The sequence below is a fragment of the Parafrankia sp. EUN1f genome, assembly GCF_000177675.1.
Lineage (GTDB): Bacteria > Actinomycetota > Actinomycetes > Frankiales > Frankiaceae > Parafrankia.
Genome location: NZ_ADGX01000042.1, coordinates 1 through 57,671 on the forward strand (window position 1 = coordinate 1; position 57,671 = coordinate 57,671).

Here is a 57,671-nt window from a genome sequence, read left to right on the forward strand (position 1 = left end):
GGAACCGCGGGACCCTGGGACGGTAGGTGTCGTGGGGCTGCCGTGGTGTTTGCTGCCGGGACCGTCACGCGCCCGTCGGCTGCGGGTGGTGTTACGTCAGGCCTGTTGGAACGTACCCTCGGTGACACTCGTTCGGAATCGTTGGGCGCCGCCGAGATCGGTGACGGTGTGTGAGGAAGGACCTGGCATTGGCACGTCGCTCGGCACGAGCGTCGGGAGGCATCTCCGTCGGCGCCCGGCTCGGAGCACTTGGTGCTCTGCTCGCCATCCTCTTCGGCCTCATGGCTGTCACCGGCACCTGGACGCCCAAGCTCGGCCTTGACCTCCAGGGCGGGACGAGTGTCATCCTCACGCCACGGTCGGTGACCGGTGGCTCGATCGACGACTCGGCGCTGAACAAGGCCGTCGACGTCATCCGCAGCCGGGTCGACGGCCTCGGTGTCGCCGAGGCGGAGGTGCGCCGCACCGGCGGCACCATCGAGATCTCGGTGCCCGGCCGCGGCCGCAACGACGTCGTGGCGCTGGTGGGCCAGACGGCCGAACTGCGGTTCCGTGAGGTTGCCGGGTCGGCTGCCGCGCAGTCCACGGCTACGCCGACCCCGTCGGCGACCGGCAGCCCGTCCGCGACGACGGCGCCGTCCGCCACCCCGTCCACGGGAGCGGCCGCGAACCCGACCCCAGCGGCGGCTCCGGCCACCGGCTCGCCGGCGCCGGCCGCGACGAGCGCGCCGGCCACCCAGAAGCCGGCGGCGCTGGGTCTCCCCGGAGCTGACAGCGGGTCCGGCCTCACGCTCCAGCCGGCGGCGTACATCGCGCCGGCGGGTGCGGGCGGGGCACGCATCCAGCTCGCGGCGGCCACCAACGCGACCAGCCTGGCGGCGAGCACGCTCGCGGCCGCGACGACGAGCTCACCTGCCGCTGCGGCCTCACCGGCGGCCTCCGCCGCGACGGGCCAGCCGAGCGCTGCCGCCACGACGCCCGCGGCACCCGCCGCGTCCGCGTCGCCGTCCGCCGACCAGGCCGCGAGCGGCACCAGCGCGGACGCGACGACACCGCCTGCCGATGTCCAGGAGAAGTTCGCCAACCTGACCTGCACGGCCAGCGGGGTCCGCGGCTCCGCGGTGAGCCTGGACCGCCCCGAGGACTGGACCGCCGCCTGCGACCGGGACGGCACGACCAAGTACCTGCTCAAGCCCGCGGCCCTGGTCGGGACGGACGTGAAGTCGGCCTCGGCCGGCCTGCTCAGCGGTGGCGGCACGACGAGCGTGACCACCGGCCAGTGGGTCGTCAACGTCGACTTCACCGGCAACGGCCAGAAGAAGTTCACCGCACTCACGGAGAAGACGGTCGGCAGCCAGGTCGCGATCGTGCTCGACGGTGTCGTCCAGTCCGCGCCGCAGACCAACGAGCGCATCTCGGGCTCGGCGCAGATCTCGGGGGACTTCTCCCAGTCCGAGGCGCAGGACCTCGCCGACGTCCTGCGGTTCGGCGCGCTGCCGCTGGCCTTCGAGCGTTCGCAGGCAGAGTCGGTGTCCCCGACGCTCGGGCGTGAGTCGCTGCACGGCGGCCTGCTGGCCGGCGCCATCGGTCTCGGTCTCGTGGTGATCTACTCGTTCCTGTACTACCGTGCGCTCGGCGTCGTCGTGATCACCTCGCTCGCGGTGAGCGCCGCGCTGAACTACGCCGCGGTCACGCTGCTCGGGGATGCGATCGGCTTCACCCTGACGCTGGCCGGTATCGCCGGTCTCATCGTCTCGATCGGTGTGACAGCCGACTCGTTCGTCGTCTACTTCGAACGGATCAAGGACGAGGTCCGTGCCGGCCGGAGCGTGCGGACGTCCGTCGACCGCGCCTGGCCGGCGGCCCGGCGGACCATGCTCTCCGCCGACACGGTTTCCTTCCTCGCCGCGGCGGTGCTGTACATCCTGTCGGTCGGGTCCGTGCGTGGATTCGCGTTCACCCTCGGCCTGTCGACCCTGGTCGACGTGCTGATCATGTTCATCTTCACCCGTCCGCTTGTCACGGCGCTGGTCCGCCGGCCCCTGTTCAGCACCAGCCGGTACTCCGGGCTGACGGTGCGTTCGGTGGGCGGCGCGTCGCAGCCGCGGTCTCCGCGGCTGTCCAAGCGCACCCCAGGGCCGGGCCGTCCGGCCGCCGCCGGCGCGGGTGCCGGTGACGACGTGGACCCCGGCTCCCTGGACGGGGACGGCGACCAGGCGGATGACGGCGGGTCAGGCCCGCCGAACCAGGCTCCCCGGCTCACGAAGTCGGGGCCGGCGCGGCAGGGAACGGGCCGGCGCACTGCCGGGCAGAGGCGGGAGCACTGACATGTCGATGCTGGGGCGTCTCTACCGCAGCGAGTTCCACGTCGACTTCGTCGGCCGCCGGCGGGTCTGGTATGTCGTGTCCGGAGTGCTGCTCACGATCTGTGTGCTGAGCATGATTGTCCGCGGGTTCACGCTGGGTATCGAGTTCAAGGGCGGGGCCGTCTTCCAGTTCCCGGCGAACGGCGGCACCGTCGAGCAGGTCAAGGATGTCCTCAGCGACAGCGGGGTCGACGCCTCCGACAGCGTCGTCCAGCAGCTCGAGACGTCCAAGCAGTTCCGGGTCCAGACACCCACGCTGTCCGACGAGGAGACCGCGCGGGTGGAGGACGCCCTCGCGAAGCGTTTCAACGTCGCGAACCCGGACGAGAACATCGCGGTCTCGACCGTCGGGTCATCCTGGGGATCCACCATCACGAACAAGGCGATCAAGGGTCTGATCGTCTTTCTCATACTGGTGATGATCTATCTGTCGGTGCGGTTCGAGTGGAAGATGGCCGTGGCCGCGATGGCGGCACTCGTCCACGACCTCGTCGTCACCATGGGTATCTACTCCCTGGTCGGCTTCGAGGTCACCCCGTCCACGATCATTGCTGTGCTGACCATTCTCGGTTTCTCGCTGTATGACACGGTCGTGGTCTTCGACCGGGTACGGGAGAACACCGCCGGAATGGCGACGTCGTCGCGGCGGACCTACGCGGAGGCGACCAACGACGCGCTCAACGAGACGCTGGTCCGGTCGCTCAACACATCACTGATCGCGCTCATCCCGGTGGCGTCGCTGCTGTTCGTCGGCGCCGGGCTGCTGGGTGCCGGCACGCTGAAGGACCTCGCGCTCGCCCAGTTCGTCGGTATCGCCTCCGGCACCTACTCCTCGCTGTTCTTCGCGACCCCGCTGCTCGTCGACCTCAAGCGCAACGAGTCGGATGTGCGCGCGCTGGACGCGCGGGTGGGGCGGGCCCGGGCGAGCCGGGCCAAGGCGGCCCGCGCCGCCGAGACCGGGCAGACCAGCCGGTCGGTGCGGTCCCGTCAGGGTGCGGACCCGGCCGGCCTGGACGCCGACGTGGACGAGCCGGACGTGCGCGAGCCCGGCGACGCCGTGGGTGTTGCCAGTGGGATGCGCACCGCCTCGGCGGCAGCCGCGGCTGGACATGTCGGTGTTCCGTCCGCGCAACGGCGTGGCCCGCGGTCGAAGCCGACCCAGCCCCGGCGCTCCGGTGGTAAGAAGCGTTCGCGCTAGGGGGACGCGGGTCCGCCGCGCGTAAGGCAGGGCGAGGCCGGTGCGGAGCCGGGCGAACTGTGCGAAGTATCATGAACTAGATGTAAGGCATGTAAGACGCGAAACGGAATGAAACCGGCACGGCATCGGCGTGGACACGGTCGCCCGATCGGGCGACGACGAAATTCTGAAGCGGAGAGGTCACCACGATGACGAGCGTCGAAAGCGGGCCGGCTCTGGGCGCGGCAGCGGAGGTGCTCGCCGCCCACGTCCGCGATGTCCAGGATTTCCCCAAGCCTGGAGTCGTCTTCAAGGACATCACCCCGCTGCTGTCCACCCCGGCGGCGTTCGGGGTGGTCATCGGTGCCCTGGCGGATCTCGCGCGAGACCTGTCGGTCACCACGATCGCGGGGATCGAGGCGCGCGGATTCCTGCTGGCGGCACCTGTCGCCGACCGGATCGGCGCGGGCCTCGTGCCGGTGCGCAAGGCGGGCAAGCTGCCGGGGGCGACCCGCCGCGAGACCTACGACCTGGAATACGGCACCGCCACCCTGGAGATCCACCAGGACGCGGTGGCCGCGGGGGAGCGGGTCCTGCTCGTCGATGACGTGCTCGCCACCGGTGGAACCGCCGCCGCCGCGCACAACCTGCTGCGTGGATGCGGCGCGGATGTGGTCGGTCTCGCGGTCCTGATGGAGCTGAGTTTCCTGGCCGGGCGCGACCGGACGGGTGCGCTGCCGGTCACCTCGATCATGACTCTCTGATCGGCTGAGCCGGTCCGGCGTCACCACGTTCCGCTGGGTGGCAGGTGTTCGAGGGGTGTGGCGCGCCACGGCCACCTGCGTGTGGCCGCCGCGGGGTCTGCCCGGGGTTGCGGAAGGCCGCGCGGACCAGCAGCGTTAACCTCGATGTCAGGAGCCTTTCGCACATCCGTGCCATGGCCGAAGCGCAACGCAGGAGCGGCCCGTGCCCGAGGCGCCGCCGGTGACCACCGGAGCTGTGCCCGCGGCCGCGTCATCCGTCGGGGAGACGCGGCCGTTGTCGGCTGCCCTGAGCGCGGAGGGGTCCGTCGCACACGGCGAGGCCGGCCACGGTGAGGTGACTCAGGCCGCGGCCGGCGGGTCCCAGGCCGTGCCCGCGCCGCCCGCGGTGTCGATGGTGTCCGCGACGGCGGGCGGTGAGGACGACGCGGAAAGCGGGTCCCCGGTGGTGCCACGGCTGGGCCACGAGTCCCCACCACTGCCCCGTCGGGTGCGGGGGCGCTTCTCGCGCCTCGGTACTCATCGGGCCACGCCGCCGTCGTCGTTGGACCCGGTGCTGCGCGGGCTCGTCGCGAACCATCCGCGGGCTGACATCGCGCCGGTTCAGCACGCCTTCGAGGTGGCCGACGCGGCGCACGCCGGCCAGGTCCGCTTCTCCGGGCACCCGTACATCACCCATCCGATCGCGGTCGCGAGCATCCTTGCCGACCTCGGGATGGACATCCCGACCCTCTGCGCCGCGCTGCTGCACGACACCCTGGAGGAGACGGACCTCCCGCCCGAGACGATCGAGGCCGAGTTCGGCCCGCAGGTGCTGCAGATCGTCGACGCGGTCAGCAAGCTCAACCGGGTCAAGGTCGGCGAGGCGGCGCAGACCGAGACCATCCGTCGCATGGTGGTCGCGATGGCCCGCGACCCGCGTGCGCTGGTGGTGAAGCTCGCGGACCGGCTGCACAACATGCGGACGCTGCGCTTCCTGCCCGAGCACAAGCAGGAGCGCAAGGCCCGCGAAACCCTGGAGATCTACGCGCCACTGGCCCACCGCCTCGGGATGAACTCCCTCAAGTGGGAGCTGGAGGACCTGGCGTTCGCCGCGCTGTACCCGAAGCGTTACGACGAGATCGTCCGGCTCGTCGCGGATCGCGCGCCCAGCCGGGACGTCTACCTCACGGAGACGTCCACGCAGGTCCAGGCGCAGCTCGCCGAGGCGCGGATCAAGGCCGTGGTGACCGGCCGGCCCAAGCACTACTACTCGATCTACCAGAAGATGGTCGTGCGCGGCCGGTCGTTCGAGGACATCTACGACCTGGTGGGCATCCGGGTCCTGGTCGACTCGGTCCGGGACTGCTATGCCGCGCTGGGCACGGTCCACGCGAACTGGAAGCCCATTCCGGGCCGGTTCAAGGACTACATCGCGATGCCCAAGTACAACATGTACCAGTCGTTGCACACGACGGTCATCGGGCCCGAGGGCAAGCCGGTCGAACTGCAGATTCGCACCCATTCCATGCATAACCGGGCCGAATACGGCATTGCGGCGCACTGGAAGTACAAGGAGGACGGCACCGGCTCGCGCTCCGGCGGCTCCGGCTCCGGCGGCTCCGGCCGGCGCGGGGGAGCCAAGGCCGCCGGGGGCGCCGGCGGGACCGATCCGAACCTGCACAACTGGCTGCGCCAGATCCTGGACTGGCAGCGTGAGACCGCGGATCCGGGGGAGTTCCTCGACAGCCTGCGCTTCGACGCCGCCGCCGACGAGGTCTTCGTCTTCACGCCGAAGAGCGACGTCATCCCGTTGCCGCTCGGTTCGACGCCGATCGACTTCGCCTACGCGGTGCACACCGACATCGGCAACCAGTGCGTAGGCGCCCGGGTCAACGGCCGGCTGGCCGCCCTGGACACCGAGCTGGAGAACGGCGACGTGGTGGAGGTCTTCACCTCCCGCGCACATTCCGCCGGGCCCAGCGAGGACTGGCTGATGTTCGTGCGCTCCACCCGGGCCCGGACGAAGATCCGCCAGTGGCACGCGCGGGAGCGCCGCGAGGACGCGATCGTCGCCGGCCGGGACGCGATCGGCCGGGCGATGCGCCGCCATGGCCTGCCGCTGGCCCGGCTGATGGCCGGCGACGCGCTGCTGACGCTGGCGAAGGACATGCGTTACGCCGACGTCGCGGCTCTGTATGCGGCGGTCGGCGAGAACAACGTCAGCGCGCAGGCGGTGGTGAACCGGCTGCTGCAGAGCCTGGGCGGCCCGGAGAGCGCCGAGGAGGACGCGGCCGAGACCGAGCTGCCGATCCGGGCGCTGCGCCGTTCCGGCGGCGATCCGGGTGTGATCGTCACAGGTGCGGCGGACGTCTGGGTGAAGCTCGCGCGGTGCTGCACCCCGATGCCCGGCGACGAGATCGCCGGCTTCGTGACCCGGGGCAAGGGCGTCTCGGTGCACCGCACCGACTGCGTGAACCTCGTCAGCCTGCGCGGCGGCCCGCACGACCGGACCGTCGCGGTGGAGTGGGCGCCGTCATCCGGCTCGGTGTTCCTGGTGGTGATCCAGGTCGAGGCCCTCGACCGGACCAGGCTGCTGTCGGATGTGACCCGGGTGTTGTCCGATCACCACGTCAACATCCTCTCCGCGTCGGTCACCACGACCCGGGAGCAGGTGGCGGTCAGCCGTTTCACCTTCGAAATGGGTGACGCCAAGCATCTCGGCCACATTCTCGACGCCGTCAGATCCACCGACGGCGTGTACGACTGTTTCCGGGTCACCTCGGACGTACAGAGCTGACTGCGAGCGCGAGGGGGCACGCCGTGAATGCTGAGGCCGCGGGAGCGGGTCTGCCGGCGGGCGGCTTCTCGCCCGCGCTGTCCCGAGCGGACGGCGACGACGGTGACTCGCGGACAGTCATCGCGGCCCGCCAGGCCAGCCTCCGGCTGGCGCACCTGGCCCGCCGGATGGCCGCGCCGCGAACCCCGCAGGTGCCCCCCGAACTGCGTGATCTCGTCGAGGCACACCGGGACTTCCACCCGAAGGCCGACATCGCCGCGGTGATCCGCGCCTACTCGGTGGCGGAGCGCCTGCACGCCGGCCAGACCAGGCGTAGCGGCGACCCGTACATCAGCCATCCGCTCGCGGTCGCGGAGGTCCTCGCCGAGCTGGGCGTCGACACCACGACCATCATCGCGGCACTGCTGCACGACACCGTCGAGGACACCGGCTACTCGCTCACCGCCGTCACCGCGGAGTTCAGCGGTGAGGTCGCCAACCTGGTCGACGGCGTGACCAAGCTGGACAAGATGCGTTTCGGGGAGGCCGCGGAGGCGGAGACCCTGCGCAAGCTGATCGTCGCGCTCGCCCGCGACTACCGGGTCCTCGTCATCAAGATCGCCGACCGGCTGCACAACATGCGCACGCTGGGGTTCATGTCGCCGGCCAAGCAGCAGAAGATCTCGCGGGTCACGCTGGAGGTCCTGGCGCCGCTGGCGCACCGCCTCGGAGTGAGCGTGATCAAACGCGAGCTGGAGGACCGCGCGTTCGCCGTTCTCAACCCCGAGGAGCACCGCCGGATCTCCGGCCTGGTGGACGACTTCACCGCCGCGGAGCGGGCCAGCGGCACGGTCTCCGGGTTGGTGGACCAGCTACGGACGGCACTCGCCGAGGCCAGGGTCGACGGGGCGGTCTCTGTCCGGATCAGCCACATCTTCTCGATCTTCAAGCGGGCACAGGAGCGTGGCCGCCCGCCGCGGGACTACACGGACATCGTCCGCGTACTCGTCCTCGTGGACGACATCACGGACTGCTATGCCGCGCTCGGTGTCATCCACGGTGTGTGGCGCCCGGTGCCGGGGCGGCTGCGCGACTTCGTCGCGACCCCCAAGTTCAACATGTACCAGAGCCTGCACACGTCCGTGACGGACGACTCCGGGCGCACCGTCGACATCCAGATCCGCACCCCGTCCATGCATCGGCTGGCCGAGACCGGCATCGTGGCGAAGCCGGTCGGGCCGGGCGCCGACGGCGCCCGCCTCGAAGGCCTGTCCTGGCTGCACAGCCTGCTGGACTGGCAGGTCGACACGGTCGACCCGGGGGAGTTCCTGGAATCGCTGTCCTCGGACCTGAACTCCGACGAGGTGCTGACCTTCACCCCGAAGGGCAAGATGATCGCGCTGCCCGCGCGCTCCTCACCGGTCGACGTGGCCTACGCGGTGCACACCGATGTGGGGCACCGCGCCATCGGTGCCCGGGTGAACGGCCGGCTGGTCCCGCTGCACACCCGGCTGCGCAACGGCGACGTCGTCGAGATCCTCACCTCGAACCTGCCGGGAGCGGGGCCGAGCGAGGACTGGCTTGACTTCGTGCGGACATCCCGGGCCCGGGTCCGGATCCGCAAGCGCCTGGCCCGGCAGCGCCGGGACGTCCACGGTCGGTCACCACACGGCATCGCGAGCGGCCTGACCTGGCCGCTCGGGCACTCGGGCGACCCAGCCCGGCGTGATGGCGAGACCCGGCCGGCGGTTGGGCCGTGGATCAGGCCGGACGTCGGAGCGCCGGGCGTCGGAGCGCCGGGCGGGACCGGGAGGATCACACCCGGGCCGGTCGAGCGGCCTGGCCAGGCCGCCGTGACCACCCACGGTGCCGGGAGTCCGGCCGACGCGACCCCGGACGCCCAGCCCGTGGACGTCGGCGTACCGCAGACCGCACCGGCGGCGGCGCAGGCCGCGCTGACAGGGCAGGCTGTCCCGACGGCGGCAGTCGCCCTCGGCGGCACCACCGTGCCGACCGCTCCTTCCGAGCCCACCGCTCCTGCCGCGGCCTCGCATGGCGGGGCCTCGCGTGGCGCCCGGCGGGTGCGGCGTTCCGTGCCGGGAAAGCAGGGCGAGCGATCGGGCGACGCCGGTGGTCTCGCGGGCCGCGAAACCGCCGGGGAGGTCGCGGCACGGGGCGCCGCCCGCCGTGGAACGCAGAACTGGGCGGGCTTCGCCGAGATCGAGGGCACGGATGTGCCAGTGCGTCTCGCGCGATGTTGTCTTCCGCTCCCCGGAGACAAGGTCGTCGGTTTCACGACGCACAGCAGTGCTGTCTCGCTGCATCGTCGGGAATGCGCGAACGTCGCCTCCTCGGCGTCATCACGCGAGCAGGTGACCGTGGCGGGATGGGCCGCTGCGGAGAGTCAGACCTTCCCCACCGAAATCGCGGTTGAGGCCTTCGATCGTTACGGCCTGCTGGCAGATATAACCGAAGTTCTCTCCGACACCTCCGCGTCGGTGCGTGCGGCGTCGACCTCGACTTCGGAGGACCGGGTGGCGCACGCCCGCTTCACGATTGAGGTCACCGGCCCCGAACAGCTCGATCGGGTGCTGGCGGCGGTACGCAGCGTTGGCGGTGTCTACGACTGTTACCGGGCCTGCCAGACGATCGTGTGACGACGGGGGCGGGACCCGGGAGACTTATGCGCTCCGTGTCGCTATGGTCCCGGAAGTCGCTTTTCAACATTCCCCGGGCCCGATCGGGCCGTGTACCGAAAGAATCACCCGTGGTCATCGGTGAAAAAACGCCGGCGCCGACGGCGGTCCGATGTAGAGTATCTCGCATCGCCATCGGTTATGGGTGGGAGTACGCGTGGGATTCCTTCAGGTCATCACGAGCATCGACTCACCAGACGCAGCGGACCGTATCGGCAGGGCGCTCGTCGAGCGGCGCCTTGTTGCCTGTTTCCAGGTGGTCGGGCCGATTCGGAGCACTTACCGGTGGAACGGCGAGATCGAGCAGTCGGAGGAATGGCTCTGCCTCGCCAAAACAACGAGTGAACGGCTGGCCGACCTGATCGCGGAGATCACCGCCGCGCACCCATACGAGACGCCCGAGATCATTGCGACCCCTATCGTGTCGGGTCACACGGACTATCTCGACTGGATCACGGCGGAGACCGCCCCGTCGATCCGGAGCTGACGCTCCGGCCTTACACGAGCGCGCGAAGCTGCTCGTCGAGATCCCGGACGGCCTGGGTGTTCTGCCAGGGCCGCAGATGCTCCCGGACCCGCCGGATCCTGGTGAGCCCCAGTGAGAAGTCGGTTGCCGCGACGATGGCCAGCGACTCGGCCGCGTACTGGGTCGCGGCGTCGATCTCCCGCCGCTGAATGTGCACCTCGGCGACATCGCCGAGTAACAAGGAGCGCTTCTTGGTGCCGCTGTGCGGAGATGTGGCACGCAGCGCCTCCGTCGCTGCGGCGTGGGCGGCGGCCGGCCGGCGCAGCCTCGTGTAGGTCGTGACCTTGATGCCGTCAAGCCGGCTACGGTCGAAGAACTGGGTCCAGACCCGGTCGCCGTCGTCGGCGCGGTCGAAGGCCTCCTGAGCGCGGTCCAACGCGGCCAGTGCCGCCCGCCCCTCGCCGCGGGCGGCCTGTTCCTCGGCCTCCCGCCCAGCCAGCCACGCCCGGGTCATGATGGTGCTCGCGCCCGCGGCGCGGCGCTGCGCCTCTGCCAGCAGCGCGCAGGCCTGGTCGTGACGACCGAGCCCGGCGCTGTGGTAGCTCTCGTAACCCAGCACGCAGGCCCACAGCGCGCTGTCGTCGGCTTCCCGCGCCGCCTCGATCGCGACCCGGTAGTACGCCAGGGCGCCCGGGACGTCGTTCATGTCGAACGCGAGCCAGCCGGCCAGCGCCGCGGTCTCGCCGGCGGTCGCCGCGAGGTCGCGGCGTGCCGACGATCGGCCGCTGGACTCCAACAGCTGTGTGAGCGTCCCAAGATGACCGGTGACCCTGGGGAACAGGGCCCGGGCGGGAACGCGCTCCTCCAGGCTGTACAGGCCCGCCGTGCATCGGCTCAGCTCGTCCGTCAGCTCCGGGGTGACGGTGGTGCGCCGGCGCAGCGCCGCGGACAGCCGCTCCCACGGCGCGTTGTCGGGCCCGGCCGTGCCCAGCGGGACGACGGCGACGCCACCCGCGGCGGCGAAAAGCCGCAGGAACCCGCGGCGCTCGACGGGAATGTCACCGGACGGTTCAGCCCCGGCCTCTGCCTGGATGAGAACGGTTCCGGCCGGGCCGATGCCGTGGGAAAGCTTGTCCGTGGCGGCGGGGAGCCGGCCGGCCAGGCCGGTGCTGGGGTCGTCGTCGACGAAGCCGAGTTCAGCCGAGGAGCGCTCGAACAGCGCGCGCAACAACCGCTGGTAGCGAAGGCTGGGCTTTTTGTCGCCCTTCTCCCACTTGCAGATCATATTTCCGGTGACACCGGCCTCGCGGCCCTCGTGGATGACGGAGAAGCGTCGGATCTCGCTCGCCAGGCGTTCCTGCGACCAGCCGCGTTCCTCTCGACTGGTGCGAAGCCGAACGTTCGGAGTACGGGCCGGGCCGGCGGTGGCCGGCCTGGGGTCGTTTGGTCGCATGCTCCTTGGCGAGGTGTGACCCGCCGACGTTCCTGCCGGGCGCTCCATCGGGACCTCCGAGTCAAGCAGTTGACTTCAGGAGCTTAACCGTGTGTTAGCAAAGGCGGTGATACCCCTCGTGTGGTCCTTCGGTGACAAGAAACAGGCAAATCATCGAACGGGCGACCGCGCTCCGTGACGGCACGCGGCGTCATCGTCTCGCCGGTGCGTCACCATAGAGTCTGGTGTGTGAGAGCTGGTCCTCTGCCCCCGAGCCCCCGTGGCCCACGCGCGCGCGTCCAGGCCCGGCCGCTGCGGGAGTGGCAACGCGCCGCCCTGGAGATCTACCGCTCGCGCACCGCCTCGGGCGGGCGGGACTTTCTGGCGGTGGCGACGCCGGGTGCGGGCAAGACGACCTTCGCCCTGGAGATCGCCGCCGAGCTGCTGGCCGCCGGTGAGGTCCGGGCGGTGACGGTGGTGGCCCCGACGGACCACCTGAAGCGGCAGTGGGCCGGTGCGGCCTCGGCCGTCGGCATCGATCTGGACCCGACGTTCCGCAACTCCGCCGGTGCGACCGCGTCCGACTACACGGGTGTGGCCGTCACCTACGCTCAGGTCGCGGCGCATCCGGCGCTGCACCGGATGCGTACGGCGGCCCGGCGCACCCTGGTGATCCTCGACGAGATCCACCACGCGGGGGACTCGCTTTCCTGGGGTGAGGCGGTGCGTGAGGCGTTCACGCCGGCCGCCCGTCGGCTGGCGCTCACCGGAACACCGTTCCGGTCGGATGTCAGTCCGATTCCCTTCGTCACCTACCTGCCAGACGCGGAGGGCGTCACCCGCAGCGTCGCGGACTCCAGCTACGGCTATGCGGACGCGCTGCGCGATGGTGTGGTCCGCCCCGTGCTCTTCCTGGCCTATTCCGGCGAGATGTCGTGGCGGACGAGCGCGGGTGCCGAGCTGAGCGCGCGGCTCGGTGAGCCGCTGAACAGCGAGCAGACCGCCGCGGCGTGGCGTACCGCGCTCGACCCGCAGGGCAACTGGATGCCGGCGGTCCTCGCGGCGGCTGACACCCGGCTCTCCCAGGTGCGCCGGGGCGGCATGCCGGACGCCGGCGGCCTGGTCATCGCGACCGACCACACCACCGCCCGCGCCTACGCCGGCCTGCTGCGGCGGATCACCGGGACGTCTCCGGTCGTGGTCCTCTCCGACGACCCCACCGCGAGCTCGAAGATCGCTACCTTCCGGGAGTCGACGGACCGCTGGATGGTCGCCGTCCGGATGGTCAGTGAGGGCGTCGACGTCCCCCGGCTGGCGGTCGGCGTGTATGCCACCTCTGCCTCGACACCGCTGTACTTCGCGCAGGCGGTCGGTCGGTTCGTCCGCGGCCGCGGCCGCTCGGAGACGGCGTCGGTCTTCCTGCCGAGTGTGCCCGCACTGCTTGCGCTGGCCGGTGAGATGGAGGTCCAGCGCGACCACGCGCTGGACAAGCCGATGCGCGAGCCGGACGCCTTCGACGACGACGCCCTGCGGGAGGCGAACCGCCGCCGGGACACGCCGGACAAGCCAGACAGCCCGTTCACCGCGCTCGGATCGTCCGCCCAGCTGGACAGGGTGATCTTCGACGGTGGTGAGTTCGGGACCACGGCCCAGGCCGGATCGCCGGAGGAGGAGGACTTCCTCGGCCTGCCCGGGCTGCTCGAACCCGATCAGGTCGCGACCCTGCTGCGGCAGCGTGAGGCCGCGCAGCGGGCCGCCGCGGCGAAGGCCTCCGCGGCTGCCGCCGCGTCCACCGAGCCGGTGGTCCCGGCGGCCAGGCAGGGCGAGGCGGCGGGGGAGGCAGAGGCGGCCGACCGTCCGGTCCACGAGCGGATCGGGGAGCTGCGCAAGGAGCTCAACAAGCTGGTGGCCGCGCACTACCACCGGACCGGCAAGCCCCACGGGATGATCCACGCGGAGCTGCGCAGGTCCTGCGGTGGCCCCCCGAGCGCGCAGGCCAGCGCCGCGCAGCTACAGGCGCGGATCGACACCGTCCGCCGCTGGGCGGGCTGACCACAGCGCCCACCGCGCCCACCGCGGCCACAGCGCCCACCGCGGGCCTGGCCGGCGATGCCGCCGGCCTCGCGGTGGGCGATGCTGGACCGGTGTGGTGCTGGACCGGCGCCGGGCGGGTTTACTGCTCCTGGTTGATCTCGATCGACCGGATCTGGGCCTTGCTGGCCGGGGTGCCGTCCGAGCCACCGCCCTCGATGCCCGGGGAGGTCAGCTTGTCCAGCACGTCGAGGCCCTCGGTGATGTGGCCGAAGACGGTGTAGCCACCGGCCAGCGCCGACGCGCCGTCCGCGGTGGGATCGGCGTAGTTGATGAAGAACTGGCTGCCGTTGCTGTCCGGCTGGCTGCTGTGCGCCATCGCCAGCACGCCGCGGTTGTAGTTCACGCCCTCGGTGTTCTCGTTGGCGTACCCGAAGCCGGGGCCGCCCGTGCCGGTCGCCGTGGGGTCGCCGCACTGCAGGACGCTGATGCCGGCGTCGGCACCGCCGGTCTGGCGGTGGCAGGCGGTGTCGGTGTAGAACCCCGCCTCGGCGAGGGAGCGCAGCGCGTTGACGGTGCAGGGAGCCTTGTCCGCGTCCAGCGCGGCGGTGATCGTGCCCTGGTCGGTGGTGATGACCATCGTGGCCGGGTTCTTGTTCACCGTCGCGGCGGCGGTGGGCAGCGAGACCTGGCGCGAGGGCGCCTCGCCGGTCGACGTGTAGACGCAGTCGCCGACCTTGCTGGTCTGGCCGGCTGGCAGCGCCGAGGTCTTCGGCGTGGTGGCCGTCTGCGTGGGCGCGGTCGAGGTGAGCTCGTTGTTGTCGTCGGAGCCACCACTGAGCAGGACGCTCGCGATCACCGAACCCACGATCGCGACCACGACCACCGCCGCGATGACGGTGATGCGCTTGCGCTGTCGCAGGTGGGCCTCACGCCGCCGCTGTGCCTGGCGCGCCGCCCGCGCGGCGGCGAGCTCTCGCTGCCGCCGTTCCCTCGTGCTCGACACCGTCGCCGGCCTCCCGCTTCTGTTGTCCCGTGACCGCCGGATGGTCCTCAGGCGGTCGATGTGCCGTCCACGTCCCCGTCGCGGACGAGTCTGTCGAGGTGGCCTGTGGACGACCTGTGAGAAGGCGGGCGACCGGTGGGCCGGACGCGTGCCGTCGATCTCGGCCGCGGCGCGGCCCGGCAGGACGCGGCCCTCGGGGATCTGACCTTGGCCACTTTCGTCACACAGGGTACTCGCCGGGATCGTGGCGGAATCCGGTGCGCAGGATTCGGTCGCGGTGTCGTGTGACGTGTCGTGTGACGTGTCGTGTGAGGTGCGGGCGCGGGGCCGCGGGCGCCGGTGTGCTGCGGGCACAGCGCTGTGCGGGGGCCCGGTCGAGTCGCGCCGTCGAGGTGGACATGGCGCTTGAAGGAAGAGGGCCCCTCGGGTGCGGCTGATAGCGTCTTGGCTCAGGACCCGACGCGAAGGCTGACACGAATTCATGCTCGACAAGCGCTTCATCCGGGACAATCCCGACGCCGTTAAGGACGCCGTACGGCTCAAGGGTGTCGATCTCGACGTGGACGAGCTGCTTGCGCTCGACCAGGAGAACCGCAAGCTGCAGTTCGAGGTCGACGAGGCACAGGCGCGCCGCAAGTCCTTCGCCAAGCAGTTCGCCAAGGCGGACGAGGCCCGTCGCGCCGAGCTGCGCGCGGAGCACGTCGAGTTCGACCGGCAGCTGCAGGACCTGCGCGAGCGGCTGGCCCAGACCAGCGCCCGGCTGTCCGAGCTGATGCTGCTCGCGCCGGGCATTCCCTGGGAGGGCGCGCCGGTCGGGCCGGACGAGTCCGCGAACGTGGTCATCCGCACCGTCGGGACGCGCCCCGAGTTCGACTTCCCGCCGCTTGACCACACCGAGCTCGCGGAGAAGCGGGGCTGGGCCGAGTTCGCCCGCGCCCGCAGGGTCGCCGGCGAGCGGGCGTACGCACTGGTCGGTGACATGGTCATGCTGGAGCGGGCGGTGCATTCCTATGCGCTGGACCTGCTGCGCGAGCGGGACTTCACCCCGGTCGCGGTGCCCGCGCTGGTCAAGGAGGCACCGCTCGTCGGCACCGGGATGTTCCCCAAGGGCCGGGACGAGATCTACGAGATTCCAGCCGACGACGCGTTTCTCGCCGGCACCGCCGAGGTCGCCCTGGTGGGGCTGCATTCCGGGGAGATCCTCGACGCCGGCCAGCTGCCGATCCGGTATGCCGGTATCTCGCCGTGCTTCCGCCGGGAGATCGGCAGCGCCAGCCGCGACGTCCGCGGGCTGCTGCGGGTCCACCAGTTCGAGAAGGTCGAGCAGTTCGTCCTGTGCGTGAACGACCCGGCCGAGTCCGCCCGCTGGCACGCCGAGCTCCTCGCCACCGCGGAGCGCATCCTGACCGATCTCGGCCTGCACTACGAGGTCGTCGAATGCGCGACCGGGGACATGGGCCTGGGTAAGTTCCGCATGAACGACATCAACACCTGGTTTCCCACGCTCGACCGTTTCCGGGAGACCCACAGCTGTTCGACGCTGCATGACTGGCAGGCCCGGCGGGCGAACCTCCGTTACCGCGACTCAGGTGGGAACATCCACTTCGCGCACACGCTGAACAACACCGCGGTGGCGACACCCCGGCTGCTGGCCGCGATTCTGGAGAACTTCCAGACCGCCGACCAGCAGGTTCGCGTACCGGAGGTGCTGCGGCCCTACCTGGGCGGGCGCGACCTGCTCTGACCGGGCGCCCTGCTCTGATCGAGCGACCTGTGCTGATCGGGCGCCCTGTTCTCACCGGCTGCCCGGTCGCGCCGTGAGTACGCGGCCCGGACGAGACCGGGTGCCGCGACACCGAGGCGCCGGCCCAGCCCGACTGACACCCGCCGGTCGAGGATCTGGTAGTCGGCGCGTTCGATCTCGTCCAGGATTCCGCTGTACAGCCGGAACGCGGTCGACACGCAGTCCCGGGACGTCGGATGCAGCAGCCGGATGCCCGGGCGGGCGGAACGGAACAGCTCCCGCGCACGGGCTATCTCGAACGCCAGCAGGCGGCGCACCGGGCCGTCGGCCACCCCCGTGGCGAGGTGATCCCAGGTCACCCCGAACAGGTCCAGCGAGCTCTGCGGCAGGTATACGCGCCCGCGCCGCAGGTCCTCACCGATGTCCCGGATGAAGTTCGCGAGCTGGAAGGCGATACCGAGATCGCGGGCGTAGGGTTCCGCCGCGGGGTTCACCGGCTCGAGAATGGGCAGCATCTGCAGACCGATGACCACCGCCGAGCCGTGGATGTAGACCATGAGGTCATCCCAGGTGGCGTAGCTGGTGATCGTCAGGTCCATGGCCATGGACGCCAGGAAGGTCTCGAAATAGCCGACCGGCAGATCGAACCGCCGAATCGTGTGCAGCACGGCGGGCAGCACCGTCGCCTCAGCATCGGCGGCCTCAGCATCCGCGGCCTCACCTTCAGCCGATGCGCCGGTTTCCGCCGCCGTGACGTCGGCTCCGGCGGCCAGTGAGGTCACCAGGGTGCTGCCCCACCGCCGCAGCCACTGTGCCTTCGCCTCGTCGGTCAGCGTGGAGTCGAGATCGTCGACGATCTCGTCGGCATAGCGCGCGAAGCCGTAGAGGGCGTGGACATGAGGCCGTTTCCACTTCGGCAGCAGGAGAGTGGCCAGGTAATAGGTGCGCCCGTGCGCCGCGTTGAGTTCCCGCGCCCGGCGGTAGGAGGCACGTAGCCGCTCATCAGTGACGCCGGCGGCGTCCAGTTCGCCGCGGAGACCGCCCACACCAGCCAGAGTAGTCGAAGTCGCCTGAGCAGCGGGTTCAGGGCAGCCGTGAGGAGAAGGCCAGGGAGAGCGCCGCCGCGGCCAGACCGAGACCGAGGGAAAGACCGATGAACCAGGACGTTATCTCACGGTATTCGGTGCGATACCCGATGGAGCTGCCCAGGCCGCGGTAAACGGACTGCAGCTCGTCACCGGTGGTCGCCCGGTGGTAGGAGCCACCGGTCTGCTCGGCCAGCTCGCGCAGCGCGTCCTCGTTCACGGGGACGGGAATCTGCTGCCCGCCGACATCGAGGGTTCCGTCCGAGGTGCCGTAGGCGATGGTGTCGACCGGAACCTCGGCGTCCCGCGCGGCGGTGGCGGCCTGGGTGTTCGGCCGGCCGCGGGTCGTCTCGCCGTCGGAGAGCAGGACGATCGCGGCGGGCGGTGGTGGCTGGCCCTCGTCCGACATCCGCTCGCCGGCGGTGGTGATCGCCTGCAGTGAGGCGAAGATGCCCTCACCGACCGCGGTCGCGGGGCCGAGCTGCAGGCCGCGGATGCCGGACCGGACCGACTCCCGGTCGGTGGAGGCCGGGACCAGCACGGCCGCCGACCCGGCGAACGAGACCAGACCGAGGTTGATGCGGGGCGGCAACTGGTCGACGAACGCCTGGGCGCCCTGCTTCGCGGCTTCGAGGCGGGTCGGCTGGATGTCGGTGGCCGCCATCGAGTTCGACACGTCGATCGCCAGGATGATGGTGGCGCGCTCGCGGGGAACCCGCTCGGCCCGCGCCGGTCGCGCCAGCGAGATCACCAACCCGGCCAGGGTGAGCAGCAGCAGTGCCGCCGGCACATGGCGGCGCCACCACTGCGGCCGCCGCGGCAGCACGCTGGACAGCAGTGCCGTCGAGGACAGCCGCGCCGCGTAGACCCGCCGGCGCATCGACACCACGATGTACGCCGCCGCCAGCGCGGCCACCGCGACGAAGAGCCACAGCCAGTGGCCCGCGAGGAAGCTCACGCGCCCGCACCCACCGGTGGCCGCCGGGCCGCGCCACGGGTCACCCGCGCCGCCGACACGTACCGGACGATGTCGACCAGCCAGTCCGAGTCCGTGCGCAGCACCAGGTGCCCGGCTCCCACCCGGCGCAGCGTCAGCGCCACCTGGGCACGGTGCTCGGCCGCGGCCCGGCTGTAGCGCTCGCGGACCCGCCGCGACGAGGTGGGTACCTCCAGCACCGCGCCGGTCTCCGCGTCCACGACGGAGAGCAGCCCGACGGACGGCAGGGCCAGCTCGGCGGGGTCGAGGACCTCCACGGCAAGCAGCTGATGGCGTGCCGCGAGTGCCCGCATCGGCCGCTCCCAGCCCAGGTCGGTGGAGAGGAAGTCGCTTATGACCACGGCGAGGCCACGGCGGCGGCGCGGCCGGTCCATCGCGGCGACCGCCGCGGCGAGGTCGGTGGCCGCGGAATGGTCAGGCCGCCGCACGGGACGGTCGTGAGCCGCCTCGGGAACGGACAGGAGCGCCCGCAGCAGGGTCCGCAGCCCCTGGCGGCCCGGTCGGGCTGGAATCAGCTGCGGCCCGGTCGGGGTCAGGGCGAGGGCGCCCATCCGGTTGCCGGTGCGGGCGGTGAGGAAGCCGATCGCGGCCGTGGCCGCGATCGCCAGCTCCCGCTTGCGGATCGAGGTGGTGCCGAACTCCTGGCTGGCGGTGAGATCCACCAGCGCCCAGGTCTCCAGCTCCCGGTCGGCGACAAGGTCGTGCACATGCGGGACCGTCGTCCGCGCGGTCACGGCCCAGTCCATCCGCCGGACGTCGTCGCCGACGTGGTACTCGCGGCTTTCGGCCTTCTCGGTCCCCTGACCAGGCAGGAGACCGAGGTGGTCACCGAGGAGCATGCCGTCCAGGCGGCGGTTGACGGCGAGTTCGAGGCCGCGCAGCGTCCGCTCCACCGACGGTGAGGTCGCCGGTGGCTGGGAGATCACCTGCGGCGTGGTCGCGCCGGTCCGATCGGACCGTTTCACCGCGCCGGCCCGCCGTCGAAGTACTCGGGGAAGCCGGTCCGCGGATCGGTGTGCCAGCGCCCGGAATGGGTCGGCGGCGGTGAACGGTGCCCGTTGCGCAGGCCGTGCTCGGCCGCGTTCTGCTGGCGGGGGGCGATCTGGGGAGGCGGCAGCGCGCCGAGGATGCGCCGAGCGATCTCCTCGGCGGTAAGCCCTTCGGCAAGAGCCTCGTAGGAGAGCACCAGGCGGTGCGGCAGCACGTCGAGTGCCACCGCCGCGACGTCGTCGGGGACGACGTAGTCACGTCCGCGCAGCAGCGCCAGCGCCCGCGCGGCGGAGATGAGCCCGAGCGACGCGCGCGGTGAGGCACCGTAGGCCAGATGCCCGCCGAGCTCGGGCAGGTTGACCTCGGCCGGCGAACGGGTGGCGAGCACCAGGCGGACGGCGTATTCGGTGATCGCGTGGTGGACGAACACGTCGTCCGCACGGTTCTGCAGGCGGATGAGCGCGTCCGGGTCGAGGACGGTCTCCGCGGTGGGTGGACGCACCCCCATCCGCCGGACGATCTCCAGCTCCTCGGCCGCGTTCGGATAGGGAACCGTCACCTTCATGAGGAAACGGTCACGCTGCGCCTCCGGCAGGGGATACACGCCTTCGGACTCGATCGGGTTCTGCGTCGCGAGAACGAGGAAGGGGAGCGGCAGCGGATGGGTCACCCCGCCCAGGGATACCTGCCGTTCCGACATGACCTCCAACAACGCCGACTGGACCTTGGCCGGTGCACGGTTGATTTCGTCAGCGAGAACGAAGTTGGCGAACACCGGGCCGAGCTCTATATCGAACGTCTCCCGGCTGCCGCGGAAGATCCGCGTCCCGATGATGTCGGAGGGGACCAGATCGCTGGTGAACTGGATCCGCACGAAGGAGCCACCGACGACTGTCGCCAGCGTCTGCACGGCCAGCGTCTTCGCGACGCCGGGCACGCCCTCCAGCAGGCAGTGCCCGCGGGCGAGCAGCGCGACCAGCATGCGCTCGACCATGTGGTCCTGACCGACGATGACCTTCTTGACCTCGAAGAGCGCTCGTTCCAGCAGCGCGGCGTCGGCGGCCACGTCGTGGGCCGGCGGATCGGCGGGCGTCCGGGCCTCGACGTCGGATGCCGCCACGCCGGGATCGGTCGTCCACTCGTTCATGAGTCCATCCTCCCAGACAACAGACGGAATCGAGGGCCCGAGGACTCGGGACAGTGTGGTCGGAAGCCTCTTCTAAGGCGCTCTTCAGGAACTCCGTCATCTGATGGCGGCGGGCAATCCTGGTGAACACACGGTGGAATCACGGAATGTCGACCAGCGCCCGGGTGCGGTAACCGCGATCACGGCCGAGGACCCGCTCCGCCGCCAGTCGGCCTGAAATCAACACCATGGGCACCCCCACCCCGGGCCGGGTGCCACTTCCGGTGAAGATCACGTTGTCGAGGCCGGGTGCCAGGTTGCCGGGCCGGAACGGCCCCGTCTGGGAGAACGTGTGCGCCGCGGCGAACGGAGCTCCCGCGGCCATGCCGCGGCTGCGCCAGTCCGCCGGGGTGGTGATCTGCTCCACCTCGACCGCCGAGCCGAAGTCGGCGTAGCCGGCGCGCTCGAGGACGGCGACGACCTCGTCGCGATAGCGGGGGCCGAGGACCGACCAGTCCAGCGGCGCGGTGAGGTTCGGAGTGGGGAACAGGACGTAGTAGCTGTGCGCGCCGGCCGGTGCCGCCGCGGGCTCGGTCACCGACGCTGTGCTCACAAGAAACGACGGGTCGCTCATCAGCTCGCCGCGACTGATGATCTCCTCGAAGGTGCGCCGCCAGGCCTGCCCGAAGTGGATCGTGTGATGCGTCGCCTCGGGATGGGCGACACGGGCGCCGGCGAGCAGCAGGAAGCAGGACGGCGAGAAGCGCAGCCGGGCCAGCCGGGCCGGCGCGACCGACGGGGGAAGCAGATCGCGGTAGGCCACCGGAAGATCGGGATTCAGGATCACCACGTCCGCCGGCACCCGCTCACCGTCAGCCGTGTGCACGGCCACCGCCCGCCCGCCACGCACCTCGACCCGGCTCACCTCGGACCCGTAGCGGAAGACCGCCCCGTGCCGGGCCGCCGCGTCCGCCATGGCCGTGGCCACGGCATGCGGGCCGCCGTCGACGTGGTAGACCCCGGCCACCGAATCCATGTAGGAGATCACCGCGTAGAGCGCCAGCGCCCGGTGCGGATCGAGACCGGCGTACATCGCCTGGAAGGAGAACAGCCGTCGGGTCCGCGGGTCGCGCAGGTACCGCCCGACCACGGTGTCGAGGCGCCGGAAGCCACCGAGCGCGGCGACCCGGGCCAGGGACGGGCGCAGCAGCGCCAGCGGCGAGTCGACCTGGGCGTCGATGAAGTCCCGCATCTCGGCCCGGAACATGCGGGTGGCGAAGTCGGTGAAACGGCGGAAGCCCGCGGCCTCCGCGGGCCCGCACAGGTCCCGCACCCCCTGTTCGGTGTCCGCCGGGTCGGCCCGGACGTCCAGGACGGAGCCGTCGGCGAACCGTGCCCGGTACATCGGGTCGAGTCGGCGCAGGGTCAGCCACCTGTCCAGGTCCTCGCCCACGGAGTCGAACGCGTCGGCAATCAGCTCCGGCATGGTCAGCACGGTCGGACCGGTGTCGAAGCGGTAGCCGCCCAGCCGCAACGACCCCGCCCGACCGCCAGGGGAGTCCTCCCGTTCGAGCACGGTCACCCGTCGGCCGGCACCGGTCAGCCGCAGCGCGGCTGACAGCCCACCCAACCCCGCCCCGACGATCACGACGTGCTCCGCCGGTCCGGTCACTGTTCGCATGGGCCGTCCTCTCCGCCGCGCCTCTGCTCCGCCGCGCCTCTGCCGCAGGTCCAGCGTTTCACCAGGACGGACGGCGGTGCGGCCGGGACCACCTCGGTGGGTTCCGGGCGGAGCCCGCCCTGAGACGACCGTGGCGGGGAATCGTCGTTTCGACCTGTACCGGTCCGCCGACCTGCTGATCTGCCACCAGGTCGTGGCGCCGCCGGGGGAGCCGTGCATCTCACCACCCGCCGGGCCGTCCGGCCCGGTCCGACCGGCTGGGAAACCGGTAGCGTTCGACCGTCCCGATCTGTGAACCGCGTGCCGTCCGTGTTCGCGGTTCGCGGCTCCCACGCCCGGAGGTGTCGTGTCCGATCTGGTGGTCGTTGCGCTCGGCATCATGCTGCTTCTGGTCGCCGGCAGCGCCTTCGCCCTGCTGCGCATGCCGCCGGAGCGGCTGGAGAGCACGGTTGACGGGGTGGGGGCCGTCGAGGCCCGGCTCGCCGCCGGCCGGGTGGAGATCGGTGAGTACGACCGTTCGAACGTCCGGGTCGAGATCCTCGCGCGCCGCCGGCCGGGGCGGACCCGGCCGGTGCTGACCCGCGCGGGCGACGTGCTGCGCCTGGACGGCACCTCCAGCGACGCGGTCGTCCGGCTGAAGCTGCCGCGAGGGACGAAGGGCCGGGCGGAGGTCAGAACCGGAGAGATCACGCTCTGGGGATCTGCCGGTGACCTGCTTCTGGTCACCGAGAGCGGCGGGATCACCGGTCGCGAGCTCACAGGTGGCCGGATCAATGCCCGTAGCCGCAGCGGCGACGTCAACCTGCACTTCGATGCGCCTCCGGACAACCTGTCCGCGGTAAGCGAGGAGGGCATGGTGATCCTCGTTCTTCCCGACGGCGACTACGAGGTGGAGGTGGAGACCGGCAACCCGCAGCTGGCGTCGGTCGAGCTGCCCAACGTGCCCGCGGCCCGCCGGCGGGTGTTCGCGCGCAGTGTCGCCGGCAAGATCTGGATCAAGCGTGCCTCCGAGCAGGGGCCGGTCCGCATCTGAGCGGGGCGGAATCTGAGCGGGGCGGACCCGGTCCGGGCCTCCGTCACTGCGGGACTACGCTCGTATCCCATGACGGGGTTCCACGCATGACAGCAGTCGGGAACGCGGCGAGGACGACGGCCAGGACGGTGGCGGAGTGCCTGGCCTCGGGGCGGACGTCGTTCTCCTTCGAGTTCTTTCCGCCGAAGACGGCCGAGGGTGAGCGGCAGCTGTGGACGGCCCTGCGTGAGGTCGAGGCGTTGCAGCCGAGTTTTGTCTCCGTCACCTACGGCGCCGGTGGTTCGACGCGGGACGGAACCATTCGGGTCACCGAGCGGATCGCCACCGAGACGACCCTGACGCCGATCGGCCACCTCACCGCGGTGAACCACTCCGTGGCCGAGCTGCGGCAGGTCATCGGGGGCTATGCCGGTGCTGGTGTACGTAACGTTCTGGCGCTGCGTGGTGACCCTCCGGGTGATCCTCAGGCGGAGTGGGTGCGTCATCCCGACGGTGTCGCGTATGCCGAGGATCTCGTCCGGCTGCTCCGTTCACTGGGGGACTTCTGCGTCGGCGTCGCGGCCTTCCCGGACAAACATCCCCGGTCTCCTGACCTGGAGACGGACGCGCGTTTTCTGGTCCAGAAACTGGACGCCGGCGCGGACTTCGCGATCACCCAGTTCTTCTTCGGTGCCGACGACTATTTCCGGCTGGTCGAGCGCGTTCGTCGGCTGGGTTGTGACGCGCCGATTATTCCCGGTGTCATGCCTGTCACCAACGTTGCGCAGATCGTGCGTATGGCGCAGCTGTCCGGGGCTGAGTTTCCGGCCGATCTCGCCGCTCGGCTGCAGGCTGTGGCCGATGATCCGGCCGCTGTTCGCGCCATCGGGATCGAGGTGGCCACCGAGCTCTCCGAACGGTTGCTGGCCGGCGGAGCACCAGGGATTCACTTCATCACGCTGAACCGCTCCGGTGCGACGCGGGAGATCTATCGGGCGCTCAACGGCTGAAACCCGGCAGCGCAACGACTGGGCGGCCGGGCGCCGGCCGCCCAGGGACGTCGGCGGTCAGGCGCGCAGCCACCCGGTCTGGCTCCGCCCCATCGGCTGCCGACCCCACCCGTCGCCGGGCCCGATCCGGCCGAGCCTTCGGTCCGGTCCGGCGCGCCCGGAGCGGGCCGAAGTGGGCGCGGCGGCCGGGTCTGTCAGTGCGGCGGTACCGATCCCCGGGTGTCGAGTCGGCTCAGTCCTGGTCCTCGTAGGCGTCAAAAACGCAGAGTAGCCATTCGTCGCGGAACGTCTGCTCCCGTACGAGAGCGAATCCGGCGTGGTTCGCCGCGTCGACCACGGCGGTAACCAGACCGAGATCGAGAGTGTTGAACACCTGGGTGATTCGCACGGCGAGGACCACCTGGTCGCGATGGGCGCTGAAAGCGTGATCCGGGTCCAAATCCTCAATGGACTCGACGACACCGGTCGGCTGGTCGGATACCACGACGGAACTCTACGGCGCGGGCACGATGGATGACGTGCGTACCCGAGTTCCTGATCGAGAGACCTACCTGGTCGAATGGGCCGCGTTGCACGGTGGGTACGACCCCCGGACAGGCTCGGGGATGGTCCGTTTCTGGCTTGGGCTGACATATCTCCTGGCCAGGCCACTGGCCGCGGCGGGAGTGGCGCCGGGAGCGGTGACGGCGGCGACGGTGATCGCCGCCGCGCCGGTGATTCCCGCCGCATGGGCGGGGGCCCGTTGGGTGCTGGTCTGCCCGGTGGTTGTGATCCTCAGCGGGCTTCTGGACAACCTCGACGGCGCGGTTGCCATCCTGCGGTGCAGGGTGACGGGCTGGGGCTATCTGCTCGACTCGGCCACGGACCGGGTCTGCGACATCGGCTACCTGGTCGCGTTCTGGCTGGTCGGCGCGCCGGGCGCGCTGGTGGCCGCGGCGGGTGCCGCCGCCCTGATGCTCGAGTATCTGCGCGCCCGCGCGGCCGGGGCCGGTCATGGCGAGATCGGTGTCGTCACGGTCGGGGAGCGACCCACCAGGATCATCCTTGCGGCTGTCGGTCTGGCGGCGGCGGGGCTGCTGCCGGCGCACGCGGGAGCGGCCGCATCGGCGGGCGCCGCCGCGACTCTCGCCGTGTGCGCGGTCGGGCTGGTCCAGTACCTCGTGTCGGTGCACGGGGCGTTGACAGCCGCCACCCCGGACGTGCCGGGGCCGAGCGCACCCGCACCAGGTGACGAGCGCACCCGCACCAGGTGAGACAGGCGGATGAGGCCTGCCGTGGGGTGCGTCAGGCCGGTCCGACCAGATCGGTGACGATCTTCGCGGAGAGGGTGACGAGTGGCAGGCCCCCGCCGGGGTGGGCCGAGCCACCGACCAGGAACAGCCCCGGTACCGGGGACTGGTTACGGGGCCGCAGGAAGGCCGACCGGGGTCCGTTGGAGGAGACGCCGTAGATCGAACCGCCCGGAGCACCCGTCCGGCGGGCCAGATCGGCCGGGGAGATCGTCTGGTACCAGCGCACCCGCTCGCGGACATCGAGGCCGCGGGCGGCGAGAACGTCGAGGATCCGGCGGGCGTAGGCGTCGACGAGACCAGGTCGGTCCCAGTCCAGACCAACACGCGCCTCTGCCTCACCGCCCGAGCTACCCGAGGCGCTGTGTGGGCTGGCGTTGACCAGCACGAACCAGGCCTCGTCACCGGGTGGGGCTGTGGCGGGGTCGTCTGGTGACGCTATGTAGACGGTGGGGTCCCACGGCAGCCTGCCGCCGAAGACGGCGTCGAACTCGGCGTCGTAGTCGGCGGGGAACAGCACGTTGTGATGGGCCAGCCCGGACGTCCGGCCCCGCAGCGCCAACAGCAGGACGAAGCCCGACAGCGAGGGCGCGAGCCGGCGCACCCGTCGGCGGCTGGCCGGATGCTCGACGAGCGGTCGGGTGCCCCGCCGCCCCGGATGCTCCGCGGACGGAGGCGCACCGTCGTAGAGACGCGTCGCGTCGACGTCGGAGACGACGACGTCGGCCGGCAGCACGACACCGTCGGTGAGACGGACGCCGTCCACCCGCCCGCCGGGGGTCAGCGAGATCCGTGCGACCGGGGTGCCGGTGCGGATCACCGCCCCGCACTCGGTCGCCCGCGCGGCGATCGCGTGCCCGAGCAGACGCAGCCCACCCGGGATGTACCAGCCGCCGAAGCGGCGCTCGACGTGCGGCACCGTGACCAGGGCCGCGGGAGCTCGCCGCGGATCCGATCCGGTGTAGGTCGCGTAGCGCTCCAGCATCATGCGCAGCCGCGGGTCGGTGAGGTGGCGGCGGCCGAGCCCGCGCAACGTGGACGCGGGCGCGACGGTCGCCAGCGCGCCCGGCCGGCGCACGGCCATCCGGGCCAGTGCCCGCAGGGACACCGGGCTGCGCAGGAACGGCTGCTCCGACACCCCCCAGACACGCGCGGCCCGATCGTCCAGACGGCGCCATTCGTCGCCGGCCCCGGGGGCGAGACGCGCGTCCAGAGCGGCGAGGAACGCGGCTTCGTCGGCGTGTGCGTCCAGCATGGTCCCGTCGGCGAAACGGTAGGAGGCGATCGGGTCCAGACGGCGCAGGGTGAGGACGTCGCCGATCGGGCCGCCGGTGGCGGCGAACAGGTCCTCGAAGACCTCGGGCATGGTCAGCAGGGAGGGGCCGGTGTCGAATCCGTAGCCGTCGCGTTCGTACCAGCCGAGCTTGCCGCCGATCTGGTCGGCGGCCTCGCACACGGTGACCCGGTGGCCGGCGGCGGCCAGCCGGGCGGCTGCGGCGAGCCCGCCGACACCCGCTCCGACCACGACCACCGTCGCCATGTGGTCGACCCTATGCGCGGGCCCCGTCCCGTCTGCTCTGGTCGCTCTGTCCCTTCCTGCTCGGGTCGCCGTCGTCAAGGCCCGTCAAGGCCCGTCAAGGCTCGTCGAGGCCTGTCGAGGGCCCGTCCAGCGGGCGTCCGGTGGTCGGGCCCGTCCAGGAGTCGTCCCTTCCAGCGGGCGGTGCCCCGCCGGCGCCGCCACCACGACAGCGCGGTGAGCTGGCCCAGCAGACCCACGGACACCGGGTGGGCCAGCGCGTCCGGCCAGCTGCGGCTGCCGGTGCGCCGGGCCGCGACGACCCGGCCCGCCACCCCGGCCAGATAGCCGACCAGACCGAGCCGGGAGCCGCGCAGGGCGGCCACGGCCGGAACGACGAACAGCCAGGCCAGGCCGGCCAACTGCCCCAGACTGGCGGCGGGGTTCCCGCCTGCCGCCCACAGCGATTTGGCGTACCCGTCGCGCAGCGGCGCCCAGCCGTCGTACATCCAGGTGGTTGCGAGATCGGTGCCGTCGGCCACCACTCCCCGCCCGCCGGAGCGCTTGACCGCGCGCAGCAGTGCCAGGTCGTCGAGGACCGCGCCACGCACGGCCGCATGCCCGCCGGCCCGGGCGTAGGCCGCCGCGTCCACGCACAGGAACTGGCCGTTGGCCGCGGTCAGCGACGGCCGCGCGGAGCGTTCCGCGGCGCGCAGTGGCAGCAACGCCAGCCACGACCACTGCAGGAGCGGCTGGACGAGCCGTTCGGGCACCGAGACGGCCACCTGGCGGGGGTAGGGCGAGACGAGGTCGAGCCCGGCGCCGCGCAGGAGGCCGACAGCGCGGGCCACCCCGTGCGGTGCCACCGTGACGTCCGCGTCGACGAAGACGATCACCGTGCCGGTGGCCTCGCGGGCGGCCCGGGCGCAGGCGTGCGGCTTTCCCAGCCAGCCTGGCTCCGGTTCGGGCCCGGTCAGGACCCGCAGGCGTGGGTCCTCGGCGGCCAGCTTGCGCACGATCGTGTCCGTCCCGTCGGACGACTGGTCGTCGTAGACGAGCACCTCGAGGTCGGCGACGTCCCGGGAGGCGAGCAGGGCTGTCAGACAGGTGTGGACCCGGTCGGCCTCATCCCGGACCGGCAGCACCACGCTGACTCGCTCCCGGACGGGGGCGCTGCCCGCCGGGTTGCGCAGCAGCCACGCGTTCACCGCGGTGTGGGCTGCGACAACCAGCGCGCCGACGGCGCCGGAACGTGCCACAGCCCGGGCCACCGCCCGCGGCGGGGAAGGCGTGATGCGGTGGTCTGCCTGTCGTCTCCTGGTCCGGCCTGTGCTCACGCTTCGGAGCGTGCCAGGTTCCCGTGATGGGCGGCGCCACGGCGGCCTGGCAGCACGCCGAGCCCGAGGAGGGCGCCCATCGCCACCCCGCCGACCAGGGCGACCCCGGGACGCCCGAAGAAGGCCAGGTTGGCCAGCACCGAGGAGAGGTAGGTCCAGCCCAGCAGCGTCATCGGCAACCGGTCTCCGCCTGTGTGGCTGGTGGCTGTGGGACCGGTGGCTGTGGGAGCGGCGGTGGAGCGGCCGGCGGTCGCGCGGTCGGGCAGCGCGGCGAGCGCACCGGTGAGGACGGTTCCCACAAGCATCCATCCGGCGGCGTTGCTCACCGGGATGCCGTTGATCGCTGGACCGCCGGACGACCACGACCAGTAGCCTTCGGCCACCATCTGAGGGTCCAGGAAGAAGTCCCAGGCCGTGAGGGTGGCGCCGCCGACCAGCGCCGTCACGGCCCATCGCGTGCCGGCGCCTGCTCTGGCACGCAGACGCGCGGCGCAACGCAGGCCGAGGGCCAGTGCCGGCAGGCCCATCATCGTCCACGCGAGCGGGACCACGACCGGGACTCCGACCAGCTTCGGGCCGAGCGCTCCGCCGTAGGCGTAGTCCCCGAACGGCCAGCCGGTGTGGACACCGACCGACTCGGCGATCAGGCCGGTCGCGCTCGCCACGGACGCCGCTGCCGCCGCCCGGCCGAGGCCGTGCGCGGCTGCGGCGGCGCCTACCGACGCGGTGCAGAAAGCCAACACGGAGAGCACGGTGACGGCTGCGCGTTGATCCCCTGACGTCAGGGGATAGCAGATCTGGAGCCCGATGGTCGCCACTGCCGCCAGCCAGGGCAGCGCGGTGCTGCCGCCCGGCCAGGCTGGGCGGGAGACACCGGGACGCCACACCACCCCACGACGAAGCTTGAGGCCGGTGTGCCGTGGGTCGGGACGGTGCGGGTCGGAGCCGGTTGGTGCCGACCGGCTCAAGGCACCTGGGCCGGTTGCCCGGTTGTGGTATGTGCGGACGAGGTATGTACGGCCGGCCCGGACAGATCCTTACCGAGCACGGCGTACTCGGTGTAGCTGCCGGGAAAGCGGAAGTGCGACAGCAACGGCACGAAGCCCTCGCTGGCGTACAGGCGGCGGGCGCGACTGCCGGGCAGTTCGAGCGCGGACAGTGCCGCCGTGCGCTGCGGGACGTCGCGCAGCAGCTCCTGCAGCAGTTCACGGCCGATCCGGCGGCCCTGGTAGCCGGGCAGCACGTGGAGCTCGACCACCTCCATGCAGTCCGCGAGCCAACGGACGGCGTCGTCGGGCGGGAGCGCGGCGGCGACCACGTCGTGCCACCACTGGCCGACCTTGCCGGGCAGCCCGTAGGTCATGCCGACGACCTGGTCGTCCGGCGTGAGCGCGACGACGGCGCGCAGGTCATCGCGGTCGAAGTGGCGTCGGGCATGGGTCGCGCGGTCCCGCGCGGCCCGCACCGGGTCGTCCTCGTGCTCGTCGAGAAAAGCCGCCTTGTAGACGCCGATGACGTCGTCAAGTCGAGCCCGCATCCGAGCCGGTGACCACCGCACGATCCGGACGTCGGTCACGAGCCTCGCCTCCTGTCGCACCGGGCCATCCGACGATAACGCGCCGCGGACGCTCGTTGCCCGTTGGCGGGGACCGGTCTGGCGAACAGTGCTATTGCGACCCGCCATCAGCGGCGTCGGCCGTACGCGGAGCATCCGCCCCATGCTCGTCTGTGTGCTCCCCGCCGCGCTCCGTCGCGTCATCCGTCACATGTGCCGTCGGCAGGCATGCCACCGCCCCGAGGCGGCCCGCGCAGGGGTCCGTGCCCCGGACCGTCCCGTGTGAGCCGAGCACGGCGAAACGGGCGAACAGCTCCTCCGCGTACCAGCGCTCCCGGGGAGTTCGCCGGACCACCGCCGCGTGGGCCCGCCCCTGGTAGGCGAAGGCGCGCAGGGCGGCGCTGTCCCGCCACACGCTGAAGGTGCCCTGGTAGCCGATCGGGGCCTCGCCGATACCGGCGGTGAACAGCAGCCCGTCGGCGCCGCGGAGTTCCGCCGCCACCGGCGGTACGGCGCGCCAGAAGAGCGCGGCCCGCCGCGGCGCGAGCCGGGCCCGGGTGAGGGCCACCACCGGCGTGTCACGCGCCGGCGTGTCGCCTGCTGGTGCGTCGCCTGCTGGCGCGGCCACCGGTGCGTCGTGGCGGTCGTGTACCGGTGGGCGACCCGAGCCGGCGCCGGGATGTTGCCCGAACGGGGCCTGCCCTGACCACAGCCCTCGGGAGTGCAGCGGACGCAGGTCGACCCGCCAGCGCTCGTCGGCCAGGCGTGCCCAGGCGCGGATCGTGCTCGACCGTTCGAACGCCCGCGCCGCCGCGGGTGTGTCCCACACGGCCAGCAGGGCCCACCGGGACGGGTCGGCGTCGAGAGGGGTGAAACGGCGGCCACTGCCGGTACCCAGCAGCCTGCTGAAGGTCAGCCCGGACGTCCGCCGCAGCCGTGGACGGTCGAGCGCCATGCGGGCCGCCGCCTGGGCCGCCCGGCGCCTCGGGACATGCCAGAGGTCGAAGGTGACGAACATGCGGGCCTTCACCGCCTCCATCGATCTGTCGGTCGCCTCGCCTCGCCGCCCGCGGCCTGATGGTGTGCCGCGCCGGCGGTTGACGTTCTGTTGGGCCACTACTATATTCGAACGTGTGTTCGACGTCCGAATGGGTGGGCTGACGTCCGAGAGGCCGGTACCTGAGAGGTGATCCCCATGGGCGCGGTTCGAAGGAACACCGTCGACGGGTACGCGGCGGTTGGTGGCGAGCACGACGGTGGCCGGGGCGGCAGGGAATCTGATGGCCGGAGCCCGGCGGGTGGTGGCGCACCGGTGAGCGTGCCCGGTGGCGTTGGCCGGCCAGGTTCATCCAGTGCCGCGGTGGCTTCTCGCGGGGGCGCGCCGACCGCTCCCGGGCAGGTGCCCGGGCGGCCTGCTGGTCGAACCATGCTCCCCGCCGCGGGGTTGCCGCGGCGTTCCCGGGACGAGCTTCTCGCCTCGGCGCGGCGTGGGCTGGCCGAGGCGGCCTTCGCGCGTCGGCCTGGCGAGCGTTACGCGCTGGCGCATCTGGCCGCGCTGCGGGTCGCCGCCGCCGTTCTCGCCGCCCGGGCCCAGCCCCGTCCGGGGCATCGGGGCCGCCCGGCGAGTGCCTGGCAGCTGCTGGCGGTGGTGGCTCCGGAGCTCCAGGAGTGGGCGGCGTTCTTCGCCGAGGGTGCCGGCCGGCGCGCGGCGGCCGAGGCCGGCCTCGCCGTCGTGACGGCCAGGGATGCTGATGATCTTGTCCGTCAGGTGGAGATCTTCCTCGGGATCGTCGAGGCGGCGCTGGGTGTGCCCTCCCAGCCGTCGTTGACGCAGGTCGAATCCTCCGAGGGGTGGACGTGGCGCTGAGCGCGCTTCAGCAGATCGTGGCCCATCCGCCGGCGGCGCGGGTCGGTGTGGCGCGGGCTGGTACGGGCGGTGAGCGGCTTCTCCCGGTGCTGCCGGCGTTGGCCCGGGTGCTGCCCGCGGGCGGTCTGCGGCGAGGCACGACGGTCAGCGTCAGCGGGTCGTCCTCGTTGCTGTTGACGTTGTTGGCCGAGCCCTCCCAGGCGGGTGCCTGGTGCGGGGTGGTGGGGCATCGGTCGCTGGGGATGCTGGCCGCCCTCGAGGCGGGAGTCGTGCCGGAGCGGTTGGCCGTGGTGGCGGATCCCGGGCCGCGGTGGCCGGTGGTCGTCGCGGCCCTGCTCGACGCGATGGACATCGTGGTCCTGCGGCCGCCTCGGGGCGGGAACGGTGCTGACGCCCGCAGGCTCGTGGCCCGAGCCCGGGAACGGGGCGCCCTGTTGCTGGTGGCAGGCGACTGGGAGGCGGCCGACCTGCGGCTGTCGGTGGTCGCCCGGCGCTGGAGCGGGTTGGGGCAGGGCCATGGGCACCTGCGCAGCCACAGCACCCTGGTCCGGGTGGAGGGCCGGGGGGCGGCCAGCCGGCCACGGCAGGTGTGGCTGGCGGGGCCGGGGCATCTGGTCGGGCCGGCTCTGCCGGGCATGCCCGCGGAACTGGCGGAGACGGTGGCGGTGCTGCCGATGGCCGCGGGGTCGGGATGAGGCCCGTGCCGACTCGGATGCTCGCGGTGCACATCCCGGACTGGCCCGCCGTCGCGGCCGGCCGGTGGCCGGGTGAGGCGGTGGCTGTCCTCGCCGCCAACCAGGTTCACAGCGCCGGCCCGGCGGCCCGGGCCCGCGGGGTGCACCCGGGGCTGCGGCGGCGGGAGGCACAGGCACGCTGCCCTGACCTGGTCCTCGTGCCCGCCGATCCGGACCGGGACGCCCGGGCTTTCGAACCGGTCGTGGCGGCTGTCGAAGGCGTGGTGCCCGGAGCGGAGGTGGTGCGGCCCGGCGACTGCCTGGTCCGTTCCCGAGGCGCCGCCCGCTACTTCGGGGGGGACGGTGTGGCGGTCGCCCAGGTGCGGGGCGCGGTCGAGGCGTGCCTTGAAAGCGCGGATCTTCAGGCGGTCGTCCGGGTCGGTGTCGCCGACGGTCCGTTCGCCGCGCTGGCGGCCGCCCGCCTGGGGCGGATCGTCCCTCCCGGCGGTACTCCGGGCTTCCTCGCCCCGCTGCCCGTGGAGCTGCTCGACCGGCCGGAGCTGGTCGACGTCCTGCGTCGGCTCGGCCTGGCCACGCTCGGCGCCTTCGCGGGGCTGCCCGCGGCCGACGTGCTGGCGCGGTTCGGTCCGGATGGCGCCGTGGCGCACCGGCTTGCCCGAGGGGAGGACGAGCAGCCGCTCACGCCCCGTGAGCGGCCGGTCGACCTGAGCGTGTCCGTGGAGTTCGAGGCGCCCGCGGAGCGGGTGGAGCAGGCTGCCTTCGCAGCACGCCGGCTTGCCGAGCAGGCCCAGGAGCGGCTGCGTGACAGCGGCCTCGCCTGCACGCGGATCGTCATCGAGGCGGAGACGGAGCACGGGGAACGGCGGCAGCGGGTCTGGCGGCACGACGGGCCGCTGTCCGTCGCAGGCATCACCGACCGGGTCCGCTGGCAGCTCGACGGATGGCTGACCGGCACCGCACAGGAGCCGGGCCCCGCCGGGCGGCCGACATCCGGGCTGGTGCTCGTGCGGGTCACCCCGGAAGGGCTGCTGCCGGGGGATGGTCGTCAGCTCGGGCTCTGGGGCGAGCCCGGGGCCGCGTCCGGCCGGGTGGATCGGGCTCTGACCCGCGTCCAGGGGTTGCTCGGTCCGGGCGCGGTCACCATCCCCGTGGTCGAGGGCGGGCGTGATCCGTCCCGGCGGGTGCGGCTGGTTCCCTGGGGGGAGCCCCGGGAGCCTGCGGAGCTACGGGAACCTGGCGAGTCCCGGGAACCGGCGAAGCTGCGGGAACCGGCGGACTCGCGGGAACCGGCGGACTTGCGGGAACCGGCGAAGGCCGGCCGGCCTCGCGGTCACGGCGGAGGCCCGCGTATCCGTGGTGGGCGCCCGGGCGGCTGCGGCAGGGCCCGTGGAGAGGGGGCTCCGCCCTGGCCGGGAGCAGTTCCCGCGCCCGCACCGGCCACGGTGCACGACGAGCCGCTGCCCGCGCTCGTCCTCGACGAGGGCGGAGAACCCGTCGGAGTCAGCGGGCGCTGCACGGTGACGGCCAGCCCGGCCTGGCTGTCGGTCGACGGAGCCGCACCCACCCGGATCACGGGCTGGGCGGGCCCATGGCCGGTGGACGAGCGCTGGTGGGATCCGGCCGTCGGTCGGCGCCGTGCCCGCTTCCAGCTGGTGGCGGCGGACGGGTCAGCGTCCCTGCTCTTCGTGGAGATCGGCCGCTGGTGGCTGGAGGCCACCTATGACTGAGAGGCTGGTTGAGAAGCTGGCTGCGAAGCCCCAGGTACCGGTGGTGCGCTACGCGGAGCTGCACTGTCATTCGGCGTTCAGCTTCCTGGACGGCGCCAGCCAGCCAGAGGACCTGGTCGCGGAGGCCGTCCGGCTCGGCCTGTCCGCCCTTGCGCTGACCGATCACAACGGGATGTACGGCACTGTCCGGTTCGCGGAGGCGGCGGCGGCCGCGGGGCTGCCCACCGTGTTCGGCACGGAGGTCTCGTTCGGATCCCCGGCCCCCGCGACGGGGCGGCGGATCCCGACGCGACCCACCTCGTCATCCTCGCCCGGGACGCCGAGGGGTACCGCCGGCTGTCCCGGGCGGTGTCCGACGCGCATCTGGCCGGCGGGGAGAAGGGAATCATGATCGCGGAGGTGGAGGCCTTCGCAGCGGCCAGCGGAGGGCACTGGCAGATCCTCACCGGCTGCCGCAAGGGCGCTGTCCCGCGCGCGCTGGCCGCGGGCGAACCGGCCGTGGAACACGAGCGGGGGATGGCCGTGGCCGAGCGGGGGGTTGACGCGGCCCGCCGTGCCCTCGACGAGCTCGTCGGTCTGTTCGGCCGGGAGAACGTGGCCGTCGAGCTGTGGGACCGCGCCGCCCCGCTCGACTCGGCCCGCAACGACGCCCTCGCCGAGCTCGCGCGGGACGCCGGGCTGCCGGTCGTCGCCACCGGCAACGTCCACTTCGCCACGCCGGCGTCGGCGCGGCTGGCCGCGACCATGGCGGCCGTGCGGGCCCGGCGGTCCCTGGACGAGATGGACGGCTGGCTGCCCGCGGCCGGCACGGCTCACCTGCGGTCCGGCCCGGAGATGGCCGCCCGGTTCGGGCGCTATCCGGGGGCGGTCGATGCCGCGGCCCGGATCGGCGCGGAATGCGCGTTCGGTCTCGACCTGGTCGCGCCGCGGCTGCCGGACTTCCCGTTCCCCCGGGCATGACGAGGCGAGCTGGCTGCGGCTGCTGACCATGCAGGGCGCCGTCCGCCGCTACGGCCCCGCGCAGGCCGAGCGGGTCGCGGGGGCCTACGACCAGCTTGTCCACGAGCTCAAGGTGATCGAGCAGCTGGGTTTTCCAGGTTATTTTCTGATTGTCCATGATATTGTCGAGTTCTGCCGGAGAAGTGACATTCTCTGTCAGGGGCGCGGCTCGGCGGCGAACTCGGCGGTCTGTTACGCGCTTGGCATCACCAATGTGGACGCGGTCTCCTTCGGCCTGCTGTTCGAGCGATTTCTCGCGCCTGAACGGGACGGCCCTCCGGACATTGACATCGATATCGAGTCGGGGCGCCGGGAAGAGGTCATCCAGTACGTCTACGGGCGCTATGGCCGGGATCGGGCCGCGCAGGTCGCGAATGTGATCACCTATCGGCCGCGGTCCGCGGTGCGTGATGTCGCCCGCGCGCTGGGTTTCTCGCCCGGCCAGCAGGACGCCTGGTCACGGCAGATCGACCGGGGGATGCCGCGCCCCGCTCATCCCGCCGATCGGCCCGACACCAGGGCCGATGCCGATGCCGATGCCGATGCCGGCGCTGGCGCTGGCGCCGGCATCGAGGCCCCCGACACGTCGGCGGGGATTCCGGCCGAGGTGCTTGATCTGGCGGGCCAGCTTCTCGGGTTCCCCCGCCATCTGGGGATCCATTCCGGTGGGATGGTCATCTGTGATCGTCCGGTCGCGGAGGTGGTCCCGGTCGAGTGGGCCCGGATGCCGGGGCGCACGGTGGTGCAGTGGGACAAGGACGACTGCGCCGCGGCCGGGCTGGTCAAGTTCGACCTGCTGGGCCTGGGCATGCTGTCGATGCTGCACGGTGTCTTCGACCTCATCCGCACGCATCACGGCCGGCAGCTCGATCTCGGTTCGATACCGCCGGAGGATCCAGCGGTCTACGACATGCTGTGCGCGGCCGACTCCGTCGGGGTCTTCCAGGTGGAGAGCCGTGCGCAGATGTCGACCCTGCCCCGGCTGCGTCCGCGGCGGTTCTACGACCTGGTCGTCGAGGTCGCCCTCATCCGGCCGGGGCCCATCCAGGGCGGCTCGGTGCATCCGTACATTCGACGCCGCAACGGGGCGGAGGAGGTGGTCTACCCGCATCCGCTGCTGCGCCGTTCACTGGAGAAGACGCTCGGGGTGCCCCTGTTCCAGGAGCAGCTCATGCAGATGGCGATCGACGTGGCCGGGTTCACCCCCGCGGAGGCCGACCAGCTCCGGCGGGCCATGGGGGCCAAACGCGCCACGGAGCGCATCGACCGGCTGCGGACCCGTTTCTACGCGGGAATGGCGGTGAACGGTATCACCGGGGCGGTGGCGGACGATCTGTACGCCAAACTCGCGGCCTTCGCGGACTTCGGTTTTCCGGAGAGCCATTCCGTGAGTTTCGCGTTCCTCGTCTATGCCAGCTCCTGGGTGAAACTGTATTATCCGGCGGCTTTCTGCGCCGCGTTGCTCAACGCGCAGCCGATGGGTTTCTACTCGCCGCAGAGCCTGGTCGCCGACGCACGTCGGCATGGCGTCGTCGTGCATGGGCCGGATCTCAACGCGTCCGAGGCGGGGGTGACCCTGGTCGGCTCGCCTGCGGCGTTGCGGCTCGGTCTGGCCGGGATCCGGCGGCTGGGTGACGCGCTGGCCGAACGCATCGTCGCCGAACGCCGCGCGTGCGGTCCGTACCAGGACATGAGCGATCTGGTGCGCCGGGTGGGGCTGCGGACCGAGCAGATCGAGGCCCTCGCGACGGCCGGGGCGTTCGGCTGTTTCGGGCTGGCCCGGCGGGAGGCGTTGTGGGCGGCCGGGGCGGTCGCCCAGGCTCGTCCGGGCCGGCTCGACGGCATGGTGTTCGGCGCGGACGTGTCGGCTGTCGCCGCCGCGCTGCCGGGGATGACCACAGCGGAGACCGTGGTCGCCGACCTGTGGGCGACCGGGATAACCCCGGGCTGCTATCCCACCGAGCTCGTCCGTGGCCGGCTGGACGAGCTGGGAGTCGTGGTCGCCCGGCGGCTGCGGGATCTCGGCGGGGGCCGGCGGGTGCTCGTAGCCGGAGTGGTGACGCACCGGCAGCGTCCGCAGACCGCGGGGGGCACGACCTTCCTGAGCCTGGAGGACGAGACCGGCCTGGTGAACATCATCTGTTCTCGTGGGGTGTGGGCCAGGCACCGGTCGGTGGCCCGGTCGGCGCCGGCCCTGATCGTGCGGGGCCGGCTGGAGAGCGCGCAGGGTGTGGTGAACGTGATCGCCGAGAGCCTGCGGCCGCTGCCACTGGCCGTGGGCCGGCGGTCCAGGGACTTCCGATGACGGCGCGACTCCGGCCGGCACAGCCCTTGCATACAGTCACAGACTCAGTCACCATCAGTTACTTTCGCGAGCGGGGTGATTACCGAGAGTGGTGATGTCTGGTGGCTGTGACTCGTATGGACGACCGGCGGGCGGTAGCGGAAGCGAAGAGCCCTCTGCTGCGACAGCGAAACACCTGGCTGCGGAGGCTGGCCGGGCTGTCGGCCGGGGGGCTCCTCCTCGGCCTGATCATCGGTCTGCTGCTGCCGCGCTAGGGCCGGGCCTGCCGGAGTGCCCCATCCTGCACGTGGACATGGACGCCTTCTTCGCCTCGGTGGCGGTGCGGGACACTCCCGGGCTGCGCGGGCGACCGGTGATCGTCGGGGGCGGTGACCGGGGCGTCGTGCTGTCCGCGACCTACGAGGCCCGAGCCTTCGGGGTACGCAGTGCCATGCCGATGGCGCAGGCGCGCCGGATGTGCCCGGCGGCGGTCGTCGTCCCCGCCGATCACGGGCGCTACCGCGAGGCCTCTCGTGCGATCATGGGCGTCTTCCGCGACCTGACCCCGCTCGTCGCCCCCGTCTCCCTGGACGAGGCGTTTCTGGACGTCGCCGGAGCGCGGCAGCTGTTCGGCGGCCCGGTCGACATCGCGCGGGCGATCCGGGCGCGCATCGTCGCGGAGCAGGGGCTCACCTGTTCGATCGGCGTGGCCCCCTCGATGTTCGTCGCGAAGATCGCATCGACCCGCTGCAAGCCGGACGGACTGTCGGTGGTGCGTCCTGAGGAGGTGCTCGCCTTCCTGCACCCGCTGCCGACGGCGGCGCTGTGGGGAGTGGGGCCGCGCACCGAGGATACGCTGACCCGGCTGGGGCTGCGCACCATCGGCGACATCGCACGGACTCCGGCGGACACTCTGCGGCGGGCGCTGGGAGCGGGTGCCGCCGATCATCTGATCGCGCTTGCGCACGGCCAGGACGACCGCCGGGTCGACCCGGACCGCACCGAGGTGTCGATCGGCGCGGAGGAGACCTTCCCGACGGATCTGGCCGAGCCCGAACCGCTGGCACGCGAGCTGCTCCGGCTCTGCACCCGGGTCGCCGGCCGGCTGCGCGGGCGTGGCCAGGTCGCGCGCAACATCTCGATCAAGGTCCGCTACGCCGACTTCACCACTGTCACCCGGGCGCGTACGCTGCGCGAGCCGACCGACGTCACCTGGCTGGTCTACCGTGCCGCCCGGGAGCTGTTCGACGAGCTGTGGGGCACCCAGCGGCCACGGGTAAGGCTGGTGGGGGTGCGGGCGTCCGGCCTGTCGGCGGCCGCGCGGGCGGGGCGTCAGCTGACCTTCGACGGACAACCGGCACGCTGGGCGGACGTGGACCGGGCTACCGACGGGGCACACCGGCGGTTCGGGGACGGATCCGTCCGGCCCGCATCACTGCTGGCTTCTCCGTCCGAACAGGAACGGTGATGATCGTCCGCCTGTGATCAGTAGGATGGGCCTGGCATGAACGCAGCCGGCCCGGGCAAGACGCCAGTACGCCGAATCGCTCTGGTCGGTAAGGGTTCGAACCTGCTTGGACACAGCATGACCAGTTGCCTACCGCCTCGGCCCCGCACATGCCTATTCTTGGGTGTCAGGTTCCGTCCGGCGGGCCTGAAGGTCGTGGGAGGAGCGTCGATGCCGCTCTCGGAAAACGAGCAGCGCCTACTGGAGCAGATCGAGCGCGCTCTCGTCGAGGACGATCCGAAGTTCGCGAGCACGGTCCGTTCGACGAATCCCCGGACTTACCTGCTCCGGCGGGTTCGGCGCAGTGCGGGGGTGTTCGTCCTCGGTCTCGTCGTCCTTGTCGTGGGGGTTGTCCTCAACCAGGTGCCTCTGACGGTCATCCTGGGGATCCTGGGGTTCGCGATGATGCTCTTCGCGGCTCTTCGGGGCGCTGCGGACCTGCGGCGGATGAGCGGGCGTGGGCCTGACACCGGGCGTCGTACCCCGGGGGTGAGAGGCAGGCCCGGCGGCAGGCAGCGCCAGCCTCGCTCGTCCTCGTCGTTCATGGAGCGGGTCGAGGAGCGGTGGCGCCGGCGCTGGGAGGACGGCTCCTGAGCCGCTAGGACCCCTCGCGGGGTCCGCTGCCGGTTGCCGCGAGGACAGGTCTGTCGTCCTGGCCTGGCGTGATCCGTCGCAGCACGGACGGCGGGGCCACGGTCGCCATCGCCCGCCGCCCACGCGGCGTGACAGACCACAGCACCCTACGCGCCAGTGCCAGATCGGTCAGCAGAGCAGGGGAGAACGCGATCGTCCCCGGTGGGGCGTAGCGGGCCCGTTCCTGGGCCGTGGCCAGCCTCATCAGCGCGTCCCGCGCCGCGAGGATCTCCGGCGATCCGGCCTCGGGCCCGGCCTCCAGGAACGAGATCAGGCGTTGCGCGCCGGATCGCGGCGAGTCGCTGCTTCGCAACCGGATCCCGAGGTCGGCAGCGATGTCGACAAGCTCGGCCCAGACGGCGTGGACCCGTGCGACCAGCTCCGCGTCCGTCGGAGCCGCCGAGCCCGCACTGCCGTGCGGGCCCGCGGCCATGCGGCGCCGTCGCAGCACGAGCCGGGTCAGCGCCGGCACGCTGAGCAGCCCCAGAACGCCGAGCCCCAGCCCGGCCCAGGGCAGCCACGGGGGCGGGAACGAATGCGTCCGGGCACCCTTGGCGGCCGACCCCACCGGTTGCTCCGGCTCCTCATCGATGGCGCCCGGGTCCGCGGGAACGGGCGTCACGACCGGGGTGGGCTCGACCCCGACCGCCTCGTCCGCCTCGGGGGCCGACGACGCTCCCGCGTCATCGGCCGGGTCGGTGGACGGTGCGTAGTCCGGTGCGGGGGTGCTCCCGTCGGTGCGGCGGGTTGGCTCGAAGGGGATCCAGCCCAGCGTCGGGAACCAGACCTCGGGCCAGGCGTGTGCCTGCTTGTTGGTGATCAGCCAGCTGCCGTCGGACTGCTGCGTTCCATGTGTGAAACCGATGGCGACCCGGGACGGCAGGCCGAGCAGCCGTACCAGCACGGCCATGGCGGAGGCGAACTGCTCGCAGTACCCACGCCGGCTGGAGAACAGGAAGTCGGCGAGGGCGCCGTCCTGAGCCGTGGGCGCCCCGGTCAGGTCGTAGGTGAAGTCCGGGCCACGCAGATAGTTCTGGATGGCGACGACCTTCGCGTACCCGGGTACGGCGCCGGCGGTGACCCGGTCGAGCAGCGCCGGTAGCCGGGGATCGAGGCCGGTGGGCAGGGCGGTCACGACGCCCATGGAGTCGGGCACGGCACCGGTGGCGGCCCTGATCTGCTCGGAGGTCGGATCGGGGACCTCGGCCTGCACGGTGTAGCGCAGCCCGGCGGTGGAGGTGCGGGTGGAGAACACCGTGCCGGTCGGCTCGGCGAGGCGCCAGTCGCCGACCAGGCCGTCGAAGCGGGTGGGGATACCCGGGACGGGAAGGTACCTTTCGGTCATCTCTTTACTTATCGTCACGGTCGCTTCCGCCGGAACGGTACGGACGTCCGCCTCGGGTCCCGGCAGGCCCTCGCTGACCCGGGCGTCCTTCGTCGCGTTCAGCGTCCGGAGCGTGAAGCGCTGGCCGTCGAAGTTCTCCAGCGCGGTGAGCCGCAGGTAGTTGGGGGTGGCGGTGGACACCCGCAGCAGCGGGACCTCGCGTTCGTTGTGGATCTGCTGGGACAGCGAGACGATGGGCTGGATGACGCTGGCCGAGCTGCGGCCCTCGCTGGCCCCGGTCGCATTGCCTCTGTTGACCACGCCCCGCCCGTCCAGAGACGGCAGCACCAGCGGCACGACCGCCGCGATCACCAGGCAGCCCGCGGCGATCTGTGCCCCGAGCCCGCCCAGCCCGTTGCTGATCATTCTGGGGGAGCGGTCACCCGTCAGGCGTCCCCACCTGGTCACCATGCGGTTGCCGTCCAGCAGCATCAGTGCGACGAAACCGATCGCGCCCAGCACGAAGGGCAGGGTGCCCACGCCGGCGGGGAGGATGGCGGCCGGGACGAGGAAGAGCGCGAGCAGCGGGATGCCCGCCAGCGCCGGCCGGTCGACGACGACGACCAGCAGATCGACGGCCATGACGACCACGTAGGTGGCGACGAGGATGAGGACGACCAGGCCCGGTTGCTCCGGCACCGGTACCGCGAGCTGCCGGATCTCGTCCCTGATCGGCGTGGCCAGGTCGTACAGGGCCGACGTCGAGGCAGGTGTGGGGATCACACCGAGCAACGCGGCGTCGTGGGCGCCCACCGCGGTGACGGACGTGCACAGGCCGACGAGGCTAAGGCAGAAGCCGGTCAGCGCGGGGTGCCGGATCGACCTGCCGACATGCCGGCCCAGGACGGCCGTGCCCACTCCCACCACTGTCGCGATCAGGACAGGCCGGAGCCACCAGATGGTGCCGGCGAACAGCGGTGCCATGGCGGTGCTGGCGAGCAGACAGGCCGCGCCGCCGAACACGGAGGCGATCGGCCGTGGGGTCACCACCCGCGGCCTGCCGAAGTGGCCGGTCCGCCCGTGGTGGCCGCGGTGGGGGAGGGCTCATACGGCGAGCCGGGTCGATAGAGCGGCCCGGTGGGTGCCGGGGCCGGGGTGGGTGTCGCCCCCGATGCCGTTCCGGGTGCCGGACTCGGGCCTGATGCCGAGCCCGGCACGGGAGTTCGCGGCCCGGCACCGGGCGGCCGTGCGCCTGGCCGCGGCGTGTTGTTGCCGCCGACGCCGGCGGCACCGCCGCCAACACCGGCTGCGCCAGGCGCGGCACCGGCACCGAAACCGCCGAGGCGCGAGTGCGTTCGCCCGCCGCCCGCCCCAGGACGGAAGATCCGCGGCCAGGTGTCCGCCAGCCGTGTCGTGCGGTCCGCGACCAGCACGGTCCACCCGTGCCTGGTCAGGATGTGCCGGGACATCTCGACGGTGTTGGCGGCGGTCGATTCCTCGGCGCTCCACTGCGCGATGTCGGTCAGCACGGCGATCGCCGGTGCCTTCCGTGGCCGGGCACCGGCGATCAGGGTGGCAGTCGCCTGGTCGACCCGTCCGAGCACGACGACCACCATGCCGGAGTGCTCCGCGGACCGCAGGCTTGCCAGCGCCGGGTTCAGCAGGGCGGACGGGCTCGGCTCGATGACCGCGAGCTGGTCGAGCAGCGCGCCGACGGCGTTGCCGGGGCCGGTGGCGGCCACCCGGCTGCCGGTGAGCAGCCGCACCCCGTAGCCGCTGCGGGCGAGGTTGACCGCGATGGAGCCCGCCGCGCTGACCGCCCACGAGAACGGGCCGTCGGGATGGTCCGGGGGCCAGGAGTCGGCCCGGGTGTCGAGCAGCACGGTGGCCGCACCGGTGAGCGGCCGCTCGCTTCTGCGTACCGTCAGCTCACCGAGCCGGGCCGTGGTCTTCCAGTGGACCTTGCGTAGGTCGTCTCCGGATCGGTAGGGCCGGGTCGTCGATTCGTCGTCACCCGCCCGCGCGGAGGAACGGCGCACCGCGTTGTTGAGCGTCGACAGCCCCACGGAGGGCACCAGCGGCATGCGTTCGAGCGCGGGCGCAACCGTGAGGTTGTCCTTGCCGCGGAAGCTGCGTTCCAGCTCGCACAGGCCGAACGGATCGGTCAGCCGGATGGTCAGCGGCCCGACCTGGTACCGGCCGCGGGTCTGGGCCCGCATGGAGTACGACAGGTCACGCGAGCCGCCCGGCTCGATGCGGTCCACCACGAAACGTGCCCGGTGGCCGAGATGGGACGTCACGTCCTCCACGAGCAGGACGGACGAGCGCAGCCGGGAGACGTTGTCCAGCCGGATCCGCACCGCGACGCTCTCCCCGGCGGTGACCCGGGGTGGGTCGAGCCGGCGCGTACAGGCCAGGCGGTAGCGCGTCCGGGCGACGAACGCGGCCGCGACCAGGGGGAACATCAGCAGCAGGAGGGCGACGGCGAGCAGGTCCTGCTCGCCGATGATCGCGGCCGCGGCGATGCACGCTCCACCGGCGGCGAGGAAGGAGCATCCGCGCACCGTCAGCCCGCGCAGTGCGGCGATGTAGTCGTGCACGTGTCTTCTAGCGACCGCGCCGCGGCGGCCGCGGTTGCGCCTGCCGGGCGACCGGGATCCGGGCGATCAGGTCGGTGACGATCCGCGCCGCGATGTCGTTCGTCGGCTCACCGGAGAGCGTGATCTCCGGGTGCAGCAGGAGGCGGTGCGCGAGCACCGCACTGGCCAGTGCCTGGACGTCGTCGGGGAGCACGTAGCCGCGCCGGTCGATGGCCGCGTGTGCCCGCGCGGTGCGGATGAGGTGCAGGGCCGCCCGCGGTGACGCCCCCAGCGTGATCTCGGGATGTCGCCGGGTGGCGCCGACCAGGTCGACGATGTACTGCCGGACCTCGTCCGAGACGTGCACGGAGCGGACCAGGCCGGCGAGCTTGGCCACCTCGGCCGCGCTGGTCACGGGCGTGACACCGGTCAGGGGATCGTTCTGCCCGTGGTTGTCGAGCATCGCCAGCTCGGCGGCGGGGGAGGGGTAGCCCATCGAGACCCGGGCGGTGAACCGGTCGCGCTGGGCCTCCGGCAGCGCCCGGGTGCCGTCCATCTCGATCGGGTTCTGGGTGGCGATGACCATGAACGGCGGCTCGAGGCGGTAGGTGACACCGTCCACGGTCACCTGGTGCTCCTCCATGCATTCCAGGAGCGCCGACTGTGCCTTCGGCTCCGCACGGTTGATCTCGTCGCCGACCACGATGTTCGCGAAGACCGGGCCGGGCCGGAACTCGAAGTCGCGGGTTCCCTGGTTGTAGACGCTCACCCCGGTCACATCGCTCGGCAGCAGGTCCGGGGTGAACTGGATCCGGCGGACCCGGGCGTCGATGGAGCGGGCGAGCGCCTTGGCCAGCATGGTCTTGCCGACGCCGGGCACATCCTCGATCAGCAGGTGACCCTCGGCGAACAGGACGACCAGCGCGGTGCGGATCACATCTGACTTGCCGTCGATGACCGTCTCCGCGGAGCGGCGCACCCGGTCGGCGACCTCGGACAAGTGATCTATGTCGGCCGCGGGGTCATGCCAACGCAGAACTCCCGGCTCCGTCACCACGGTGTCGGCCTCCCTCGGATCTCGTGCCCTGGCCGCTGCCACCGTTACGGGAATGTTGTCCCGTGGCGTCCCGGTCGTCTCACGGGTCCCCCCGCTACACCGCCCGGACATGACCGCGACGTGTCCTGCTCCCCTCTGAGTGTGACATCCGTTCGGGGGTGCCCGGGGCGACTGGTCGTCGTTGGTCCTTGCTGGGCCGGCGGTGGGTGATGGAGCGCGGTCTCGGCTCGCACCGTGATGCGCATTCGTAACATTTGCCGATTGCGCTCTGTGATCAATCAATCGCCAATTAGCCGCTTTATACCACCTTCGTAGTGGCGAACAACCGCTGCTCCCGTCCGGAGTGGGGGAGGTGGGGCCTAGCGGGGTGTCATGGGGGTGTGAGGTGGGGGGGAGTGGAGTAGAGTGGCGCGCAGTGGGGGAGGGGAGCTTGCGGCGCCTGTAGTCGACGTCTGGTGAACAGCTGCCGTCGGGTGAACCAACCGTCGTCTCTGGTGGCCGGGGCGCGTCTCGGTCGGAGCCAGGCGGGGAGGTGCCGGTGTTTCTCGGCAGCCACACGCCGCGGCTGGACGACAAAGGGCGACTGACGCTGCCGGCGAAGTTCCGGGAAGAGCTGGAAGGGGGGCTAGTGATCACAAAGGGGCAAGAGCGTTGTCTCTACGTGTTCCCTCTGGCGGAGTTCGCCCGGATCAGTGAGTCCCTTCGTACGGCTCCGGTCACGGCAAAGGCGCTCCGTGACTACAGCCGTGTGTTCTTCTCCTCGGCGGCGGACGACGTTCCCGACCGGCAGGGGCGGATCACTATTCCCCCTGCGCTACGCACTTATGCCGGGTTGTCCCGCGAGTGTGTGGTGAACGGCGCCAACACCAGGGTCGAGATCTGGGACTCCACCCGATGGGAGACCTATCTGGCGGACCAGGAGGAGACCTTCGCCGAGCTGTCGGAGGAGGTTCTGCCCGGAGTCATCTGAGTTTTCGCAGGCACGATGTGACCATCGGTCGTCTGTCGAGGTCTCCCCCCGCTCCCACCGGGCGCCACTTCCCCGGCGTCCGGCGGAACGAGCGGGGCGGGACCTGGGTGTACGACCCCATCGGCCGTTCCCCTGCCGAGCCGTTCCCGTCGTCGGCGCGAACTCGCGGCATCCCTGACCCGTGCACCGTGAGATGGAAAAGGATCACAGCGCGCCGGCGGCGGCGCGCCCGGCGTCACCTGAACCGGCGTGACCGTCCGGGGGATGTTCCAGTTTTCGACAAGGGCCGAGGGGTTGGCAGTGGACGTCACGCACACGCCGGTGCTGACCGAGCGCGTCGTCGAGCTGCTCACTCCCGCCATGCAGGCGCCCGGGGCGATCGTGGTGGACACGACCGTGGGGCTGGGTGGGCATTCCCTGGCCCTGCTTGAGGCATTTCCGCGGGCCCGGCTCATCGGGCTTGACCGCGATCCGCGCGCCCTCGCCTACAGCCGCCACCGGCTGGCCGACCTCGGTACCCGGGTCGATCTGGTGCACATGGTCTACGACCAGCTTCCGGACGCCCTTTCCGGGTTGGGCGTCGCCGAGGTGAACGGGATTCTGTTCGACCTCGGTGTCTCCTCCATGCAGCTCGACATGGATGAACGCGGATTCGCTTACTCGCGGGACGCGCCGCTGGACATGCGGATGGACCAGGAGCGCGGGCCGACCGCGGCCGACGTGCTTAACACCTACGATGTCGACTCCCTTACCCGCATCCTGCGGAACTACGGCGAGGAGCGCTTCGCCCGCCGGATCGCGCAGGCGGTGGTGAGCGCGCGGCAGACGGCCCCGTTCACCACATCCGCGCGGCTGGTGGACCTCATCCGCGATGCCATTCCGGCGGCGGCCCGGCGCACCGGCGGGAATCCCGCGAAGCGAACCTTCCAGGCATTGCGTATTGAGGTGAACACCGAACTGGATGTGCTCGAGCGGGCGCTGCCGGCCGCATTCGACGCGCTGGCGGTGGGCGGCCGGCTGGTGGTGCTGTCCTACCACTCCCTGGAGGACCGGCTGGTGAAACGCTCGCTCGGGCCGCGGGCGGTTCCAGCCGTACCGCCGGATATGCCGGTGATTCCCGACGAGGCCCGCCCGACGCTGCGGTGGCTGACCCGTGGCGCCGAGCCGGCGTCCGACCAGGAGATCGAGCGGAACGCGCGGGCCGGATCCGTCCGCCTGCGTGCCGTGGAACGCGTGGCGGCCGAGCCGGGCCGTGCACAGAACCCGACCGGAGGTGTCCGATGACCGCACCCGCGCACCCGCTGCCCCGTGGCGGTCGCGCCCGTCCGGCTCGTCGCGCGTCCGGTTCCGCGGGCCACGGGACGGACCCGGCCGGCGCCGAGTTCCGCCGCGCCGAGTACGTCTATGACAGCACCGCATACGACCGGGCCGACGACGACGAGGGCGCATACGACGGCAGCGCGTATGCCGATGCCGCATACGACCGGGCCGGTCAGGCCACCGTGACGCACGACCAGTCCGTCGAGCCCGTCGAGGCGTACGGCCAGGTCACCGGGTCGTACGACGAGGCCACCGGGCAGCGCGGCCGTAGTGGCGTGATCCTGCAGCGGGACGACTCGGCGTCCGGGTCGGTCGGGCGCGATCGGAGCGCCGGCTCCGGACGGGCCCGCTCGCGCGGCCAGAACCACGAAGGTGCCGGCGTCGACATCGCCGGTTACGCCGACATGGAAGACCAGACGATGGACGGAACCGGAACGCGTCCCGCCGCGACGAGGGCAGCTCGCGCGGGCACGGCGGCCCCGCGTGCCCGCGGCGGTGCGGGCTCGGGCGCGGCGGGCAGCGGCACGGTGCGGTCGGGTGCTGGCCGGTCCTCCGTAGCCCGGGGAGCCGGTGCCGCCCGCGCGACCACGAGCCGATCCGGCGCGTCCGCGACCAGGTCCGGCGCGGGCACGACCCGCGCGGCCGCGACGCCTGCGGCGACTCGTTCCGGTGCGGCGGCGAGCCGTTCCGGTGCGACGGCGCGTTCCGGTGCGACGGCGCGGTCCAGCGCGGCGCGGCCGGGATCCGGCCGGCTGGCCGCGTCGATGGCGGGCGGTGTCACGAGCGCGCCGCCCCTGGGCTCGCCGCTGCTGCGCCCGGACTGGCCACGGCTGTCGTCCTGGCGGCTTCCGGGGCGGTCGAACGCGCCGCGTGGTCCGTTCGTCGCCCTTCTGCTCGTCCTGATGGGGGCGGGCCTGCTGTCTCTGCTTCTGCTCAACATCGCGCTCATGGAGCACGCGTTCCATGCGGACGAGCTCGAGCAGGAGTCCGCCACGCTGACCCGTCAGGAGCAGGAGCTTTCGCTCCAGCTCGACGAGCAGTCGGACCCGGGCCAGCTCGCCGCGCGGGCCACCCAGCTCGGAATGGTCTCCGGCGAGGTGCCCGGGTTCATGCCGACGGACGCACCGCTGCCGCCAGGCGCGCGGGTCCTCACTCGCGAGGCGGGTAGCGGGATGCTGCTGGTGGTGGTCCCGTCGACGGCGGCCAACGGATCGGCCTCGACCGGATCCGCCGCGGCCGGAACGACAGCCGCCGGCACGACAGCGGCCGGAACCGGCGCCGGTCAGGTCACGACGGGCACCGCTGGGACGACCGCGTCCGCGGGAGCCGGCACATCCGCGGGAGCGGGTAGCGCCGCCGGGACCGGCACGGCAGCGCAAGGCCAGGGCCAGGCTCAGGCACAGGGATCCGCATCGGCGGACGGTCAGGCCACGAGTGGTGACGGGGCGGCCGCGGGTGGCGAGCCCGCGGCCGCTGCCCAAGCCGGTGGAGAGGCGGTAGCCGGTCAGTGAGCTCGACGGGTCGCGGGCCGGCGTCCGGCCGTGGACGTTCCCGGCTGCGTCTCGTCACCAGCTCGCCCGCGGAACCGAGTTCGAACAGCGACGACCTGCTCGACCCGGCGGTGCGCCGGTTCTCCGGCCGCGATCCGGAGCAGGAGCGCCCGCGGGTGCCTCCCGCCCGTCGGGTGCCCCCGCGCGGTGCCCCCGCTCGCCGACCACCAGTCCGTCGGGATCCCGATCCGGTCGAGGACGACTGGTTCGACGACTACACGGATGCCGAGGTCAACGGCGTCGAGACGATCACCGGCCCGCGGGCGACGCCGGGATCCGTGCCCGCGCGCGGCGACCGGCGCACGTCCGCCGGCGGCACGTCGACCCGTGGCCGCTCGGCTGACCGTGGCCGTTCGGCGGAGCGAGGCCGTTCGGCGGAGCGAGGCCGGTCGGTGGAGCGCGCCGGGTCCTCGGTCCGGGGTGCCTCCTCGGCCAGGAGCGGGACGTCAGGGGCGAGCCGTCAGCCGGCGCGTTCCACCGCCCGCGGTACGGCGGGGGCTACCAGGACCAGGCCCGTCCGGGCCACGCCTGTCCGTGGGGCGGCTCGGAGCCGGTCCGGGCCGGGCGGGCGGCGTCCGCCGGCGCGGCGCGGGCTGGACGGCTCCGCCACGCGTGCGCCACTGCCGTTCGTGCTCGCGAGCCCGCGGCGGCGGATCCGGGCGTCCGTCGTCCTGATGGTCGCCGTGCTGGTCGTGATCGCCGGCCGGCTCGCGCAGCTGCAGGGCTTCGGGTCGTCGGCCTACGCGGAGGCGGCGCACCAGCAGGTCCTGCGCAAATCGGTGCTGCCTGCCGACCGTGGAATGATCACTGATCGGCATGGCTACCCGCTGGCACGGGACATCGAGCAGCGCGCCGTCTACGCGGACCCGTTCGTGATGTCCGAGGTCGACGTCCTCACGGCCGCGCGCAAGCTCGCTCCCGTGATCGGCAGGTCCGAGAACGAGCTGCGGAAGCTGATGGCGGCGAACGGCGAGGCGCGGTTCGTCTATCTCGGCCGGGGGTTCCAACGGTCGGTCGGCGACGAGGTCACCAAGCTGGACCTACCCGGCATCGGCGTCCTGGACGAGCGGGGGCGCAGCTATCCCGCGGAGACCCTCGGCTCGAACTTCGTGGGCTTCACCAGCCGCGGTGACAACGACGTCCTCGAGGGCCGCGCAGGGCTCGAGCAGGCCTATGACGATGTGCTGCACGGCACGAACGGCCGCCGCCAGATCGAGGCGGACCCGTCCGGGCGTGAGATCCCGTCCGCGCAGAGCATGGAGAAGGAGCCGGTCGACGGTTCGACGGTTCGCCTCACCATCGAAAGGGACATCCAGTGGGAGGCGCAGCGAGCGATCGCTGAGGCGGTGCGGAACTCCGAGGCCGACGGCGGGACCATCGTGGTGATGCAGCCGAAGACGGGCGACCTGCTGGCCTTGGCCGACGCTCCCCAGTACGACCCGAACAACATCACCGAGCGGGACCAGGACGCGATAGGTAACCGCTCCACCGGCCAGGCCTTCGAACCGGGCAGCGTCAACAAGGTCATCACGATGGCCGCGGCGCTCGACCGCGGCCTGATCGACGCGACGACACCGATCACCGTTCCGTCGTCCATCGAACGGGGCGGGGTCAGGATCGCCGACTCCGAGCCGCACGGGACGGAGCATCTGACCGCGGCCGGCGTGCTCGCGCGGTCGAGCAACATCGGGACCGTGGAGATCGCCGAACGGGTGGGCAGCGCCAACCTGGAGGAGATGATGCGGGCGTTCGGTCTCGGTGAGAAGACCGAGCTCGACTTCCCGGGTGAGACGGCGGGCATCCTGCCGGCGGCGTCGGACTGGTCGGGCAGCCAGGCGGCGACCATCGCCTACGGCCAGGGCATGTCGGCGACCGCGATCCAGATGGCCTCGGTCTACGCGACGGTGGCGAACGGTGGCCTGCGGGTCGCGCCGCGGCTGGTGGACGCGATCATCGGCCCGGACGGGGTCGCGCAGGAGACAGCGCGGGAGCCCGAGCGCCGGGTGATCTCGACCGAGACGGCGGCCACCCTCACCCGCATGCTCGAGGAGGTGGCCACGGACCAGGGCACCGCCCCGGCCGCCGAGGTCACCGGCTACCGGGTCGCGGGCAAGACCGGTACCGCCAAGCGGTACGACGCGGCCAGCGGGGGTTACAAGGGCTATGTCTCGTCGTTCATCGGCTTCGCCCCGGCGGACGATCCGCAGGTCGTCGTCGAGGTCGTGCTCGACAACCCGCAGAAGGGTGCCTACTACGGCGGCGAGGTCGCCGCGCCCGTCTTCTCCAAGGTGATGAGTTTCGCGCTCACGACCCTGGGGGTGCCGCCGCCGGGCACCAAGCCTGAGTCGCTGGTCCTCAGTCTGGACCGCTAGCACCGTGCCGGCCTGTGACCGTCCCGCCGAGCCGCGCACGCCCTCCGTGTCCGGGGTGGCGCGCGCTGTTCTGGCTGGCGGTTCGCCGGTGAGCTGCCCGAAGACAGCCGGGTCGTCCCGGTGGACCACCGACGTCCACGACGCCCGTGCGGATCCCCTGACCGCCCGCCCACTAAGGTCGTGTCCGTGACCTCCCCGGCACTACGTCCGGCAGCGCCGTCACCGCGGTCGCTGGCCGCTCTGCCTGGCGTCCTGCACCCCGTCGCCGTCGCGTTCGAGCCCTCCGGTGCGCCTACCCCCTCTGGTGCGCCCGGCCCCTCTGGTGCGCCCGGCCCCGGCGTGCGCCTGGATGACGTCCGCGTCACCGGCGTCACCCATGACTCGCGTGCGGTGATCCCCGGCGATCTGTACGCGGCCCTGCCCGGCGCGAACGTGCACGGCGCCGACTTCGCCGTCGGTGCCGTCGCCGCGGGGGCGGTCGCGGTGCTCACCGATCCGTCCGGTGCCGCCCGGCTGGCCGGCCGGGTCGCGGTCCCCGTGCTGGTGACCGACGACCCGCGCCGTGATCTGGCCCCGGTGGCCGCCTGGGTTTACGGCCATCCTTCGCAGGCGCTGACGCTGCTTGGTGTCACCGGAACCAACGGCAAGACCACCACCGCGTTCCTGCTGGACGCCGGCCTGCGGGCCGCCGGCCACACCACCGGCCTGCTCGGCACGGTGCAGACCCGCATCGGCGGCACGGTCGTCCCGTCGGTGCGGACCACGCCCGAGTCGAGCGACCTGCAGGCCCTGTTCGCGACGATGGTCGAGCGCGGGGTCACCGCGGCGGTGATGGAGGTCTCCAGCCACGCGCTGGCCCAGCACCGGGTCGACGCGCTGCGGTTCACCGGCGCCGCCTTCACGAACCTCAGCCAGGACCATCTGGACTTTCATCCGACGATGGAGGACTACTTCGCCGCCAAGGCGACGCTGTTCGAGGCCGGGCGCAGCAAGGACGCGGTGATCTGCGTCGACGACGACTGGGGCCGCCGTCTCGCGCGGCAGCGCCCGGACGCGCGCACCTACTCCGTCACCGGTGCCGACGCCGACTGGTGGCCGGAGGATGTCGTCGCCGGCCCGGCCGGCACGGTGTGCCGCGTGCTCGGCCCGGACGGGGCCAAGGCGGACCTCTCGGTGACGCTGCCCGGCCGGTTCAACCTGGCGAACGCCCTCGGCGCGCTGGCCCTGCTGGCCGCGACCGGCGTCCCGCTGGAGGTGGCGGCGGAGGGGATCTCCTCGCTGACCGGCGTTCCCGGCCGGATGGAGCGGGTCGACGGGGGCCAGCCCTTCCTCGCCGTCGTCGACTTCGCGCACACCCCGGACGCGGTCGTCACGCTGCTCGAGGCGGTCCGCCCGCTGGTGACCGGGCGGGTGATCGTCGTGCTGGGCTGCGGCGGTGACCGGGACCGCGGGAAACGGCCGCTGATGGGCGCCGCCGCCGCCCGGCTCGCGGACCTGGCGGTGTTCACCAACGACAACCCCCGGTCGGAGGACCCGGCCGTGATCCTCGACCAGATCGTCGCCGGCGCCCGCGAGGTGGCCGGCGCGGGCCGGTTCGTCGTCGAGCCCGACCGGGCGGCGGCGATCGCGCTGGCGGTCGCCGCCGCCGGGCCGGCCGATGCCGTGGTGGTGGCGGGCAAGGGGCACGAGACCGGGCAGAACGTCGCCGGTGTGATCACGCCGTTCGACGACCGTGAGGTGCTGGCGGCGGCGCTGCGGGCCGCCCGGTGATCGCGCTGAGCCTCGCCGAGGCGGCGGCGGCGACCAGGGGCCGGCTCGCCGACTGCGCGGGCGTCGACCCGGCGGCCCCGGTCACCTCGGTGGTGATCGACTCCCGGCAGGTCGCCCCGGGCTCGCTGTTCGTGGCGTTGCCCGGGGAGCGGGTCGACGGGCACGACTTCGCCGCCGCGGCCGTCGGGGCCGGCGCGCTGGCGGTGCTGGCGGCCCGGCCGGTGGGCGTGCCCGCGGTCATCGTCACCGATCCGGCGGTGGGCCTGGCGGCACTGGCCGCAACCGTCCGCGACCGCTACACGGCCACGGTGATCGGAGTGACGGGGTCGGCGGGTAAGACCACCACGAAGGACCTGCTGGCCGACCTGCTCGGCGGGCACGGCGAGGCCGGTGGGCCCGGTGGGCTGGGCGCCACGGTCGCAGCGATCGGATCGTTCAACAACGAGATCGGCCTGCCGCTGACCATGCTCCGCGCGGAGCCCGAGACGCGCTTCGTGGTGCTGGAGATGGGCGCTCGCGGCATCGGGCACATCGCCACGCTGTGCGCGCTGGCCCGTCCGCAGGTCGGGCTCGTGCTCAACGTCGGGTCGGCCCACGTCGGTGAGTACGCCGACGGCCGCCGCGGCATCGCCGTCGCGAAGGGCGAGCTGGCCGAGGCGGCCAGCGAGCTGGTCGTGCTCAACGCGGACGACCCCCTGGTGGCGTCGATGGCGGCCCGGGTGCAGGCATCGGCGAAGGTCGTGCTGTTCGGTACCGGCGCCTCGGCGGACGTCCGGGCCGAGCGGATCGAGGTGGACGCCGCCGGGCGGGCCGCGTTCGACCTGCTGGCCTCGGGCGAGTGCCACCGGCTGCGGCTGGGGCTGGTCGGGGCACACCAGGTCGCCAACGCGCTGGCCGCGGCCGCCGCGGCGATCGGGCTCGGCCTGGCACCGGCCGACGCCGCGGCGGCGCTGGAACGGGCCCGGCCGCGCAGCCGGTGGCGGATGGAGGTCACCACCACCCCCGGCGGTGTCGTGGTGCTCAACGACGCCTACAACGCGAATCCGGAGTCGATGCGTGCCGCGCTGGCGGCGCTGCTGGACATCCGGGGCGACGGGCGGGCGTGGGCGGTGCTCGGCCCGATGGGTGAGCTCGGCGCCGGCGCGGCCGAGGCCCATCGCGAGCTCGGCCGGCTCGTCGCGAGTCTCGGCGTGCCGCGGCTGGTCGCGGTCGGGCCGGGCGCCCTCGGGGTGCACGAGGCCGCCCGGGAGGACGTCGCCTGGGCGGGCGAGTCGACCTGGGTGTCCGGTGTCGACGAGGCCGTGGCCTTCCTGGGAGGGCAGGTCCGTCCCGGCGATGTGGTGCTGGTGAAGGCGAGCCGGTCGTTCGGGCTCGAAGCAGTGGCGGCGGGGCTGGCAGCGGGGCCTGTCACGGGCAGCGGTGCCAGTCAGGAAGATCGAAAGGACGGCGTCGCGGGCGCCGCGATCGAGGGGACCGAGTACACGTGGAATACGGTGGGGCACTCCGGCGAACCTGGCACGCGCGGGTGACATTCGCGTGAGAGGCGTTCTCGTCGCCGCGCTGGTCGCGCTGGTGGTCTCGCTGCTCGGCACCCCGTCGGTGATTCGTTTCTTCCGACGCCAGGGCTATGGGCAGGAGATCCGCGAGGACGGCCCGTCCAGCCACCTGACCAAGCGAGGCACGCCCACCATGGGCGGCACCGTCATCATCCTCGCCACACTGGTCGGCTATTTCGTCGCGCATCTGGTGGCCGGCATCGGCCTCACCGCGTCGGGTCTGCTGGTGCTGATGGTGATGACGGGCCTGGGCGTGGTCGGCTTCCTGGACGACTACATAAAGATCCGCAAGCAGCGCAGCCTGGGCCTCACGGCGCGGACCAAGTTCGCCGGCCAGGCGGCGGTCGCGCTGGCCTTCGGTCTGCTGGCCGTCCGGTTCAAGAACGACGCCGGCCTGCTGCCGGGCTCGACGTTCATCTCGGTGGTGCGTGACACCGGCTTCTCGGTCGGGCTGATCGGGTTCCCACTGCTGGCCTGGATCATCATCGCCGCGACGTCGAACGCGGTGAACCTGACCGACGGCCTGGACGGGCTCGCGGCCGGCACCTCGGCGATGGTCTTCGGTGCCTATGTGGTCATCTCGTTCTGGCAGTTCGGCAACATCTGCGAGGCCGGCGCGCTCACCCAGGGCTGCTACTACGTGCGTGACCCGCTGGACGTCGCGCTGGTGGCCGCCGCGGCGATGGGTGCGTGCTTCGGCTTCCTGTGGTGGAACGCCAGCCCGGCCAAGATCTTCATGGGTGACACCGGTTCGCTCGCGCTCGGCGGGGCCTTCGCCAGCATCGCGATCGTCAGCCGCACCGAGCTGCTGCTGTTCGTGCTGGGCGGCCTGTTCGTGATCGAGACCCTGTCGGTGATGATTCAGGTGGCCTTCTTCAAGGCGACGAAGAAGCGGGTGTTCAACATGGCGCCCATTCACCATCACTTCGAGCTTGCCGAATGGCCCGAGACTACTGTGATCATCCGCTTCTGGATTGTTTCCGGACTGGCGGTCGCGTTCGGGCTGGGGCTGTTCTACGCCGAGTTTCTCTCCCATGGGGGCGGTTGACGATGAGTAGGTCCGGATCGCGGCGCGGCGGAGAGGCGGACATCGCTTCCGGGGGGGCCGCGGGCGCGACGAACGATCCGGACAGCACACGAGGGCCGACGACGCCGGGACCGACGACGCCAGGACCGATGACGACGGGACCGGTCCCGTCGGGAGGCGCCGAGATCCTGGACGCGTCCGAGCTGGTCGGAAGGCCGGTTCTGGTGGTCGGGGTCGGTCTTTCCGGCGTCGCGGCGGCCGAGGCGCTGGCGGCCCGCGGGGCGCGGGTGACGGCCGTCGACGCGGCCGACGGCCCCGGCCAGCACACGGCGGCCCACCGGCTGCGCCAGCACGGAGTCGAGGTCCGCCTCGGCGGGCTCCCGGCGGGCCCTGGAGAGGCCGCACTGGTCGTGACGTCGCCAGGCGTGCCACCCACGACGCCGCTGCTTCGGGCCGCGGTGGCCGCCGGTGTTCCGGTGTGGGGGGAGGTCGAGCTCGCCTGGCGCTGGCGCGGGCTGTCCCGCTGGCTCGCGATCACCGGAACCAACGGGAAGACCACGACGACCGAGATGCTCGGCGCGATGCTGCTCGCCGGTGGCCGGCGGGCCATCACGGCCGGCAACATCGGCACGCCACTGGTGACGGCGGTCGACGCCCGCCCGCCCTACGACGTCCTCGCGGTCGAGCTGTCGAGCTTCCAGCTGCACTACACCCAGACCGTCGCGCCGCGCGCCGCCGCGGTGCTCAACGTGGCGCCGGACCACCTGGACTGGCACGGTGGGGCCGCGGCCTACGCGGCGGCCAAGGCACGGATCTGGGCGGCGCCGCAGACCGTGGCGGTGGGCAACGCGGACGATCCGGCCAGCCTGGAGCTGCTGGCGCGGGCACCCGGCCGGCGGATCACGTTCGGCCTGGACCCGAACGGCAGCCCGCGGCCCGATCTCACCGTGGTCGGCGGCTATCTGGTCGACCGTGCCTTCTCCGGCGGTCGGCTGATCGCGGTCGCCGACCTCGGCGCGGCCGGCCACTCACCGGGGCGCGGCTCAGGTGCCGCCGGTCGGGTGGCAGCCGGCCGGGGCGCGAGTGTCGACCAGGCCGTGCGTGCCGAGCCGGGCGGGCTGGCCGCCAGCTCGCTGCCCACCGTCGGCGCCGACCTCGGCCGCCACAACATCGCCAACGCGCTCGCCGCGGCGGCGCTCGCCCGGGCCGACGGCGTGGACCCGGCCGCCATCGGCGCCGCGCTCGCGATGTTCCGCCCCGGAGCCCACCGCAACGCCACCGTCGGGCTCCTGCGCGGTGTCCGCTACGTCGACGACAGCAAGGCCACCAACCCGCACGCGGCTGCGTCGTCGCTGCGCGCATACCCGTCGGTGGTATGGATCGCGGGAGGCCTCAACAAGGGCCTGGAATTCGACGATCTCGTGGTCACAGCCCGGCCTACCCTGCGCGCGGTGGTGCTGATGGGCCGGTGCGCCGACGAGATCGCGGCGGCTCTCGCCCGACACGCCCCCGATGTCCCCGTGGAACGCGCCGGCGGCATGGACGATGCGGTGGAGGCCGCCATGAAGCTCGCGGCACCGGGCGACACGGTGCTGCTCGCCCCCGCGGTGGCCTCGATGGACATGTTCCGTGACTACGCGGAGCGCGGTGACCTGTTCACCGCGGCCGTGCGGGCACGGGAAGGCTGAACGCGTCGGCGCGACCGTCCCCACCGGTGCGTCGGGGAGGGGGAGTGTGAGCGAGCGCATGACCGGCGCGCGTACCACGCGGGCAGGGGGCCACGGGCGCGCCACCGGCTCCGCGTCCGGTTCCGCCGGGGCATCCGGGGCGTCCAGAGCGGCGTCCAGGGCGTCCGTGGCCGCCACGGCCGCCACCATCGCCACGGCGGGTCCCGGGCGACCCGGTCGCGGTGATCCGCCGGCGCCGGACGAGGCCGGCGAGTCCTGGGTGGACGACCCGCGCACGCCGATTCTCGACCGCCCGATGGCGTCGTACTACCTGCTGCTCTCCTCCGCCGGGCTGCTGTTGCTGCTGGGCCTGGTCATGGTGCTCTCCGCGTCCAGCGTGCGGTCCCGTCAGGACTTCGGTTCGTCCTACACGCTGTTCCTGCGGCAGGCGACCTGGGCCGGCATCGGGATCCCGCTGCTGGTGATCGCCAGTCGCCTGCCGGTGCGGGTCTTCCGCGCGGCCGCGTACCCGCTGCTGGGCATCACGGTGGTGCTGCTGATGGCGGTGCTCGTGCCTGGGATCGGGCATGTCGAGAACGGGTCCAGACAGTGGATCCCGGTCGGTCCGTACACCCTGCAGCCCAGCGAGTTCGCGAAGATCGCGCTGTTGCTGTGGTGCTCGGACGTCCTCGTCCGCAAGCACCGCCTGCTGGTCGACTGGAAACATCTGAT

General features: G+C 72.2%; 42 protein-coding genes and 1 pseudogene (1 of these 43 running past the window's edge). 27 read left to right on the top strand and 16 right to left on the bottom strand.

What is annotated here, in order from left to right; all coding sequences use genetic code 11:
• The first annotated feature begins 188 nt into the window (after positions 1 to 188).
• From secD to cutA, 6 genes are all read left to right on the top strand, one after another.
• The gene (secD, locus tag FREUN1FDRAFT_RS14765; protein ID WP_006540892.1) at positions 189 to 2,327 is read left to right on the top strand and encodes a protein translocase subunit SecD; all 2,139 of its coding nucleotides are present in this window, start codon (positions 189 to 191) and stop codon (positions 2,325 to 2,327) included.
• Position 2,328: 1 nt separating this feature from the next.
• Positions 2,329 to 3,564: a protein translocase subunit SecF gene (gene secF, locus FREUN1FDRAFT_RS14770; RefSeq protein WP_006540893.1), complete on the top strand. Its 1,236-nt coding sequence runs from the start codon at positions 2,329 to 2,331 to the stop codon at positions 3,562 to 3,564.
• A gap of 188 nt (positions 3,565 to 3,752) precedes the next feature.
• Positions 3,753 to 4,307, top strand: coding sequence for an adenine phosphoribosyltransferase (locus tag FREUN1FDRAFT_RS14775; RefSeq protein ID WP_006540894.1), 555 nt, complete (start codon positions 3,753 to 3,755; stop codon positions 4,305 to 4,307).
• Between the two features lie 202 nt (positions 4,308 to 4,509).
• On the top strand, positions 4,510 to 7,083 hold the full coding sequence (locus FREUN1FDRAFT_RS14780) for a bifunctional (p)ppGpp synthetase/guanosine-3',5'-bis(diphosphate) 3'-pyrophosphohydrolase (RefSeq protein ID WP_006540895.1): 2,574 nt from the start codon (positions 4,510 to 4,512) through the stop codon (positions 7,081 to 7,083).
• A 23-nt stretch (positions 7,084 to 7,106) separates the two neighbouring features.
• Positions 7,107 to 9,719: a bifunctional (p)ppGpp synthetase/guanosine-3',5'-bis(diphosphate) 3'-pyrophosphohydrolase gene (locus tag FREUN1FDRAFT_RS14785; protein WP_006540896.1), complete on the top strand. Its 2,613-nt coding sequence runs from the start codon at positions 7,107 to 7,109 to the stop codon at positions 9,717 to 9,719.
• Positions 9,720 to 9,915: 196 nt separating this feature from the next.
• A complete protein-coding gene (gene cutA / locus FREUN1FDRAFT_RS14790; RefSeq protein ID WP_006540897.1) occupies positions 9,916 to 10,245 on the top strand; it encodes a divalent-cation tolerance protein CutA in 330 nt (109 codons plus the stop codon).
• A gap of 10 nt (positions 10,246 to 10,255) precedes the next feature.
• Here cutA and FREUN1FDRAFT_RS14795 read toward each other — a convergent pair whose 3' ends face one another.
• On the bottom strand, positions 10,256 to 11,725 hold the full coding sequence (locus FREUN1FDRAFT_RS14795; RefSeq protein WP_006540898.1) for a helix-turn-helix transcriptional regulator: 1,470 nt from the start codon (positions 11,723 to 11,725) through the stop codon (positions 10,256 to 10,258).
• 180 nt (positions 11,726 to 11,905) lie between these two features.
• Here FREUN1FDRAFT_RS14795 and FREUN1FDRAFT_RS14800 point away from each other — a divergent pair, with 180 nt between their 5' ends.
• Positions 11,906 to 13,708 carry a DEAD/DEAH box helicase gene (locus FREUN1FDRAFT_RS14800; RefSeq protein ID WP_006540899.1) on the top strand — a complete coding sequence of 601 codons (1,803 nt, stop codon included), beginning with the start codon at positions 11,906 to 11,908 and terminating at the stop codon, positions 13,706 to 13,708.
• Between the two features lie 121 nt (positions 13,709 to 13,829).
• On the opposite strand, the gene FREUN1FDRAFT_RS14805 is transcribed toward FREUN1FDRAFT_RS14800, so the two are convergent.
• Positions 13,830 to 14,693 (bottom strand): peptidylprolyl isomerase, encoded by an 864-nt coding sequence (locus tag FREUN1FDRAFT_RS14805; protein WP_006540900.1) that lies wholly within the window; start codon positions 14,691 to 14,693, stop codon positions 13,830 to 13,832.
• 481 nt (positions 14,694 to 15,174) lie between these two features.
• Here FREUN1FDRAFT_RS14805 and serS point away from each other — a divergent pair, with 481 nt between their 5' ends.
• The gene (gene serS / locus FREUN1FDRAFT_RS14810; protein WP_006540901.1) at positions 15,175 to 16,437 is read left to right on the top strand and encodes a serine--tRNA ligase; all 1,263 of its coding nucleotides are present in this window, start codon (positions 15,175 to 15,177) and stop codon (positions 16,435 to 16,437) included.
• On the opposite strand, the gene FREUN1FDRAFT_RS14815 is transcribed toward serS, so the two are convergent.
• The 5 genes from FREUN1FDRAFT_RS14815 to crtI all read right to left on the bottom strand — a co-directional run bounded on the left by FREUN1FDRAFT_RS14815 (position 16,410) and on the right by crtI (position 22,316).
• A complete protein-coding gene (locus tag FREUN1FDRAFT_RS14815) occupies positions 16,410 to 17,483 on the bottom strand; it encodes a phytoene/squalene synthase family protein (RefSeq protein ID WP_006540902.1) in 1,074 nt (357 codons plus the stop codon). The genes serS and FREUN1FDRAFT_RS14815 overlap by 28 nt on opposite strands.
• A gap of 37 nt (positions 17,484 to 17,520) precedes the next feature.
• Positions 17,521 to 18,480, bottom strand: a complete 960-nt coding sequence (locus FREUN1FDRAFT_RS14820) for a VWA domain-containing protein (protein WP_006540903.1) — start codon at positions 18,478 to 18,480, stop codon at positions 17,521 to 17,523.
• Positions 18,477 to 19,484, bottom strand: a complete 1,008-nt coding sequence (locus FREUN1FDRAFT_RS14825) for a DUF58 domain-containing protein (protein ID WP_006540904.1) — start codon at positions 19,482 to 19,484, stop codon at positions 18,477 to 18,479. The genes FREUN1FDRAFT_RS14820 and FREUN1FDRAFT_RS14825 overlap by 4 nt, the downstream gene beginning before the upstream one ends.
• A complete protein-coding gene (locus FREUN1FDRAFT_RS14830) occupies positions 19,481 to 20,656 on the bottom strand; it encodes a MoxR family ATPase (RefSeq protein WP_006540905.1) in 1,176 nt (391 codons plus the stop codon). The genes FREUN1FDRAFT_RS14825 and FREUN1FDRAFT_RS14830 overlap by 4 nt, the downstream gene beginning before the upstream one ends.
• A 139-nt stretch (positions 20,657 to 20,795) precedes the next feature.
• Complete coding sequence (gene crtI, locus FREUN1FDRAFT_RS14835) at positions 20,796 to 22,316, bottom strand: phytoene desaturase family protein (protein WP_006540906.1); 1,521 nt, start codon at positions 22,314 to 22,316, stop codon at positions 20,796 to 20,798.
• 346 nt (positions 22,317 to 22,662) lie between these two features.
• Here crtI and FREUN1FDRAFT_RS14840 point away from each other — a divergent pair, with 346 nt between their 5' ends.
• Both FREUN1FDRAFT_RS14840 and metF read left to right on the top strand, forming a co-directional pair.
• Positions 22,663 to 23,349 (top strand): DUF4097 family beta strand repeat-containing protein, encoded by a 687-nt coding sequence (locus tag FREUN1FDRAFT_RS14840; protein ID WP_006540907.1) that lies wholly within the window; start codon positions 22,663 to 22,665, stop codon positions 23,347 to 23,349.
• An 86-nt stretch (positions 23,350 to 23,435) separates the two neighbouring features.
• Complete coding sequence (gene metF, locus FREUN1FDRAFT_RS14845) at positions 23,436 to 24,338, top strand: methylenetetrahydrofolate reductase [NAD(P)H] (RefSeq protein ID WP_006540908.1); 903 nt, start codon at positions 23,436 to 23,438, stop codon at positions 24,336 to 24,338.
• 232 nt (positions 24,339 to 24,570) lie between these two features.
• Here metF and FREUN1FDRAFT_RS14850 read toward each other — a convergent pair whose 3' ends face one another.
• The gene (locus FREUN1FDRAFT_RS14850) at positions 24,571 to 24,822 is read right to left on the bottom strand and encodes a hypothetical protein (protein WP_006540910.1); all 252 of its coding nucleotides are present in this window, start codon (positions 24,820 to 24,822) and stop codon (positions 24,571 to 24,573) included.
• A gap of 25 nt (positions 24,823 to 24,847) precedes the next feature.
• On the opposite strand from FREUN1FDRAFT_RS14850, the gene FREUN1FDRAFT_RS14855 reads away from it, so the two are divergent.
• Positions 24,848 to 25,591 carry a CDP-alcohol phosphatidyltransferase family protein gene (locus tag FREUN1FDRAFT_RS14855; RefSeq protein ID WP_006540911.1) on the top strand — a complete coding sequence of 248 codons (744 nt, stop codon included), beginning with the start codon at positions 24,848 to 24,850 and terminating at the stop codon, positions 25,589 to 25,591.
• A 31-nt stretch (positions 25,592 to 25,622) separates the two neighbouring features.
• On the opposite strand, the gene FREUN1FDRAFT_RS14860 is transcribed toward FREUN1FDRAFT_RS14855, so the two are convergent.
• The 5 genes from FREUN1FDRAFT_RS14860 to FREUN1FDRAFT_RS14880 form a co-directional block, all read right to left on the bottom strand.
• Complete coding sequence (locus FREUN1FDRAFT_RS14860; RefSeq protein WP_006540912.1) at positions 25,623 to 27,167, bottom strand: NAD(P)/FAD-dependent oxidoreductase; 1,545 nt, start codon at positions 27,165 to 27,167, stop codon at positions 25,623 to 25,625.
• Between the two features lie 74 nt (positions 27,168 to 27,241).
• Positions 27,242 to 28,402, bottom strand: coding sequence for a glycosyltransferase family 2 protein (locus FREUN1FDRAFT_RS14865; protein ID WP_006540913.1), 1,161 nt, complete (start codon positions 28,400 to 28,402; stop codon positions 27,242 to 27,244).
• 74 nt (positions 28,403 to 28,476) lie between these two features.
• On the bottom strand, positions 28,477 to 29,370 hold the full coding sequence (locus tag FREUN1FDRAFT_RS14870) for a carotenoid biosynthesis protein (RefSeq protein WP_006540915.1): 894 nt from the start codon (positions 29,368 to 29,370) through the stop codon (positions 28,477 to 28,479).
• 74 nt (positions 29,371 to 29,444) lie between these two features.
• Complete coding sequence (locus tag FREUN1FDRAFT_RS14875) at positions 29,445 to 30,056, bottom strand: GNAT family N-acetyltransferase (RefSeq protein ID WP_006540916.1); 612 nt, start codon at positions 30,054 to 30,056, stop codon at positions 29,445 to 29,447.
• 91 nt (positions 30,057 to 30,147) lie between these two features.
• Positions 30,148 to 31,074 carry a hypothetical protein gene (locus tag FREUN1FDRAFT_RS14880; protein ID WP_006540917.1) on the bottom strand — a complete coding sequence of 309 codons (927 nt, stop codon included), beginning with the start codon at positions 31,072 to 31,074 and terminating at the stop codon, positions 30,148 to 30,150.
• Positions 31,075 to 31,461: 387 nt separating this feature from the next.
• On the opposite strand from FREUN1FDRAFT_RS14880, the gene FREUN1FDRAFT_RS14885 reads away from it, so the two are divergent.
• From FREUN1FDRAFT_RS14885 to FREUN1FDRAFT_RS14910, 7 genes and pseudogenes are all read left to right on the top strand, one after another.
• Positions 31,462 to 31,902: an SAV_6107 family HEPN domain-containing protein gene (locus tag FREUN1FDRAFT_RS14885; protein WP_006540918.1), complete on the top strand. Its 441-nt coding sequence runs from the start codon at positions 31,462 to 31,464 to the stop codon at positions 31,900 to 31,902.
• A complete protein-coding gene (locus tag FREUN1FDRAFT_RS14890) occupies positions 31,893 to 32,597 on the top strand; it encodes a hypothetical protein (RefSeq protein WP_006540919.1) in 705 nt (234 codons plus the stop codon). Before FREUN1FDRAFT_RS14885 ends, FREUN1FDRAFT_RS14890 begins: the two co-directional genes overlap by 10 nt.
• Positions 32,594 to 34,324, top strand: coding sequence for a DNA polymerase Y family protein (locus FREUN1FDRAFT_RS47680; protein WP_006540920.1), 1,731 nt, complete (start codon positions 32,594 to 32,596; stop codon positions 34,322 to 34,324). The genes FREUN1FDRAFT_RS14890 and FREUN1FDRAFT_RS47680 overlap by 4 nt, the downstream gene beginning before the upstream one ends.
• A pseudogene (locus tag FREUN1FDRAFT_RS14900) lies at positions 34,317 to 37,628 on the top strand (error-prone DNA polymerase). The gene FREUN1FDRAFT_RS47680 and the pseudogene FREUN1FDRAFT_RS14900 overlap by 8 nt, the downstream one beginning before the upstream one ends.
• Positions 37,629 to 37,729: 101 nt before the next feature.
• Positions 37,730 to 37,882 carry a hypothetical protein gene (locus FREUN1FDRAFT_RS45115; protein ID WP_198144329.1) on the top strand — a complete coding sequence of 51 codons (153 nt, stop codon included), beginning with the start codon at positions 37,730 to 37,732 and terminating at the stop codon, positions 37,880 to 37,882.
• Positions 37,883 to 37,890: 8 nt separating this feature from the next.
• Positions 37,891 to 39,075 carry a DNA polymerase IV gene (gene dinB / locus FREUN1FDRAFT_RS14905; RefSeq protein ID WP_369809797.1) on the top strand — a complete coding sequence of 395 codons (1,185 nt, stop codon included), beginning with the start codon at positions 37,891 to 37,893 and terminating at the stop codon, positions 39,073 to 39,075.
• Positions 39,076 to 39,285: 210 nt separating this feature from the next.
• Positions 39,286 to 39,708, top strand: a complete 423-nt coding sequence (locus FREUN1FDRAFT_RS14910; protein ID WP_006540926.1) for a DUF3040 domain-containing protein — start codon at positions 39,286 to 39,288, stop codon at positions 39,706 to 39,708.
• A 4-nt stretch (positions 39,709 to 39,712) separates the two neighbouring features.
• Here FREUN1FDRAFT_RS14910 and FREUN1FDRAFT_RS14915 read toward each other — a convergent pair whose 3' ends face one another.
• From FREUN1FDRAFT_RS14915 to FREUN1FDRAFT_RS14925, 3 genes are read right to left on the bottom strand one after another with little or no spacing between them, the layout of a single operon-like run.
• Positions 39,713 to 42,118 (bottom strand): transglutaminaseTgpA domain-containing protein, encoded by a 2,406-nt coding sequence (locus tag FREUN1FDRAFT_RS14915; RefSeq protein ID WP_006540927.1) that lies wholly within the window; start codon positions 42,116 to 42,118, stop codon positions 39,713 to 39,715.
• Positions 42,115 to 43,671, bottom strand: coding sequence for a DUF58 domain-containing protein (locus FREUN1FDRAFT_RS14920; protein ID WP_006540928.1), 1,557 nt, complete (start codon positions 43,669 to 43,671; stop codon positions 42,115 to 42,117). Before FREUN1FDRAFT_RS14920 ends, FREUN1FDRAFT_RS14915 begins: the two co-directional genes overlap by 4 nt.
• 7 nt (positions 43,672 to 43,678) lie before the next feature.
• Positions 43,679 to 44,707 (bottom strand): MoxR family ATPase, encoded by a 1,029-nt coding sequence (locus tag FREUN1FDRAFT_RS14925; RefSeq protein WP_006540929.1) that lies wholly within the window; start codon positions 44,705 to 44,707, stop codon positions 43,679 to 43,681.
• Positions 44,708 to 45,245: 538 nt separating this feature from the next.
• Here FREUN1FDRAFT_RS14925 and mraZ point away from each other — a divergent pair.
• From mraZ to ftsW, 9 genes are all read left to right on the top strand, one after another.
• Positions 45,246 to 45,677, top strand: a complete 432-nt coding sequence (gene mraZ, locus FREUN1FDRAFT_RS14930; RefSeq protein WP_006540930.1) for a division/cell wall cluster transcriptional repressor MraZ — start codon at positions 45,246 to 45,248, stop codon at positions 45,675 to 45,677.
• 264 nt (positions 45,678 to 45,941) lie between these two features.
• Positions 45,942 to 46,961, top strand: coding sequence for a 16S rRNA (cytosine(1402)-N(4))-methyltransferase RsmH (rsmH, locus tag FREUN1FDRAFT_RS14935; RefSeq protein WP_198144331.1), 1,020 nt, complete (start codon positions 45,942 to 45,944; stop codon positions 46,959 to 46,961).
• Entirely contained in the window at positions 46,958 to 48,508 is a 1,551-nt protein-coding gene (locus FREUN1FDRAFT_RS14940; protein WP_006540932.1) for a hypothetical protein, read from the top strand. Before rsmH ends, FREUN1FDRAFT_RS14940 begins: the two co-directional genes overlap by 4 nt.
• Positions 48,505 to 50,919, top strand: coding sequence for a penicillin-binding protein 2 (locus tag FREUN1FDRAFT_RS14945; protein ID WP_035951664.1), 2,415 nt, complete (start codon positions 48,505 to 48,507; stop codon positions 50,917 to 50,919). Before FREUN1FDRAFT_RS14940 ends, FREUN1FDRAFT_RS14945 begins: the two co-directional genes overlap by 4 nt.
• A 186-nt stretch (positions 50,920 to 51,105) precedes the next feature.
• Positions 51,106 to 52,689 carry a UDP-N-acetylmuramoyl-L-alanyl-D-glutamate--2,6-diaminopimelate ligase gene (locus FREUN1FDRAFT_RS14950; protein WP_006540934.1) on the top strand — a complete coding sequence of 528 codons (1,584 nt, stop codon included), beginning with the start codon at positions 51,106 to 51,108 and terminating at the stop codon, positions 52,687 to 52,689.
• Positions 52,686 to 54,218 carry a UDP-N-acetylmuramoyl-tripeptide--D-alanyl-D-alanine ligase gene (gene murF, locus FREUN1FDRAFT_RS14955; protein ID WP_006540935.1) on the top strand — a complete coding sequence of 511 codons (1,533 nt, stop codon included), beginning with the start codon at positions 52,686 to 52,688 and terminating at the stop codon, positions 54,216 to 54,218. Before FREUN1FDRAFT_RS14950 ends, murF begins: the two co-directional genes overlap by 4 nt.
• Before the next feature lie 7 nt (positions 54,219 to 54,225).
• Complete coding sequence (mraY, locus tag FREUN1FDRAFT_RS14960) at positions 54,226 to 55,293, top strand: phospho-N-acetylmuramoyl-pentapeptide-transferase (RefSeq protein WP_006540936.1); 1,068 nt, start codon at positions 54,226 to 54,228, stop codon at positions 55,291 to 55,293.
• A 128-nt stretch (positions 55,294 to 55,421) separates the two neighbouring features.
• On the top strand, positions 55,422 to 56,960 hold the full coding sequence (gene murD / locus FREUN1FDRAFT_RS14965) for a UDP-N-acetylmuramoyl-L-alanine--D-glutamate ligase (RefSeq protein WP_035951666.1): 1,539 nt from the start codon (positions 55,422 to 55,424) through the stop codon (positions 56,958 to 56,960).
• A gap of 46 nt (positions 56,961 to 57,006) precedes the next feature.
• On the top strand, positions 57,007 to 57,671 hold the beginning of the coding sequence (ftsW, locus tag FREUN1FDRAFT_RS14970) for a putative lipid II flippase FtsW (RefSeq protein ID WP_006540938.1). It continues 787 nt past the right edge of the window; 665 of the gene's 1,452 nt are visible here — the first part of the coding sequence; it begins with the start codon at positions 57,007 to 57,009; its stop codon lies beyond the right edge, outside the window.

Excerpts from the sequence above, each read along its gene's own strand:
- secF (WP_006540893.1), top strand. The coding sequence starts at position 2,329 with ATGTCGATGCTGGGGCGTCTCTACCGCAGCGAGTTCCACGTCGACTTC.
- FREUN1FDRAFT_RS14775 (WP_006540894.1), top strand. The coding sequence starts at position 3,753 with ATGACGAGCGTCGAAAGCGGGCCGGCTCTGGGCGCGGCAGCGGAGGTG.
- FREUN1FDRAFT_RS14795 (WP_006540898.1), bottom strand. The coding sequence starts at position 11,725 with ATGGAGCGCCCGGCAGGAACGTCGGCGGGTCACACCTCGCCAAGGAGC.
- serS (WP_006540901.1), top strand. The coding sequence starts at position 15,175 with ATGCTCGACAAGCGCTTCATCCGGGACAATCCCGACGCCGTTAAGGAC.
- FREUN1FDRAFT_RS14830 (WP_006540905.1), bottom strand. The coding sequence starts at position 20,656 with ATGAACGAGTGGACGACCGATCCCGGCGTGGCGGCATCCGACGTCGAG.
- crtI (WP_006540906.1), bottom strand. The coding sequence starts at position 22,316 with ATGCGAACAGTGACCGGACCGGCGGAGCACGTCGTGATCGTCGGGGCG.
- metF (WP_006540908.1), top strand. The coding sequence starts at position 23,436 with ATGACAGCAGTCGGGAACGCGGCGAGGACGACGGCCAGGACGGTGGCG.
- FREUN1FDRAFT_RS14855 (WP_006540911.1), top strand. The coding sequence starts at position 24,848 with ATGGATGACGTGCGTACCCGAGTTCCTGATCGAGAGACCTACCTGGTC.
- FREUN1FDRAFT_RS14860 (WP_006540912.1), bottom strand. The coding sequence starts at position 27,167 with ATGGCGACGGTGGTCGTGGTCGGAGCGGGTGTCGGCGGGCTCGCCGCA.
- FREUN1FDRAFT_RS14880 (WP_006540917.1), bottom strand. The coding sequence starts at position 31,074 with ATGGAGGCGGTGAAGGCCCGCATGTTCGTCACCTTCGACCTCTGGCAT.
- FREUN1FDRAFT_RS14885 (WP_006540918.1), top strand. The coding sequence starts at position 31,462 with ATGCTCCCCGCCGCGGGGTTGCCGCGGCGTTCCCGGGACGAGCTTCTC.
- FREUN1FDRAFT_RS47680 (WP_006540920.1), top strand. The coding sequence starts at position 32,594 with ATGAGGCCCGTGCCGACTCGGATGCTCGCGGTGCACATCCCGGACTGG.
- FREUN1FDRAFT_RS14910 (WP_006540926.1), top strand. The coding sequence starts at position 39,286 with ATGCCGCTCTCGGAAAACGAGCAGCGCCTACTGGAGCAGATCGAGCGC.
- rsmH (WP_198144331.1), top strand. The coding sequence starts at position 45,942 with ATGTTCCAGTTTTCGACAAGGGCCGAGGGGTTGGCAGTGGACGTCACG.
- FREUN1FDRAFT_RS14940 (WP_006540932.1), top strand. The coding sequence starts at position 46,958 with ATGACCGCACCCGCGCACCCGCTGCCCCGTGGCGGTCGCGCCCGTCCG.
- murD (WP_035951666.1), top strand. The coding sequence starts at position 55,422 with ATGACGACGGGACCGGTCCCGTCGGGAGGCGCCGAGATCCTGGACGCG.